The sequence below is a fragment of the Nocardioides sp. NPDC054178 genome, assembly GCF_055585005.1.
The window spans coordinates 394,881-439,235 of record NZ_JBVJKY010000005.1 but is presented as its reverse complement, the minus strand read 5'-3'; the positions used below and the strand labels follow the sequence as shown (position 1 = coordinate 439,235).

45 protein-coding genes and 1 pseudogene (1 of these 46 cut by a window edge) are annotated in these 44,355 nt (G+C 70.4%); 18 read left to right on the top strand and 28 right to left on the bottom strand.

Annotated features, from left to right (window positions below):
* Positions 1 to 199: 199 nt before the first annotated feature.
* The 3 genes from ACZ6WN_RS20625 to ACZ6WN_RS20615 are packed head-to-tail and all read right to left on the bottom strand — an operon-like array spanning position 200 to position 3,220.
* Positions 200 to 1,735: an AtzH-like domain-containing protein gene (locus tag ACZ6WN_RS20625; RefSeq protein WP_465867181.1), complete on the bottom strand. Its 1,536-nt coding sequence runs from the start codon at positions 1,733 to 1,735 to the stop codon at positions 200 to 202.
* Positions 1,732 to 2,802: an acetamidase/formamidase family protein gene (locus ACZ6WN_RS20620; RefSeq protein WP_465867179.1), complete on the bottom strand. Its 1,071-nt coding sequence runs from the start codon at positions 2,800 to 2,802 to the stop codon at positions 1,732 to 1,734. Before ACZ6WN_RS20620 ends, ACZ6WN_RS20625 begins: the two co-directional genes overlap by 4 nt.
* Before the next feature lie 58 nt (positions 2,803 to 2,860).
* Entirely contained in the window at positions 2,861 to 3,220 is a 360-nt protein-coding gene (locus ACZ6WN_RS20615) for a YidH family protein (protein ID WP_465867177.1), read from the bottom strand.
* A 45-nt stretch (positions 3,221 to 3,265) separates the two neighbouring features.
* On the opposite strand from ACZ6WN_RS20615, the gene ACZ6WN_RS20610 reads away from it, so the two are divergent.
* Positions 3,266 to 4,093: a thioesterase family protein gene (locus ACZ6WN_RS20610; protein ID WP_465867176.1), complete on the top strand. Its 828-nt coding sequence runs from the start codon at positions 3,266 to 3,268 to the stop codon at positions 4,091 to 4,093.
* Between the two features lie 17 nt (positions 4,094 to 4,110).
* Here ACZ6WN_RS20610 and ACZ6WN_RS20605 read toward each other — a convergent pair whose 3' ends face one another.
* Positions 4,111 to 5,730 (bottom strand): M15 family metallopeptidase, encoded by a 1,620-nt coding sequence (locus ACZ6WN_RS20605; protein WP_465867175.1) that lies wholly within the window; start codon positions 5,728 to 5,730, stop codon positions 4,111 to 4,113.
* A 112-nt stretch (positions 5,731 to 5,842) separates the two neighbouring features.
* On the opposite strand from ACZ6WN_RS20605, the gene ACZ6WN_RS20600 reads away from it, so the two are divergent.
* The 6 genes from ACZ6WN_RS20600 to ACZ6WN_RS20575 all read left to right on the top strand — a co-directional run bounded on the left by ACZ6WN_RS20600 (position 5,843) and on the right by ACZ6WN_RS20575 (position 11,610).
* On the top strand, positions 5,843 to 6,565 hold the full coding sequence (locus ACZ6WN_RS20600) for a (deoxy)nucleoside triphosphate pyrophosphohydrolase (RefSeq protein WP_465867173.1): 723 nt from the start codon (positions 5,843 to 5,845) through the stop codon (positions 6,563 to 6,565).
* Entirely contained in the window at positions 6,562 to 7,482 is a 921-nt protein-coding gene (gene mshB, locus ACZ6WN_RS20595) for an N-acetyl-1-D-myo-inositol-2-amino-2-deoxy-alpha-D-glucopyranoside deacetylase (RefSeq protein WP_465867172.1), read from the top strand. The genes ACZ6WN_RS20600 and mshB overlap by 4 nt, the downstream gene beginning before the upstream one ends.
* Positions 7,479 to 7,832 (top strand): hypothetical protein, encoded by a 354-nt coding sequence (locus ACZ6WN_RS20590; RefSeq protein ID WP_465867171.1) that lies wholly within the window; start codon positions 7,479 to 7,481, stop codon positions 7,830 to 7,832. Before mshB ends, ACZ6WN_RS20590 begins: the two co-directional genes overlap by 4 nt.
* A gap of 62 nt (positions 7,833 to 7,894) precedes the next feature.
* A complete protein-coding gene (locus tag ACZ6WN_RS20585; protein WP_465867170.1) occupies positions 7,895 to 10,255 on the top strand; it encodes a VanW family protein in 2,361 nt (786 codons plus the stop codon).
* Between the two features lie 109 nt (positions 10,256 to 10,364).
* Complete coding sequence (locus ACZ6WN_RS20580; protein ID WP_465867169.1) at positions 10,365 to 11,195, top strand: esterase/lipase family protein; 831 nt, start codon at positions 10,365 to 10,367, stop codon at positions 11,193 to 11,195.
* Positions 11,196 to 11,220: 25 nt separating this feature from the next.
* Positions 11,221 to 11,610 carry a VOC family protein gene (locus ACZ6WN_RS20575; RefSeq protein WP_465867167.1) on the top strand — a complete coding sequence of 130 codons (390 nt, stop codon included), beginning with the start codon at positions 11,221 to 11,223 and terminating at the stop codon, positions 11,608 to 11,610.
* A 4-nt stretch (positions 11,611 to 11,614) separates the two neighbouring features.
* Here ACZ6WN_RS20575 and ACZ6WN_RS20570 read toward each other — a convergent pair whose 3' ends face one another.
* On the bottom strand, positions 11,615 to 12,502 hold the full coding sequence (locus tag ACZ6WN_RS20570; RefSeq protein ID WP_465867166.1) for a GNAT family N-acetyltransferase: 888 nt from the start codon (positions 12,500 to 12,502) through the stop codon (positions 11,615 to 11,617).
* A gap of 79 nt (positions 12,503 to 12,581) precedes the next feature.
* Between ACZ6WN_RS20570 and fdxA the strand changes: the two genes are divergently transcribed.
* On the top strand, positions 12,582 to 12,905 hold the full coding sequence (fdxA, locus tag ACZ6WN_RS20565) for a ferredoxin (RefSeq protein WP_008358813.1): 324 nt from the start codon (positions 12,582 to 12,584) through the stop codon (positions 12,903 to 12,905).
* Positions 12,905 to 14,011, top strand: coding sequence for a succinyldiaminopimelate transaminase (gene dapC, locus ACZ6WN_RS20560; protein WP_465867164.1), 1,107 nt, complete (start codon positions 12,905 to 12,907; stop codon positions 14,009 to 14,011). The genes fdxA and dapC overlap by 1 nt, the downstream gene beginning before the upstream one ends.
* 60 nt (positions 14,012 to 14,071) lie before the next feature.
* Here the strand turns inward: dapC and ACZ6WN_RS20555 are convergent, their stop codons facing one another.
* The 6 genes from ACZ6WN_RS20555 to ACZ6WN_RS20530 are packed head-to-tail and all read right to left on the bottom strand — an operon-like array spanning position 14,072 to position 21,650.
* Positions 14,072 to 16,321, bottom strand: a complete 2,250-nt coding sequence (locus ACZ6WN_RS20555; protein ID WP_465867163.1) for a glycoside hydrolase family 3 N-terminal domain-containing protein — start codon at positions 16,319 to 16,321, stop codon at positions 14,072 to 14,074.
* Positions 16,318 to 17,337: an ABC transporter permease gene (locus ACZ6WN_RS20550; RefSeq protein ID WP_465867161.1), complete on the bottom strand. Its 1,020-nt coding sequence runs from the start codon at positions 17,335 to 17,337 to the stop codon at positions 16,318 to 16,320. The genes ACZ6WN_RS20555 and ACZ6WN_RS20550 overlap by 4 nt, the downstream gene beginning before the upstream one ends.
* 1 nt (position 17,338) lies before the next feature.
* On the bottom strand, positions 17,339 to 18,322 hold the full coding sequence (locus ACZ6WN_RS20545) for an ABC transporter permease (protein ID WP_465867159.1): 984 nt from the start codon (positions 18,320 to 18,322) through the stop codon (positions 17,339 to 17,341).
* The gene (locus tag ACZ6WN_RS20540) at positions 18,319 to 19,140 is read right to left on the bottom strand and encodes an ABC transporter ATP-binding protein (protein WP_465867158.1); all 822 of its coding nucleotides are present in this window, start codon (positions 19,138 to 19,140) and stop codon (positions 18,319 to 18,321) included. The genes ACZ6WN_RS20545 and ACZ6WN_RS20540 overlap by 4 nt, the downstream gene beginning before the upstream one ends.
* On the bottom strand, positions 19,137 to 19,991 hold the full coding sequence (locus ACZ6WN_RS20535) for an ABC transporter ATP-binding protein (protein WP_465867157.1): 855 nt from the start codon (positions 19,989 to 19,991) through the stop codon (positions 19,137 to 19,139). Before ACZ6WN_RS20535 ends, ACZ6WN_RS20540 begins: the two co-directional genes overlap by 4 nt.
* A gap of 3 nt (positions 19,992 to 19,994) precedes the next feature.
* Positions 19,995 to 21,650 carry an ABC transporter substrate-binding protein gene (locus ACZ6WN_RS20530; RefSeq protein ID WP_465867155.1) on the bottom strand — a complete coding sequence of 552 codons (1,656 nt, stop codon included), beginning with the start codon at positions 21,648 to 21,650 and terminating at the stop codon, positions 19,995 to 19,997.
* 174 nt (positions 21,651 to 21,824) lie between these two features.
* Here ACZ6WN_RS20530 and ACZ6WN_RS20525 point away from each other — a divergent pair, with 174 nt between their 5' ends.
* The gene (locus tag ACZ6WN_RS20525) at positions 21,825 to 22,463 is read left to right on the top strand and encodes a TetR/AcrR family transcriptional regulator (RefSeq protein WP_465867154.1); all 639 of its coding nucleotides are present in this window, start codon (positions 21,825 to 21,827) and stop codon (positions 22,461 to 22,463) included.
* A gap of 40 nt (positions 22,464 to 22,503) precedes the next feature.
* Here the strand turns inward: ACZ6WN_RS20525 and ACZ6WN_RS20520 are convergent, their stop codons facing one another.
* Genes ACZ6WN_RS20520 through dapD form a run of 3 tightly spaced genes read right to left on the bottom strand, consistent with a single transcriptional unit; the run spans position 22,504 to position 25,396 of the window.
* Positions 22,504 to 23,538 (bottom strand): VldE C-terminal domain-containing protein, encoded by a 1,035-nt coding sequence (locus tag ACZ6WN_RS20520; RefSeq protein ID WP_465867152.1) that lies wholly within the window; start codon positions 23,536 to 23,538, stop codon positions 22,504 to 22,506.
* Positions 23,539 to 23,591: 53 nt separating this feature from the next.
* Positions 23,592 to 24,440: a hypothetical protein gene (locus tag ACZ6WN_RS20515; RefSeq protein ID WP_465867151.1), complete on the bottom strand. Its 849-nt coding sequence runs from the start codon at positions 24,438 to 24,440 to the stop codon at positions 23,592 to 23,594.
* A 26-nt stretch (positions 24,441 to 24,466) separates the two neighbouring features.
* Positions 24,467 to 25,396 carry a 2,3,4,5-tetrahydropyridine-2,6-dicarboxylate N-succinyltransferase gene (gene dapD / locus ACZ6WN_RS20510; protein WP_465867149.1) on the bottom strand — a complete coding sequence of 310 codons (930 nt, stop codon included), beginning with the start codon at positions 25,394 to 25,396 and terminating at the stop codon, positions 24,467 to 24,469.
* A gap of 68 nt (positions 25,397 to 25,464) precedes the next feature.
* Here dapD and ACZ6WN_RS20505 point away from each other — a divergent pair, with 68 nt between their 5' ends.
* Entirely contained in the window at positions 25,465 to 25,755 is a 291-nt protein-coding gene (locus tag ACZ6WN_RS20505; protein WP_465867148.1) for a hypothetical protein, read from the top strand.
* Here ACZ6WN_RS20505 and ACZ6WN_RS20500 read toward each other — a convergent pair.
* The 5 genes and pseudogenes from ACZ6WN_RS20500 to ACZ6WN_RS20480 form a co-directional block, all read right to left on the bottom strand.
* Positions 25,752 to 25,937, bottom strand: coding sequence for a YbdD/YjiX family protein (locus ACZ6WN_RS20500; protein WP_357341151.1), 186 nt, complete (start codon positions 25,935 to 25,937; stop codon positions 25,752 to 25,754). The genes ACZ6WN_RS20505 and ACZ6WN_RS20500 overlap by 4 nt on opposite strands.
* Positions 25,934 to 28,111 (bottom strand): carbon starvation CstA family protein, encoded by a 2,178-nt coding sequence (locus ACZ6WN_RS20495; protein WP_465867147.1) that lies wholly within the window; start codon positions 28,109 to 28,111, stop codon positions 25,934 to 25,936. Before ACZ6WN_RS20495 ends, ACZ6WN_RS20500 begins: the two co-directional genes overlap by 4 nt.
* Positions 28,112 to 28,199: 88 nt before the next feature.
* On the bottom strand, positions 28,200 to 28,763 hold the full coding sequence (locus ACZ6WN_RS20490; protein ID WP_465867146.1) for a DinB family protein: 564 nt from the start codon (positions 28,761 to 28,763) through the stop codon (positions 28,200 to 28,202).
* A 41-nt stretch (positions 28,764 to 28,804) separates the two neighbouring features.
* The gene (locus ACZ6WN_RS20485; protein ID WP_465867144.1) at positions 28,805 to 29,218 is read right to left on the bottom strand and encodes an enoyl-CoA hydratase/isomerase family protein; all 414 of its coding nucleotides are present in this window, start codon (positions 29,216 to 29,218) and stop codon (positions 28,805 to 28,807) included.
* Positions 29,219 to 29,291: 73 nt separating this feature from the next.
* Positions 29,292 to 29,528: pseudogene (locus ACZ6WN_RS20480) on the bottom strand (enoyl-CoA hydratase-related protein); the annotation flags it as partial.
* A gap of 85 nt (positions 29,529 to 29,613) precedes the next feature.
* On the opposite strand from ACZ6WN_RS20480, the gene ACZ6WN_RS20475 reads away from it, so the two are divergent.
* From ACZ6WN_RS20475 to ACZ6WN_RS20455, 5 genes are all read left to right on the top strand, one after another.
* On the top strand, positions 29,614 to 30,060 hold the full coding sequence (locus tag ACZ6WN_RS20475; protein WP_465867142.1) for a GNAT family N-acetyltransferase: 447 nt from the start codon (positions 29,614 to 29,616) through the stop codon (positions 30,058 to 30,060).
* A 241-nt stretch (positions 30,061 to 30,301) separates the two neighbouring features.
* Complete coding sequence (gene ileS, locus ACZ6WN_RS20470; RefSeq protein WP_465867141.1) at positions 30,302 to 33,532, top strand: isoleucine--tRNA ligase; 3,231 nt, start codon at positions 30,302 to 30,304, stop codon at positions 33,530 to 33,532.
* Positions 33,533 to 33,603: 71 nt separating this feature from the next.
* On the top strand, positions 33,604 to 33,840 hold the full coding sequence (locus tag ACZ6WN_RS20465; protein WP_465867139.1) for a class I SAM-dependent methyltransferase: 237 nt from the start codon (positions 33,604 to 33,606) through the stop codon (positions 33,838 to 33,840).
* 122 nt (positions 33,841 to 33,962) lie between these two features.
* Positions 33,963 to 34,961, top strand: coding sequence for a hypothetical protein (locus tag ACZ6WN_RS20460; RefSeq protein WP_465867138.1), 999 nt, complete (start codon positions 33,963 to 33,965; stop codon positions 34,959 to 34,961).
* Between the two features lie 86 nt (positions 34,962 to 35,047).
* Entirely contained in the window at positions 35,048 to 35,725 is a 678-nt protein-coding gene (locus ACZ6WN_RS20455) for a class I SAM-dependent methyltransferase (protein ID WP_465867136.1), read from the top strand.
* A 75-nt stretch (positions 35,726 to 35,800) separates the two neighbouring features.
* Here the strand turns inward: ACZ6WN_RS20455 and ACZ6WN_RS20450 are convergent, their stop codons facing one another.
* Positions 35,801 to 36,268, bottom strand: coding sequence for a DUF6069 family protein (locus ACZ6WN_RS20450; protein WP_465867134.1), 468 nt, complete (start codon positions 36,266 to 36,268; stop codon positions 35,801 to 35,803).
* Between the two features lie 179 nt (positions 36,269 to 36,447).
* On the opposite strand from ACZ6WN_RS20450, the gene ACZ6WN_RS20445 reads away from it, so the two are divergent.
* On the top strand, positions 36,448 to 36,921 hold the full coding sequence (locus tag ACZ6WN_RS20445) for an aromatic ring-opening dioxygenase LigA (RefSeq protein WP_465867132.1): 474 nt from the start codon (positions 36,448 to 36,450) through the stop codon (positions 36,919 to 36,921).
* A 69-nt stretch (positions 36,922 to 36,990) separates the two neighbouring features.
* On the opposite strand, the gene ACZ6WN_RS20440 is transcribed toward ACZ6WN_RS20445, so the two are convergent.
* The 3 genes from ACZ6WN_RS20440 to ACZ6WN_RS20430 are packed head-to-tail and all read right to left on the bottom strand — an operon-like array spanning position 36,991 to position 39,178.
* Complete coding sequence (locus tag ACZ6WN_RS20440) at positions 36,991 to 37,791, bottom strand: ABC transporter permease (RefSeq protein ID WP_465867131.1); 801 nt, start codon at positions 37,789 to 37,791, stop codon at positions 36,991 to 36,993.
* The gene (locus ACZ6WN_RS20435) at positions 37,788 to 38,726 is read right to left on the bottom strand and encodes an ATP-binding cassette domain-containing protein (protein WP_465867130.1); all 939 of its coding nucleotides are present in this window, start codon (positions 38,724 to 38,726) and stop codon (positions 37,788 to 37,790) included. Before ACZ6WN_RS20435 ends, ACZ6WN_RS20440 begins: the two co-directional genes overlap by 4 nt.
* On the bottom strand, positions 38,723 to 39,178 hold the full coding sequence (locus ACZ6WN_RS20430; RefSeq protein ID WP_465867128.1) for a nitroreductase/quinone reductase family protein: 456 nt from the start codon (positions 39,176 to 39,178) through the stop codon (positions 38,723 to 38,725). The genes ACZ6WN_RS20435 and ACZ6WN_RS20430 overlap by 4 nt, the downstream gene beginning before the upstream one ends.
* A gap of 109 nt (positions 39,179 to 39,287) precedes the next feature.
* Here ACZ6WN_RS20430 and ACZ6WN_RS20425 point away from each other — a divergent pair, with 109 nt between their 5' ends.
* Complete coding sequence (locus ACZ6WN_RS20425; RefSeq protein ID WP_465867127.1) at positions 39,288 to 40,049, top strand: TetR/AcrR family transcriptional regulator; 762 nt, start codon at positions 39,288 to 39,290, stop codon at positions 40,047 to 40,049.
* A 316-nt stretch (positions 40,050 to 40,365) separates the two neighbouring features.
* Here ACZ6WN_RS20425 and ACZ6WN_RS20420 read toward each other — a convergent pair whose 3' ends face one another.
* The 5 genes from ACZ6WN_RS20420 to ACZ6WN_RS20400 form a co-directional block, all read right to left on the bottom strand.
* Positions 40,366 to 41,604 carry an NAD(P)-binding domain-containing protein gene (locus tag ACZ6WN_RS20420; protein ID WP_465867125.1) on the bottom strand — a complete coding sequence of 413 codons (1,239 nt, stop codon included), beginning with the start codon at positions 41,602 to 41,604 and terminating at the stop codon, positions 40,366 to 40,368.
* Between the two features lie 2 nt (positions 41,605 to 41,606).
* Positions 41,607 to 42,161 carry an OsmC family protein gene (locus ACZ6WN_RS20415; protein WP_465867123.1) on the bottom strand — a complete coding sequence of 185 codons (555 nt, stop codon included), beginning with the start codon at positions 42,159 to 42,161 and terminating at the stop codon, positions 41,607 to 41,609.
* 45 nt (positions 42,162 to 42,206) lie between these two features.
* Complete coding sequence (locus ACZ6WN_RS20410; protein WP_465867121.1) at positions 42,207 to 42,728, bottom strand: OsmC family protein; 522 nt, start codon at positions 42,726 to 42,728, stop codon at positions 42,207 to 42,209.
* Positions 42,729 to 42,800: 72 nt separating this feature from the next.
* Positions 42,801 to 43,295 carry a CoA-binding protein gene (locus ACZ6WN_RS20405; RefSeq protein WP_465867120.1) on the bottom strand — a complete coding sequence of 165 codons (495 nt, stop codon included), beginning with the start codon at positions 43,293 to 43,295 and terminating at the stop codon, positions 42,801 to 42,803.
* Positions 43,292 to 44,355 carry the 3' portion of an O-acetylhomoserine aminocarboxypropyltransferase/cysteine synthase family protein gene (locus tag ACZ6WN_RS20400; RefSeq protein ID WP_465867118.1) on the bottom strand. 232 nt of this gene lie beyond the right edge of the window, so 1,064 of the gene's 1,296 nt are visible here — the last part of the coding sequence; its start codon lies beyond the right edge, outside the window; its stop codon occupies positions 43,292 to 43,294. The genes ACZ6WN_RS20405 and ACZ6WN_RS20400 overlap by 4 nt, the downstream gene beginning before the upstream one ends.

Below are 44,355 nucleotides of genomic sequence, written 5' to 3'. Positions count from 1 at the left end.
CAGGAACTGACGTGTCGTTGTCAGGAACTGACGTGTCGTTGTCAGGAACTGACGTGTCGTTGTCAGGAACTGACGTGTCGTTGTCAGGAACTGACGTGTCGTTGTCAGGAACTGACGTTTCGCCGTCGAGAACTGACGTTTCGCCGTCGAGAACTGACGTGTCGCCGTCGAGAACTGACGTGTCGCCGTCGAGAACTGACTATTCGGCGAGGTGTTGGGCGAGGGCGAGGAGGTCGCGGTCGCGGCCGGGGGCGGCCACCAGACACAACCCTACCGGGAGGTTCGTGGGGGTGCGGACGGGGATCGAGACGGCGGGGAGGCCGGCGATACCGGCGATGCAGGTGAGGCGCATGGTGTCGTCGCGCACCCCGGCCGCGTCGGCCGCGGTCGGTGCGACCGAGGAGGCGCTGGGGTAGGCGAGGACGCGGTCGCCGACGACGTCGAGGATCTCCGTACGCGCCTGCGCGAGCACCGCACGCGCCTCGGCGGCCTGCTCGCGGGTCACCGACCGGGCCATCTCGAAGCGCCCGCGTACCGCCTCGCCGAGCGTGTCGAGCCGGGTCTCGAGCCAGGCTCCGTGGGCCTGCCACGCCTGGTAGGCCTGACCGGTGACGAACGCCTGCCGCCACGCGTCCAGACGGGCCGGCTCCCAGTCCAGCGGCTTGGCCTCGGGCAGGGCGTCGCTCACCGCGGTGGCCACGTCCTCGGAGGCGAGCCCGACCAGCGACGGCACCAGGTGGATCTCGTCCACCGACGTCGCCGCAGCATCCGGCAGCAGTACGTCACCCACCGCCTGCAGCAGGAACGCCGAGCGCGTCATCCACCCGACGGTGTCGAAGGCCTTGGCGAGCGGAAGCAGGCCGTCGCGCGAGACGGCCCCGTGCGACGTACGGATCCCGTAGAGGCCCTGATAGGCGGAGGGGACCCGGATCGAGCCGCCGGTGTCGGTCCCGAGCCCGATCGAGGCCTGACCGAGCGCGACCGCGGTGGCCGAGCCCGACGAGGAGCCGCCGGGGATCCGGCCGGGCGCCTTCGGGTTCGGCGGCGCCCCGTAGTGGGCGTTGAGACCCGAGAGGGAGTAGGCGAACTCCTCGGTGCGCGCGATCCCGCGGACCGACGCGCCCGCGTCCAGCAGCGAGGCCACGGCGGCGGCATGGGCCGGCGCAGGCGGGGCCTGCTCCAGCCACGCCGGGCTGCCGGCGCCGACCGCGAAACCGGCGACCGCGAAGAGGTCCTTGACCGCGACGCTCTCTCCCGAGAGCGCGCCGTCGGCGGTGTGCGAGGAGACCAGCGGGTCGCCGACGACACGCCAGATCCGGGTGTCGAAGGCCGGCGCCGGCGCCGAGACGTGGGCCGCGGTGACCTGCCAGCCGCCGTACTCGATCCGCACGGGGTCCCGGGCCCACAGCTGCGTCTGCAGCCCGCGTCCGCCGCGGTCGAGCTCGGTGACCGCGACGATCAGCGCGTGGTCCTCGTCGATCACCTGCACATGGGTCTGCACGATGCGCCGCTTGGGCGCGCCGCCGCGCGACCCGCGGAAGGCCGCGATCTGCTCGTGCCCGACGAGGAGCCCGGCGGCGTCGCCGCGCAGGGTGGTCGGGGAATCGGCGAAGAGCGCGTCCAGAGCGGCGATGTCGTCGGACATCAGCGCGCTCTCGTACGCCCGGAAGGCCTGCAGCAGCCCGTGGGGGACCGGCTTGAGCTGGGCGCCGTCCCGAGCTTGTCGAGGGGTCATAGGGCGAAGTCTGCCTTGCGGATCGTGGCGTGTACGCCTTTGACGACGTCGACCACCTGAGAGATCCGGAAGTCGGTGGCCGCCGAGAGATAGGCGTAGGCGTCCTCGGGCGACATCCCGAACCGAGCGCTGAGCAGGGCGATCGCGGCTCGGACACAGTTCTGCGTGGCGACGTCGAGGGACTCGTCGAGACCGGTGGGGATGAGAAATTCCGAGGTCTCCGCCAGCGGCCCGGCGAGCTCGCCGAAGCGCTCGGCGGCCTCCTCGCGAGCGACCAGGTCGAAGCGGAGCGTCGCCCGGAGCGAGGCCTCCAGCGCGGTCAGCGAGACCTCGCCGTCACCCTGCGCGAAGTGCGGGTCGCCGACGTAGGCCAGGGCCCCGGCGACCTGGACCGGCAGATAGAGGGTCGCCCCGGCCGTGAGCAGCCGGATGTCGATGTTGCCGCCGTGCGACCCGGGCGGGACCGAGTGCGGCCGCTCCGACCCGGGGACCGCGACGCCCATGATCCCGAGGAACGGGTCGAGGGCGAACGAGGCCGGCCCGATCACCCCGCGTCCGTCGACGACGGGCGTGAAGACGCTGTGCACCGGCTCTCCGCCGCGCGGGAACTCACCCGGCAGCGCGCCGCGCCCGTGCCGGTTCGACACGACGCCGTAGGGCACGCGTGGCAGCGTCTCCAGCACCGTGATCGCGAGCAGGTCGCCGACCTCGGCACCCTCGATCTCGATCGGCCGCGAGACCACGTGCGGCCCGTCGACGCCGAAGGTCCGCTCATAGCCCGACGCCGCGAGCGCGACCGCGTCGGCAAGGACCTCCGCGACGCCGTGGGCCGAGAAGAATCTCTCCGGGTCCCGGCCCTGGTCCTCGAGGATGCCCTCGTGGGAGATCGTGTCCACCGTCACCGAGGTCCCCGGCGCGATGCTCAGCACGGGGGAGTCCGTCGCGCACGGCAGGCGTCCCCACAGCACGTTGTCGACCTCGGCCGGGAGGTAGGTGGCGGAGGTGATCGGCCCGGTCCCGGGCTGAAGCGTCGTCATGGTCGGGTCGTCGAGATCGGGGCCGGTCATGGCCGCACCGTATGGAACCGATGTTTCACGCTTGTGACGACCGGATCAGCCGGACGGCTCAGAAGACGAGCGCGATGCCCAGCAGCACCGCGATGAGCAAGAGCGCGCCGGCGAGGATGAACCCGGCGGAGAACGCAGGCAGCGGGCGCCGCTCCCGCATGGCGCGCTCGACCCGTGCCCAACGGACCATCGCGAAGACCGTGCACAGGATGGCGGTGAGCACCAGCAGGCCGATCACCCCGACGCGTACGCCCTCGGCGCTGGGCACGCGGAACGAGTGCAGCGCGACCGCGCCGGCCAGCAGGCCGAGCACGGTGCGCGCCCAGGCCAGGAAGGTGCGCTCGTTGGCCAGCGTGAACCGAGGATCCGGCTCCGAGCCGTGGCCGTAGACCCAGTGCGGGTGTCGGGGGTCAGTCATGCCCCCATCGTCCACCACATCGGGTATCGATCTAGATTATTACCCATGGGTAATAGGGAACAGGCTGAGTTCGACCGTGACATCGCGGTCCGCAGGACCGGCGAGAAGACGTACGCGGCCGAGCTCGCCCCCGGCTGGGTGGTCGGCGGCGGCGTCAACGGCGGCTACCTGCTCGCGGTGATCGCCAATGCGCTGCGCGCCCACCTGCCGAACCACCCGGACCCGATCGTGCTCAGCGCGTTCTACGCCGGCGCGAGCACGCCGGGGCCGGCGGAGGTCCGGATCGAGACCAAGCGCGACAAGGGCTCGCTGGCCATCGCGACCGCCGAGCTGTGGCAGGGCGACGACCTGCGGATCACCACCACCGCGACGTACGCCGACCTCGACGGCCTCCACGCCAAGAGCAGCGGCTTCGAGCGGGTCACCGCGACCGAGCCGGAGCTGCCGCCGCTCGAGGAGTGCCTCTCCTCGACCACGGCGCCCGAGGAGGTGAAGCAGTTCGTGCCGATGCTCGACCGCTACGAGCTCTGCGTGCCGAAGGACCAGTTCGTCTGGGGCGGCGCGGCGCCGACGGGCGAGGCCGTCTTCACCGGCTGGTTCCGCCATCACGACCGCGAGCCCGACCCGCTGTCCCTGCTGCAGGTGCTCGACGCCCTCCCGCCGGTCACCTTCGGGCTCGAGCTGCCGGGCTGGGCGCCGACCCTCGAGCTCACCTGTCACATCCGCCACAAGCCGGCACCGGGCTGGCTCAAGGTGACCCACTTCTCGCGCAACCTCTCGGGCGGCATGTTCGAGGAGGACTGCGAGGTCTGGGACTCCGAGGGCAGGCTGGTCGCGCAGGCGCGCCAGCTGGCTCGGCTGCCGCGCGCCTGACCTGACGGCGCCGCGGATCACATCGGGGCGCAGCGGTCCTTCCCGCCGTACGCGTCCCAGTGCCACGCCTCGGGCGCGTACTGCTTCAGCCCGACGCTCAACGCCGTCTTGTTGAGGAATCGCCACACCGCGCTGGCCGGCTCCGAGGCTCGCGTCGCGCAGGTCTTGCCGCCGGTCGCGCTGGGCTGCTCGAAGTCGATGGCGATGCCGAGCTGGTGCGATGAGTAGCCGGGCCGGGCGGTGAGCGTGTAGTCGCCGGCCGGGCAGCCGCCGGTGACGTCCTCCTGGCACAGCGCCTTCTGCTTCTTCATCGTCCGGAACGAGCTGCCCGCGACCAGGTCGACGCCCTGCTTGGCGGCCTTCTTGACCAGCGCCGCCGCGGCCCCGGAGATGCGGGCGTTGACGACGGTCAGGCCGTCGGAGCCGTCGATGTAGTAGGGGTCGCCCTGGGTGCTCTCGGTGCCCGTGTTGGGCAGCCCCTCGACCGCGCAGAGTCGCACCGGGATCAGCTTGCCCTCGTCATACCCCTCGCCCTCGCCGAGGTCCTTCGTTCCCGGCGAGCACACGAGCGCGGTCGAGTCGGCGCGTACGTTGCCGACCGGCTTCGTCGGTGCCGCGACCTGGAGGAGCTTGCCCTCGGTCGCGCCGGCGGCGCGCTGCTCGGAGGCCTCCACGGCCAGCTCGGCGAGGTGACCGGTGACCCCGCCCGCCTCCGTGTCGGCATCCGCCTGGCCGGCGTCCGGTGCCGTCTTCGGGACGTCGTCGGGGCAGGTCGTGACCGACTCGCTCAGCGGCTTCTGGGTGCCGGACGCGAGCGTGATGTTCGCGCACACGACCGTGGTGTGGTCGCGCTTGGCGTAGGTGTCCTGCCAGGTCCGGTAGCCGGCGACCGAGAAGCTGCTCCCCGCCTCGTCGGCCTGCAGCGTACGCAGCCTCAGACCGTCGCCGTAGGCGCCCGGCTGCTCGAGCCAGGTCCCGATGTCGGTGGCCGTGACCTCCCAGCCGACGCTGCGCAGAGACGCGACCGCCACCGCCAGGTCGCTGCCGACGCCGTCGAGGTCGTCGGTCGTGGTCTGCTCCCACTTCTGGCGCTGGTCGTAGAAGTCGTACGCCCCGTAGCCGGCGACCCCGACCAGGACGAGCACCAGCAGTCCCGCGAGCACCTTCGGCCACCGCCGCTTCTTCGCCGGCTCGGGCCCGAACCGGCCCGGACCGAACCCCGGCGGGTACGCCCCGGGCGGCTGCCCCCCGTAGGGCTGCTCGGGGTAGGGCTGCTCGGGGTAGGGCTGGTCCGGGTAGGGCTGATCGGGATACGGCTGGTCGGGGTGCGGCTGCTCCGGGTAGGGCTGCTCGAGGTAGGGCTGACCGCGGTACGGCTGCTGGTCCGGGTAGGGCTGCCGGCCGTAGGGCGGCCGCTCCTGCGGATAGGGCTGCTGCGGCGCCGGTGGGTAGGGCTGCTGGGCCGGGTGGGGCCGCTGCTCGGAGTAGCGCTGCCCGCCCGGGTAGGGCTGACGCTGGCCGGGATGAGGCCGTTGCTGACCCGGGTGGGGCTGCTGCTGGCCCGGGTGGGGCTGCTGTCCCCGGTAGGGCTGGCGAGGCTCACCGGGGCGCCGCGGGGGCCACTGCTGATCGCTCATGATCGGGCCCCGGACGGGGGCAGGCAGGCGATGAGCAGAAGACGGCGGGGCACGGCGTTGGAGCGTACCCAAGAGACACCACTTTCCGGGCGTCTAGGGAACAATCTCACACGTGAACAGCCCCAAGACCGTAGTGGCCGCGGCGATCCTGAGCGCCGACGGCAAGCAGGTGCTCGCCGCGAGACGTACGTCCCCGCCCGAGGCCGCCGGACGCTGGGAGCTCCCCGGCGGCAAGGTCGAGGAGGGGGAGACGCCCGAGGCGGCCCTCGTCCGGGAGATCGGCGAGGAGCTCGGCTGTCTGATCGAGGTGCTCGACTGGATGCAGGGCGAGGCGCCCATCGGCGAGAGCCACCGGCTGGTCGCCGCGACCGCCCGGGTGGTCGCGGGCGAGCCGCGGCCACGCGAGCACGACCAGGTCCTCTGGCTGGCCGCCGAGGACCTCGACTCGGTCGACTGGCTGGAGCCCGACCGTCCGTTCCTCGATGCACTCCGCCACGTGCTCGGAGTGCCCGAAGGGTCGACCCTGCGCGGCATCTTCTTCGAGGAGGAGGACGCCCGCTCGGCGGCGGAGATCCTCGAGCGTGAGGGCTGGACGGCCCGGGTCGGCCGGGAGCGCTACCAGGGCGAGGACGATGACGAGGACCACCCCTGGTCGGTGGAGACCGACGCCCCGGAGATGGTCCTGGAGCTGCTGGTGGACCAGTACGACGGCTGGCTCGACGTCCCCGAGGAGGCCCCGGACGACTCGATCGCCCCCGAACCCGTCGACCTCCCCGACAACCCCAAGCGGATAAAGCGGCCCGACCTTGGCCCCGACCTAGGATCGAGCTCGTGACTTCTGAGAAGAGCCTGCTGCTCGTCCACGCCCATCCCGACGACGAGACGATCGCGACGGGGGCGACGATGGCGAGGTATCTCGCCGAGGGCGCCCACGTGACCCTGGTGACCTGCACGGCGGGGGAGATGGGCGAGATCCTGGTGCCCGAGCTGGCTCATCTCGCCGCCGACCAGGACGACGCCCTCGGCGAGCACCGCCGGGGCGAGATCGCGGACGCGATGACGGCGCTGAAGGCGCCCGACGGCCGCGAGGTCGACCACCGCTGGCTCGGCGGGTTCGGCACCTACCGCGACTCCGGGATGACCTGGAGCGAGGACCGCACCCACGCGCTCCCCGACCCCGACGCCCGCGAGAACGCCTTCTGGTACGCCGACCTCAACGAGGCCGCCGACCACCTCGTCACGATCATCCGGGAGGTGCGCCCGCAGGTGCTGGTCACCTACGACGAGTTCGGCAACTACGGCCACCCCGACCACATCCAGGCCCACCGGGTCGCGACGTACGCCGCCCATCTCGCGGCCGTGCCGACCTACAAGAAGGAGCTCGGCGAGCCCCACGAGATCGACCGGATCTTCTGGACCGCGATCGCGGAGAGCTGGATCCGCGAGGGGTTGCGGGCGGCCCGCGCGGCCGGCGACGTGGACGCGCTCGGCGGGATGGACCCCGAGGGTCCGCTGCCGATGGCCACGCCCGACGTCGACATCGCTGCCGCCATCGACGGCACCGCCTACGCCGACCAGAAGGTCGCGGCGATGCGCGCCTACCCCACCCAGATGGACATGGAGCAGGGCATGTTCGCGATGACCAACAGCCTCGGCACGACCGCGTGGTCCCATGAGCACTTCCGGATCGCCATGGGAGACCTCGACGCGACCGACGGGACCACCCTGACCGACCTCTTCGCCGGGTTGTGAGGCTGCTCGGCGGCGTTGCCCGGTGCGGGGCCGGTCTTCTCCTCGGCCTCCTCGTCGGGGTCTCGGCGGTCGCCGTGCACCCGTGGTGGTGGGGTCTGCTGCTCGCCGTGGCCGCGTCCTCGGCGCTGCTGCTCGTGCTGCCGCGCGGGGCCTCGAGGATCGCGTACGCCGCGGCCTGGGCGATCGTGGTCGCGCTGGCCGCGACGCCGAGGCCGACGGGCGGGTATGCCGTCGCGGGCGATGTGGAGGGATACCTGATGATCTTCTGGGCCGTGCTGATGATCGTGGTGGCCACCGCGACCGTGTCGAGGGTCACGCCACGGGCTGATCAGGACCTCCCCGGGAAGTGACGAACGTCCCAAGATGGGCTACGGGTTCGGCCTAGGGGGGTATAGGTCCTAGGCTCTCCCGCATGTCCACTGAGCCCGAGGCCTTCAAGGCCCCCGAGCCCGCGAAGCAAACTCACGCGGCCGGGTCCAACGCCAGCCGAGCTGGCGCGGACGATGCTGCCATCGAGACGATCATGATCCCGCAGATCGAGATCGACGCCCGTGTTGCCGAGTCCGCGGGTGCCACGCCGGTCGCGAACGTACCCGACGACGAGCCGGACGGTGCGACCAGGATCGTCCCCGGCGGGGGCGACTTCGGCGACGACGCCGCCGAGGAGACCCTGCTGCGCAGCACGATGCTGCGCTCGGAGCTGCCCAAGCGCGCGGAGCTGCCGAAGGACGAGAACTTCCTCTTCGTCTCGAAGAACCGGAAGTTCGCCCCGGAGCCGGATGCGGTCGACGCCGCCCCCGACCTGGCGAGCGAAGCGGCCACCGAGGTGGCGCTCGACGGCCGGGTCCACGACGCCCCCGACTTCGACGACGAGCCTCTCGAGGAGACCGTCGTGGGTGTCGGGCCGTTCGTCGTGCACGAGCCGGCCCCTGCCGACCACTCCGCCTTCGAGCAGCCCCACTTCGAGCAGCCCGCGTTCCAGCCCGCCTTCGAGCAGCCTGACTACGCCCAGCCGGTCGCGGCCGAGAGCAAGCCGCTCGGCACCGGCACCAAGATCGCCGCCGCGCTCGTGGGCGGCGTCGCCATCCTGGCCTTCGCCGGCTGGGCCGCTGCCTACGCGGTGGCCGGGGAGAAGATCGCCGAGGGCACCACGGTCGCGGGCGTCGACATCGGCGGGATGACGGCCGCCGAGGCGACCCCGCTGCTCGACGAGAAGTTCGCCCCGGCCCACAGCCAGCCGATCCACGTGACCGCCGGCGACAGCACGACCGAGGTCAACCCGGCCGACGCCGGCCTGAGCTTCGACGCCGAGGCGACGATCGAGAGGGCCAACGCCGTCCGCAGCTGGAGCCCGCTCAAGCTGTGGCGGCACTTCACCGGCGGTGGTGAGATCGAGCCCGTCATCAAGGCCGACGACAAGCTGATCGCCAAGGTCGCGGCCAAGGTGAACAAGCGTGCCGGCACCCCCTTCAAGGACGGCGACGTCGTCATCAAGAAGGGCAAGATCAAGACCACCCAGCCGGTCGCGGGCGAGGGTGTCAGCAACGACGCGCTCCGCACCGCGCTCGCCGGTCAGCTGCTGGCCGAGGGCGAGCGCAAGGCCGACGTACCGCTCGCGGAGCTCACCCCGGACGTCGACGAGGCCGACGTCCAGGAGGCGGTCGACAAGGTCGCCACCCCGGCGGTCTCCGGGCCGATCACGCTGAAGTTCGAGAAGACCCCGGTGGAGCTGTCCCCGAAGGAGTTCGGCGACGCGATCCGGTTCGACCCGAAGGACGGCGAGCTGCAGGCCTCGGTCGCGCCCGCCAAGCTCAAGAAGGTGCTCAAGAAGGCCCTCGCCGACGACGCCGCGAAGCCGGTGGACGCGACCGTCAAGATGGTCAACGGCGCTCCGAAGGTCATCCCCGCCAAGCCGGGTGTCACCTTCAACCAGAAGGACCTGGAGGCGGTCTTCCTCGACGTCGTCACGGCGCCCTCGGGCGACCGCACCGTCGAGGTGAAGTCGAAGGTCGCCAAGCCGAAGGTCACCACCGAGGAGGCCAAGGCCTGGGGCATCAAGGAGAAGGTCTCCACCTTCACCACCAACTTCCCCTACGCCGAATACCGCAACGTCAACATCGGTCGCGCGGCCGAGCTGGTCAACGGCACCGTGCTCGCGCCGGGGGACACCTTCTCGATGAACGGCATCGTCGGGGAGCGTACTGCCGCCAACGGGTTCACCAAGGGCTGGATGATCCAGAACGGCGTCTTCCGTGAGGACTACGGCGGCGGTGTCTCGCAGATGGCGACGACCACGTTCAACGCGATGTTCTTCGCGGGGCTCCAGGACGTCGAGCACAAGGCGCACTCGCTCTACATCGACCGCTACCCGATCGGCCGTGAGGCGACCGTCGCCTGGCCCTCGCTGGACCTGAGGTTCAAGAACAACACCAAGTACGGCGTCCTGATCCGCTCCTGGGTGAACCCCGCCAGCGGCAGCAGCCAGGGTTCGGTGACCGTCGAGATGTGGTCCACCAAGATCTGGGACATCAAGGCCCGCACCGGCGAGCGCTACGACTTCAAGGCGCCCGGCAAGCAGAAGATCACCGACGGCAACTGCGAGAACACCGTCGGCGCGCAGGGCTTCTCGATCAACGTCTGGCGCGACTTCTACAACGCCGGATCGGGCTCGAAGGTCGACACCCAGACCTTCAAGACCACCTACATCCCGCAGGACGAGGTCGAGTGCACCGACGAGTCCGAGAAGCCGCCGCCCCCGGCCGACCCCAACTGAGTCGAGCCGGCCGGTTCTGACCCAGCCCTTCGCCGAGTCGGCGCGTCATGACGCGCCGACTCGGCGTGGTGGACCGTGACGCGGATCACAACCGTTCGTTGAAGCGGTCATGCGCCCGTTTCTGCTGAGTCTCCTCGCCGCTGTCGCACTCGTCCTGGCCCCGATCTCTGCCCCTGCCGCGGAGGGCTCGAGCCGGACCGGGATCCCGCTGCCGGGATCGCCCTACGGCGACCCTGCCGGCTCCAACGACTGGGCGTGCGTGCCGTCGGCACAGCGCCCGACGCCGGTGATCCTGGTGCACGGCACCTTCGGCGACCGCCGCTCGCTGCTGGACCCGATCTCGGTGGCCATGAAGCGAGCCGGGTTCTGCGTCTACTCGCTCGACTACGGCAACCGCGCGACCGGCGACATCCGGGACTCGGCGGCTCTCCTGGGCGAGTTCATCGAGCGCGTACGCGAGGTCACCGACGCCGACAAGGTCTCGCTCGTCGGTCACTCCCAGGGCGGCATGATGCCGCGCTACTACATCAAGAACCTCGGTGGCGCCGCCCACGTCGAGGATCTCGTCGGCCTCGCGCCGTCCAACCACGGCACCGCGATCATCGTGGACGAGGGCGCGACCGAGGCCACGGGGCTGTGCCTGTCCTGTGCCCAGCAGGCCGCCGGCTCGCAGTTCCTCGCCGACCTGAACGCGGGCGACGAGACCCCGGGCGACGTCTCCTACACCCAGATCATCACCGCGACCGACGAGGTCGTCGTCCCGGCCACCTCGGGCTTCCTCGCCGAGGGTCCGAACACCACCAACGTACGCATCCAGGACGCCTGCGCCCTCGATCTCTCCGAGCACCTGCTCATCCCGACGAGCGCCTCCGCCATCGCGCTCACCCTCGACGCGCTCACCCACGAAGGCCCCGCCTCGCCGGCACTGAAGACCTGCTGACCGTCGGGCGTCCTACGGTTCATCCATGCATCTGGATCTGGTGACGTTCGTCGTTCCCGACTACGACGAGGCAGTGACGTTCTTCCGCGACGTGCTCGGCTTCGAGGTCGCCGAGGACGCCCCGTCGACCACGAACGACGGTCGCCCGAAGCGATGGGTGGTCGTACGCCCGCCCGGCGGTGGCACCGGGTTCCTGCTCGCCCGGGCCGACGGACCGGACCAGGCCGCGCGGGTCGGTGACCAGACCGGCGGCCGGGTGACGTTCTTCCTGCGCGTGGACGACTTCGGTGCTGCGTACGAGAGGCTGGTCGGCGCCGGGATCGAGCTCGTCGGACCAGTGCGCGAGGAGCCCTACGGCACGCTTCAGGTCTTCCGCGATCCCTTCGGGAACCTGTGGGACCTGCTGTCGGGCTGATTCCCTACGGGGTCGGCGAGGAGTAGTAGCGGCAGCGGTGGTGCTCGGTGAAGCCGAGGTTCTCGTAGAGGGCGAGGCCGGGGTCGTTGGTGGTCTCGACGTGCAGCCAGGCGGCGCGGGCGCCGCGCTCGGCGCCCCACTCGAGCAGGGTGGCGAGGGCCTTCGTGGCGAGGCCCCGACGGCGGTGCGCCTCGGCGACCTCGAGGTCGTGGATGGCCAACCAGTCGCGCTCCATCGTGCCCATGATCCGGGCGGTGTCGCCCAGGTTGATCAGCACCTGGGCGTCGTTCGGCTGGACCGAGACCTGGGCGTCCTCGACGGGCGGCGGCAGGATGCGGCGGGTGGCGGCGATCCCGGCGAGCCGGAACTCGACGGTCACGTCCTCGACCCAGCCGCGCGCGACCAGGGCCTCCTCGGCGGCGGAGCCGACCTCGATCTTCGCCCGGGGGCGCTTGTGGCGGGTCCGGTAGAAGGCCTTGACCCGGTCGATCGCCTCCTCGAGCCCGACCCCCGGATCACCGACCGCCAGCGCCGAGTTGGGCCGCCGGCGCACCGAGACCTCGTGGTCGAAGAGCACCCACTCGCCCAACGGCTCCGAGGTGGTGCCGGGGAAGATCGCGGCGCTGAGCAGCTCGGCCTCGCGTACCCCGATCCGCAGACGTACGTTGGGCCGCGGCGGCACCGGTTTGCCGGAGACGATCTCGGCGACGGGCACGCTCACCCGCTCTCCGGACTCACGCTCGATGACGGCGGTGCCGTCGGCCCAGGACGTACAGACTCCGAGGATGTCGGTGAAGGCGGGGCCGCCGGTGGGGCCGGTCTCGCCCGGGACGAGGCGGCGGATGACGATCCGCTGGCCGACGACATGTGGTCCCAGGAGATGAGCAGGCACGTGGGGATACTAGGCTGTCCTCTGAAGGGCCAGTCGTGCCCCTCTGACTTTCGTGATACCCCGCTTGGAGGAGCCCCGAATGACGTACGTCATCGCCCAGCCCTGTGTTGACGTGAAGGACAAGGCTTGCGTCGACGAATGTCCGGTGGACTGCATCTACGAGGGCAAGCGGATGCTCTACATCCACCCCGACGAGTGTGTCGACTGCGGCGCCTGCGAGCCGGTGTGCCCGCCCGAGGCGATCTTCTACGAGGACGACACCCCGGAGGAGTGGAAGGAGTACTACGACGCCAACGTCAAGTTCTTCGACGACCTCGGTTCGCCCGGTGGTGCCGCCCGCATGGGTGAGATCGACAAGGACCACCCGTTCGTCGCCGCCCTGCCCCCGCAGAACCAGGACTGATGCCGACCTCGATCCCGGTCTCGCAGCGTCTGCCTGACTTCCCCTGGGACAAGCTCGTTCCGATCAAGGCGAAGGCCTCGGCGCACGCCGACGGGCTGGTCGACCTCTCGGTCGGGACGCCGGTCGACCCGACCCCGGCGGTGGTGCAGAAGGCCCTCGCCGAGGCTGCCGACTCGCCGGGCTACCCGACCACGATCGGCACTCCCGCGGTGCGTCAGGCCGCGATCGACTGGCTCGCGCGCAACCACGGCGTCACGGGTCTCGGGCTCGAGAACGTGCTCCCCGTGATCGGCTCCAAGGAGCTGATCGGGTCGCTGCCGCTGCATCTCGGTGTCGGCCAGGGTGACCTGATCGCCTACCCGGAGCTGGCCTACCCGACCTACGAGGTCTCCGCGGCTCTCGTCGGCGCCGACACCGTCGCCACCGACTCGCTGGTCGCACTGGGCCCGAAGGCGCCGCGCATCCTGTGGATCAACTCGCCGTCCAACCCGAGCGGCCGGGTGCTCCCGGTCGAGCACCTGCGCAAGACGGTCGAGTGGGCGCGCGAGCGCGGCACGCTGCTGATCTCCGACGAGTGCTACATCGAGTGCGCCTGGGAGGCCTCTCCGGTCTCGATCCTGCACCCGGACGTGTGTGGTGGTTCGTTCGACGGTCTTCTTGCCGTCCACTCGCTCTCGAAGCGCTCCAACCTCGCCGGCTACCGTGAGGCCTTCGTCGCTGGTGACGCCTCGATCCTGGGCGAGCTCCTCGAGGTCCGCAAGAACCTCGGCCTGATGATGCCCGGCCCGCAGCAGGCTGCCATGGTGACGGCGCTCGCCGACGACCAGCACGCCAAGGAGCAGCACGCCCGCTACGCCGCGCGTCGCGCCAAGCTCAAGACGGCGCTGGAGTCGGCCGGCTTCCGCATCGACCACTCCGAGGCCTCCCTCTATCTGTGGTCGACCCGTGACGAGGACTGCTGGACCACCGTCGAATGGCTCGCCGAGCGCGGCATCCTCGCCGCCCCCGGCACCTTCTACGGCCGCGCCGGCAGCCAGCACGTACGCATCGCCTTCACCGCCACCGACGAACGCGTCGACGCGGCCGTCGCCCGCCTCAGCGCCTGACCCCAGCCCCCGCTGGTCGGCTCCTGCGGCTCGACCAGCGGGTGGTGGCGCGACCGACGATCAGTCGGTCACGGTGAACCTGGCGCGCAGGAGGTCCTCCTCACGCGAGGAGGGACCGACCTGGAGCTCGAACTCGCCGGGCTCGACCACGCGCGCGGCGCGGGCGTCGACGATGGTGAGGTCGGCGACGGGGAGGTCGATGCGTACCGTCTTCGTCTCGCCGGGGTCGAGATGCACCAGCTCGTACGCCTTGAGCTCCCGCTCCGCCCAGCTGACCGAGGTGACCAGGTCGGAGACGTAGGCCTGCACCACCTCGCGCGCCGGGCGGGTGCCGGTGTTGGTCAGGCGCACCGTCGCCGAGACGACCGCGCCCGTCTCGCCAGAGGAGACCTCGGCGGCCTCCAGCCGCAGGTCGGCGTACTCGATCGTGGTGTAGGAGAGCCCCTCGCCGAAGGCGTAGGCGGGCCGCTGGCTGAGGTCGGCGTAGCGGTCGCCGTGCTGGCCGCGGATCTGGTTGTAGTAGACCGGCAGCTGGCCGGCGTGGCGGGCGAAGGTGATCGGCAACCGCCCCGACGGCTCGATCCGGCCGAGGATCAGCTCGGCCAGTGCCTCGCCGCCGAGCTGGCCGGGGGAGGCCGACCAGATCAGCGCCGCGGCGGCGGAGACCGACGCGGGCAGGACCAGCGGCTTGGAGGCCATCAGCACGACGACCACCGGGGTGCCGGTCGCGACCAGTGCGTCGAGCAGAGCGATCTGCCCTCCGACCAGCTCCAGCGTGGCCGTCGACCGGCCCTCGCCGACGAGCTCGACCCGGTCGCCGACGACTGCGACGACCACGTCGGCGTCGCGAGCGGCCGAGACGGCCCGGGCGATCTGTGCGGGGTCCGGCGGGCGTGGCACGACCACCTGTGGCCGCGGCTGACCGTCGGGGAAGAGCGCCCCCTCGGGATCGGGGGCGACCTCGAGGATGTCGGCTCCCGCGGCGTAGGTGACCTGCCAGTCGTCCGGGACGAGCTCGCGCAGCCCGTCGAGGACGGTGACGATCGACTCGCGCGGCTGCCCGGGCGCCGGCAGCCAGCCCGCCTGCCCGGAGGCCCCGGCCCAGTCGCCGAGCTGGGTCGCGGCGTCGTCGGCCAGCGGTCCGACGACAGCGACCCGGCGAGAGGCGCCCCGCAGCGGCAGGACGCCGTCGTTGCGCAGCAGGACCAGCGACTCCCGGGCGATCTCGAGGTTGAGCTCACGATGCTCGCGGGCACCGATCACCACCGACTGTCGTTCGGGATCGGGCAGGCGCGGGTTCTCGAAGAGGCCCAGGGAGAACTTCCGCGACAGCACCCGTTCGACGGCGGGGTCCAGGTCGGCCTCGGTCAGCAGCCCCGTCGCGACCGCCTCGAGCGCCCCCTCGAAGAAGAGCGGCGTGGTCATCACGACGTCGTTGCCGGCCTTCACCGCGGCCGCCGCGGCGGTGGCGTACGTCGGCTGTACCTTCTGCTCCCAGACCATCCGGCCGACATTGTCCCAGTCGGTGACCAAGGTGCCGCGGTAGCCCCACTCGCCGCGCAGCACGTCGTCGAGCAGCCACGACGAGACGGTGATCGGGACGCCGTCGATCGACTGGTAGCCGAGCATGAAGGACCCGACCCCTTCGCGCGCGAGCCGCTCGAACGGAGGCAGGAACCAGGCCCGGAGCTTGCGCGGGGTCAGGTCCGCCTCGGACGCGTCCCGGCCGCCCTGCGTCTCGGAGTAGCCGACGAAGTGCTTGGCCGTGGCCAGCACCCCGGACGGGTCGGATGGGCCCGCGCCCTGATAGCCGTGCGCCATCGCCGAGGCGAGGTCGCCGATGAGCAGCATGTCCTCGCCGAAGGTCTCCCCGACGCGTCCCCAGCGCAGGTCACGCGCGATGCAGAGCACGGGGGAGAAGGTCCAGTGCACCCCGGTCGCGGAGATCTCGCGCGCCGAGGCGCGCCCGACCGCCTCGACCAGCGGCGCGTTCCACGAGGCCGCCATCGCCAGCTGCGTCGGGAAGACCGTCGCCCCCCACCAGAACGCGTGCCCGTGGATGCAGTCCTCGGCGACGATCAGCGGGATCCGCAGCCGGGTCCGCTCGTTCAGGACGTGTGCCTCGGCGATCCGCTCCGGCGAGGCGTGCAGGATCGAACCCACCCGTCGCCGCAGGATGTGGTCGGCCAGGTCGTCGCGGGCGTCGAGCTGCAGCATCTGCCCGACCTTCTCCTCGACGGACATCCGGCTGAGCAGGTCCTTGACCCGCTCCTCGACCGGCCTGGTCGCGTCCAGATACGGCTCGCTCACGTGGGGTTCTCCTCTGAGGTTCGGATCGGTGAGGTACGGACCTCGGTGATGCCCTGCGTGGCGGAGCCACGCCGTCTCGACCTGCGCTGTGCCCGGCTCCGCTCGCCGGCGGAGCGCAGCCGCGGGTTGACGTACTCGTCGATCCCGAAGTTGATCAGCGAGAGCGCGGTGCCGAGCAGCGCGATGCAGAGCCCGGCGGGGACGTACCACCACCAGTAGTCGGGGAAGGCGCCGTTCTGCTGCGCCCAGAAGAGCACCGTGCCCCAGTTGAGCGTCGTGATCGGGATGACCCCGACGAACGCGAGCGTCGTCAGGCCGAGGATCGCCGCGGTCAGCGTCCCGACGAAGGAGGAGGCCAGGATGGCGGAGAGGTTGGGGAGCATCTCGACCGCGATGATCCGCCACAGGTGCTCGCCGTTGGCCCGCGCCGCCTGGACGAAGTCGCGGTTGCGCAGCGAGAGCGTCTGCGCCCGCAGCACTCGGCCGCCCCAGGCCCATCCGGTGATCGCCAGCACTCCGGAGATCAGCCACAGCGAGGGATGGTCGTACTGCGAGGCCACGATGATGATCAGCGGCAGGCCCGGGATCACCAGGAACACGTTGGTCAGCGCCGAGAGCGTCTCGGAGCGCCAGCCGGTGAGGTAGCCGGCGCTCACGCCGACCACCACGGCCACGAGGGTGGCCAGCACGGCGGCCGTGAACCCGACCAGCAGCACGCCCGAGGTGCCGTAGACCAGCTGGCTGAAGACGTCCTCGCCCATGTGCGTCGTGCCCAGCCAGTGGGTGCCCGACGGCGGCTGGCGCAGCGCCAGATAGTCCTTCTCGGTGGGGTCGTAGGGGGCGATCTGGTGCCGGAACACCGCGACGACCACGAAGAACATCAGGATCGCCAGTCCCACCAGCGACTTGGTGTTGCCGAACATCGAGAACGCCGCGGCGACCTTGCCCGGCACCGTACGCGTCCGGGCGGGTGGTGCGGGAGCGACGGCCGTCTCGTCGACGGTGGTGAATGCCATCTCAGGCCTCCTGGTGGCGGGTGCGCGGGTCGAGGATCGCGTACGCGACGTCGGCGAGGATGTTGGCCACCAGCACGGTGAGCGTGATGACCAGGAAGATCCCCTGCATCAGCGGGTAGTCCTTGGCGTTGGTGGCGTCGAGCAGCAGCTTGCCGATGCCGGGGTAGGAGAAGACCAGCTCCATCACCAGGGTCCCGGTGACGATGAACCCGAGCGCCAGCGCGAAGGAGGAGAGCTGGGGGAGGACCGCGTTGCGGCCGGCGTACATCGCCAGGATGCGGCGCGGCGAGAGCCCCTTGGCCTGCGCGACGGTCACGTAGTCCTCGTCGAGGACGGTCACCATCATGTTGCGCATCCCCAGGATCCAGCCGCCGAGCGAGGAGATCACGATGGTCAGCGCAGGCAGGGTGCCGTGCCGGACGACCTCGCCGACGAACCCCGGGGTCGCCGTCGGGTAGGTGCCGGTGTCGTAGGCGTGCGAGGCCGGGAACCAGCCGAGCTGCGAGGAGAAGACCGCGATCACGATCAGTCCCATCCAGAAGTAGGGCACCGTGGAGAAGAACGTCGCCAGCGGCACGATCAGGTCGGCCCGGCTGCCCCGGCGCCAGCCGATGAGCGCGCCGGCCACGGTGCCGATCACGAACGAGATCACGGTGGCGAGCCCGACCAGGCCGATCGTCCACGGCAGCGCGCCGCCGATCACCTCGGTCACCGGTGCGAGCCCGCTGGAGAACGACTGCCCGAGGTCACCGCGCAGCAGCAGCCCCCAGTAGTCGAGGTACTGCTGGAGCACCGAACTGTTCTGCTCGAGCCCGAACAGCACCCGCAGCGACTCGACGCCTTCGGGGCTGATCTGTCCGGGGTTGCGCATCAGGTAGGCCGTCACGGGGTCGCCCTTCAGCATCCGCGGCAGCATGAAGTTGATCGTGATCGCCGCCCACGCGGTGAAGAGATAGAAGGCCGTACGCCGCAGCAGGAACCTCATGCCTCACCTCCCTCGTCGGTGGTCGAGCCTGTCGAGACCCCGGCGAAGTGCCGGTCCGGGTCGGGGGAGGCGTCGCGCAACGCCCGGGTGTAGTCGTGCTGCGGGTCGAGGATCACGTCGTCGGCGGGTCCCTGCTCGACGACGCGGCCGTGGTGGAGCACCATGATCCGGTCGCTGAAGTGGCGCGCGGTGGCCAGGTCGTGGGTGATGTAGAGCAGTCCCAGGTCCTCGGATCGTTGCAGGTCGGCCAGGAGGTTGAGCACGCCGAGCCGGATCGAGACGTCGAGCATCGAGACCGGCTCATCGGCGATCAGCAGCCGGGGCCGCGACGCCAGCGCGCGGGCGATCGCGACCCGTTGCCGCTGTCCGCCGGAGAGCTCGTGCGGGCGCCGGTCCAGGGTGGCGCCGGGGTCGAGCCGGACGCGCTCCAGCAGGCGGCGTACCTCCGCCTCCAGCCCGTCGGGAGTCGGCACCTTCGCCAGCCGCAGCGGCCGCTCGAGGTGGTAGCGGATCGGGTGGTAGGGATTCAGTGAGGCGAACGGGTCCTGGAAGACCATCCGCACCGTCTGCCGGTAGGCGCGCAGCGCGCCACCGCGGCGCGGCACGGGCGTCCCGTCGAGGAGCACCCGGCCGGTGCTCGCGGTCTCCAGACCGGTGATGATCTTGGCGATCGTCGACTTGCCGCTGCCGCTCTGGCCGACCAGCGCGACCGTCTGGCCCGACTCGAGGGTGAAGGAGACGTCGTCGAGCGCCTTCATCACCCCCGATCCCCGGACCTTGTACGTCCTGGTCACCTGCTCGAAGGCGAGGGTCGTCATGCGGAGACCTCTCCGGTCTGAAGGCCGGTGCGCAGGAACGCCCCACGGTCGCCGGTGAGCGACGGGAACGAGCCGAGCAGCCTGCGGGTGTAGTCGTGCTGGGGCGAGTGGTAGATGTTCGCCGCGGTGTCGATCTCCACGATCCGGCCTTCGCGCATCACCGCGATCCGGTCGGAGATCTCCAGCAGCAGCGGCAGGTCGTGGGTGATGAAGACGACCGAGAAGCCGAGCTGACGGCGCAGCTCGGAGATCTGCAGCAGGATCTCGCGCTGCACCAGGACGTCGAGCGCCGTGGTCGGCTCGTCCATGATCATCAGCTGCGGCTTGAGGGCGAGCGCCATCGCGATCATCACCCGCTGCCGCATGCCGCCGGAGAGCTCGTGCGGGTAGGAGCGGAGCCGGTCCCGGCCCACCGCCACCAGGTCGAGCAGGTCGGCGCACTCGGTGCGCCGCTGCGTACGAGACATCCGGGGGCGGTGGGTCGAGAAGACGTCCTCGAGCTGGGCGCCGACGGTGAGGACCGGGTTGAGGGCGTTCATGGCGCCCTGGAAGACCATCGAGGCCTTCTCCCACCGGAACGCCCGCAACTCGTCGGCGTCGAGCAGGTTGATGTCGATGTCGCGTCCGGACTGGTCGTGGAGCACCGCCGATCCGGACGTGATCACCGCCGGCGGCCGGAGCAGCCGCTGGATGCCGTACGCCAGGGTCGTCTTGCCGCAGCCCGACTCGCCCGCGAGCCCGAGGATCTCGCCCCGGTCCAGCGTGAACGAGACCTCGCGTACGGCCTCCACGGGTGGGTCGACGTCGTAGACGACGCTGAAGTCCGACACCGTCAGCAGCTGATCGGCCATGGGTCAGCCAGCCGCCTTCAGCGAGGTGAGGATGAGCACCGCGGAGGGCTGGGTCGGGTCCGGGTTGGCGTAGGGGTCGTCCGGGCCGGGCCAGCCGGTGTAGCCGCGGGTGTTGTACTCGCCGATGAACGGCCGCATCGCGATCGGCATCGCCGGCACGTCCTCGACGAAGGCCTGCTGGATCTTCTCGAGCGCGGCGGCGCGGGAGGCGTCGTCCTTCGAGGAGGCGTACGCCTCCAGGGCGGCGGTCGCGTCCTTGTTGTCGTAGCGGCCGAAGTTGTAGTCGGCGGCCTCGCCGACGGGCTTGAGCCAGCGGCCGTCCATGATGTCGGAGTAGAGGTCGTACGGCGTCGCGCCGGTGTCGGTCCAGTGCAGGATCGCGTCGAACTCGCCGGCCGCCTTGTCGGCGAACCAGGTGTCGGCGTCCGGCGTCTTCAAGGTGGTCTTGACGCCGATCTCCTTGGCGGAGTCACCGATCAGGCTGATCCCGGTGACGTAGTCGCTCCAGCCCTCCGGGTCGGTGAGGGTGAAGCTCACCGCGGCTCCGGAGGGGTCCTTCAGGGTGTCGCCGGAGTAGGTGTAGCCGGCGTCGGTGAGCACCTTCTTGGCGCCCTCCACGTCGACCGCGAGCTTCTGGTCCTTCAGGGTCTCGGCGATGTAGGCGTCGCCGGCGGGTGAGGGCAGGCCGGTGACCGACTCCAGGGCCTCGACGCCACCCTCGCGGGCGATCGTGGCGTGCTTCTCGCGGTCGATCACCATGTTGAGCGCCTTGCGGAAGGCGGGGTCGTCGAACGGCTTCTTCGTGGTGTTCACGAAGAGCGCGTCGATGCCCATCCCGGCGGCGGCCCAGTAGACGTTGTGCTCGGGGTCCTTGTCGACGTACAGCTTCTGTACGTTGGGCAGCGCCGCCTGTGCCCAGTCGGCCTCGCCGTTGGCGAGCGCCGTGGTCAGGGCCGAGTTGTCGTTGTAGGAGACGTAGTTGAGGCTCGGCGCGGCCGGCTTGCCGCCCCAGTAGTCCTCGCGGGCGGTCAGGGTGACGCCCTGGCTGGTGAACTTCTCCAGCGTGTAGGGGGCGGTGCCGACCGGCTCGAGGTTCTTCTCCGCGGCCGGGTCGGAGACCTTCGACCACACGTGCTCGGGGACGATCAGCTTGTGCAGGACCTTGTCCTGCTTGACGAACATCGAGGTGTTGAAGGTGATGGTGACGGTCTCGCCCTCGGCGGCGACGTCCTTGATGCCCAGCGCCGCGGTGTCGAGCTCGGGCTTGTCCTTCAGCAGGGTGAAAGTGAAGGCGATGTCCTCGGCGGAGAAGGCCTCGCCGTCGCTCCACTTCACGCCGTCGCGCGCGGTCAGCGCGACCGAGGTGTAGTCCTCGTTCCAGGTGATCTCCTGGGCCAGCCACGGCTTGACCTCATCGGTCGGGTTGACCAGGTTGACGATGCCGAGCGGCTCGTAGAGCGCGTTGACGTAACCAAGCTTGAGCGCGGAGTCGTCGGCGACCCAGGGGTTGTTGTTCTGCGGCGGGATGGCGCCGTCGGGCTTGGCGATGACCAGCGCCGAGCCGGCCTTCGATCCGCTCGGGCCGTCGTCGGCGCCGGAGCATGCGCTCAGCGCGAGGGTGGCTGCGAGTACGACCGCAGCCAGGGCCTTCGTCCTCATCTGTGTCTCCTGTGGGGTGCGGGGAGGGCGCGTGTCGCCGCCCGGCGGAGGCACGCTGCGCCAAGGTGACGGATGCACTTGGCGTGTGACGGCGATCACCTTACAGTGCTGTCAGTAAGTTTTTTCAAGAGCAGACGCAATAGAATCTGCTCCGATGTCGACGAAGGAGCTCCGATGACCTCGGTCCCACGACAGGTGCGCTCCCGGCCGGCGACCCTCGCCAAGCGCAACGCGATCCTCAAGGCCGCGACCAAGACGTTCGGCGACAAGGGTTTCAAGGCCGGTCCGCTCACCGAGATCGCCGAGCAGGTCAACATGACCCACGCCGGGATCCTGCACCACTTCGGCTCCAAGGAGCAGTTGCTCCTCGAGGTGCTCACCCACCGCGACCAGACCGACGTCGCTCACCTCGAGGGCCGGCGCCCGCCGGTCGGTGAGGGGATGTTCCGCCACCTCGTCCACACCGCGTTCCTCAACGCCGAGCGCGCACCCATCGTGCAGGCCTACGTCGTGCTCTCCGCCGAGGCCGTCACCCAGGACCACCCGGCCCGGTCCTACTTCGAGGAGCGCTACGCCACGCTGCGGGCCGAGCTGACCGAGTCGTTCGAGGTCATGTGTGCCGAGCGTGGTGTCACCGACCCGGACAAGGTGGCGCGCGGCTCCGCCTCCATCCTGGCCGTCATGGACGGCCTCCAGGTCCAGTGGCTCCTCGCGCCCGACCAGGTGGCCCTGGCGGAGACCACCAGGTTCGCCATCGAGGCCATCGTCTCCTCGGTCGTCGGCGAGCCGGTCTCGCTGGCCACCGACGACTGACCAGCCCTCGCCGAGGCATCACCGCCTCGGCGGGGCCTGGTCAGTCGGCGACGTCGACGTGGACGTGGTCGCGGTGCTCGAGGATCGCCTGGTCGCCGCCGCGGGGCGGGACGTCGTAGTCGCGCCAGCCGGCGGCGGAGCGGCGCTTGGTCCAGATACGGTCGTCGAAGATGACCGTCTCGATGTCGAGGCGGTCGGCGTTGGCGACCAGGTACTGGGCCAGCGACCAGCCCTTGATGTTGGTGCGCGCGTTGATCGGCCGGAAGAAGTAGTCGACCGCGCGGCCCTCGTAGTGGGCAGAGCCGACCATGTGCCCGGTGGTCACCCCGCCGGGCTGGAAGCCGCCGTCCGGGATGCTCCCGTAGGCAGCGCGTACGTCCTCGCGCACCGTCTCGGCCCGCGAGGTGAGCCCGGCGGCGCTGAGCGTGTCCGGTGCCTCAGCGGCACCGCCCTTGACGACGCAGGAGAAGGCCTCGGGGGTGTTGCCGGTCAGCGCCGACGCCAGCGCCCGCGCCTCGGGCTCGGCGTCGCGGTAGCCGTCGCGTGGACCGCCGCCGATCTGCTGGGCGACGCCGGGGACGGACTGCTGGCGGTAGTCGGCGACGCCGTTGAGCCGGTCGTAGAGACCGGTGGCCTCCGAGGCCGGCCGGCCGAGGTCGTGGTCGGCGAGCTCGACCGTGAGCACGACCGAGGCCGCGCGGGCGGGCAGCTCGCGGCGTACGGCCTGGGCGGCGATCGCCGAGGCGCGCTCGGCCTGCTCGGTGGCGAGGTCGTAGGTCTTCCCGTCGGCGGTGACCGTGCACGCCTCGCGGGAGAGGACCGGGATACCGCTGACCCCGACGCCCAGCATCCGCAGCCCGGCGAAGAGCAGGGCGACGACGATCACGATGCCGAGGACGATGAGGTGCTTGCGTACCGGGCGGAGCTGCTTCCTGGCCTCGCGCGCCGACTTCCGCAGCGCCTCGCGCGCCGGCTCGGGCAGCCTCGGCGTCGCCGGCCGTCCGTTCGTGGGCGGCGGTGCGCCAGGGGGCGGACTGGTCGGCGGGCCCGCTGGGGTCCCCGGCTTAGCGCTCACGGCACCAATCTTCACGTATCGAGCAAATCGGGCCCGACGGGGTCGGGCTGGAATCAGGCCAGGGTGACGAGGATGCGGTCGGCGGTGACCTCGGGGGTCTCGGCCCACTCCTCGTCCTTGCCGGCGGACCAGGTGCGGCCGTCGTAGGCGATGGAGGCGGCGCCGAACTCGCTGGCCCGGGCGAGTACGTAGTGGGCGACGGCCCAGCCGTTGCGCTGGCCGGTCTCGCCGGAGTCGACGGGGATCACCACGGTGGTGCCCTCGACCCGGGCGCGGCCGACCATCTGACCGAGCAGCTGGTTGATCTCCGACTTGGTCGCCTGGGGCTTGCCGGAGCCGGACTCGGGCTCGTCGATCCGGCAGGTCAGCGCGGCGGGGGAGTAGCCGCTGATCGCGGAGGCGATCGCGCGGCCCTCGCCCTCGTGGTCGGCGTACGCCTCGGGGTAGGCCGAGCGCTGCACCTCCTGCGCCGCCTCGGTGACCACCATGTCCTCGTAGCCGTCGATCTTCACCAGCGCGTCGTAGAACTTGTTGGTGGCGTAGACGGGGTCCTGGACCTGCTCCTCGGTGCCCCAGCCCATCGACGGGCGCTGCTGGAAGAGGCCGAGCGAGTCCCGGTCGCCGTGGCTGATGTTGTAGAGCTTCGACTCCTGGATCGCGGTCGCGATTGCGATGGTGGCCGCCCGCGCGGGCAGGCCGCGCTTGAGACCGAGCGCCGTGATCACGGCGGCGTTGCCCATCTGCTCGGGGTCGAAGCGCGCCTCGTACTCGCCCGCGACCGCCGTGCACTGCTGCAGGTCGGGCAGGATCGAGTCCAGCTTGTCCGTGGCGGCCTGGACGACCCAGTAGATGCCGCCGGCGACCACGCTGAGCACCACCAGGGCGGTGAGAAGCTTCTTCAACTCAGCACTCTGCTCTTCGGTGAGAGTCAGTTGGCGTGGAGGGCGGCGTTGAGCTCGATGCCCTCGCCCTTCCACGGAACGGCCTCGATGGCGCCGCTGACGGAGTTTCGGCGGAACAGGATGTTGGAGGCGCCGGAGAGCTCGCCTGCCTTCGTCACGGTGCCGTCGGGCAGCGTCACCTTGGTCCCGTACGTCACGTAGCACCCGGCCTCGACGACCGCATCGTCACCCAGGGAGATGCCGATACCGGAGTTGGCACCGAGCAGGCACCGCTGGCCGATGGAGATGACGGCCTTGCCGCCACCGGAGAGGGTGCCCATGATCGAGGCGCCGCCGCCGACGTCGGAGCCGTCACCGACGACCACACCGCCAGAGATCCGGCCCTCGACCATCGAGGCGCCGAGGGTGCCGGCGTTGAAGTTGACGAAGCCCTCGTGCATCACGGTGGTGCCGGCGGCCAGGTGGGCGCCGAGGCGGACACGGTCGGCGTCGCCGATGCGGATCCCCGAGGGCACGACGTAGTCGACCATCCGCGGGAACTTGTCCACGCCGTAGACGGTCACGTGCTGACCCGCGGCGCGCAGCCGGGCGCGGGTGAGCTCGAAGCCCTCGACGGCGCACGGGCCGGCGCTGGTCCACACCACGTTGGTGAGCAGGCCGAAGATGCCGTCGAGGTTCTGTCCGTGCGGCCGCACGAGGCGGTGGGAGAGAAGGTGGAGGCGCAGCCAGACGTCCTCGGTGGTCTCGGGCGCGGTCTCGAGATCCTTGACCTCGACGAGGGTGACGCGCTGGGTGACCTGACGCACCTCGTCGGCGCCCTCGAGCGCGGTCAGCTCGGCCGGCGCGGTCGCGTCGGCGGGCTTCTCGCCCAGGTGCGGCGCGGGGAACCACACGTCGAGCACAGAGTTGTCGGCGGCGTACGTCACGAGGCCGAAGCCCCAGGCTGCATTCGTCACGGGGCGCAGTCTAGTGGCCGAGCCTGAGCGGTCCCTTATCGACGGTCTCGACGTGCGAACATTGCCGGGTGAGCAAGAAGAGCGCGCCGCCGATGCCCCAGCTTCTCCAGGCCGAGGACGGCACCTGGACCCTGGAGATCCCCGGCGTGGCGACCAGCAAGGGTCACCCGGCGCCGGAGTGGGCGATGGCCAAGGGCGTCGAGGTCGTCCGCCGCGCCGCCGCCGACATCGTCCGGAGCTGGATCAACGGCAAGCCGGTGAGCGACGCCGAGAAGCAGGTGGTCCTGCTCGTCACCCGAGGTGACTCGCAGGTCTACGCCTGGCTCGACGCCGCTTTCGCCGAGGACAACCCCCGCTAGCAGCAGCGCGCCTGCGGGTTGTGCTCCTTCTCGTCGGCTCGGTGACGCTCGAACGCGCGCCGGCTCATCGGCTCGACGCCCTCGCGCTCGCACCGAGCGACATACTCGTCCCACTTCGCCTCCCCGGTCGCCTGGCGGAGCAGCCGCCAGGCGCCGGAGACACGCTCGGCGAGCAGACTCATGAGACCGGCGTCTTCCGGGATGCCTCCCACTCGCGTACGGCTTCCTTCTCCTCCTTGGTGGCGAAGAAGTCGGAGGGCGCGACGATCTTCGACTCGACCTTCGGCACCTCGGTGGTCGGCAGCCCGCCGGCGCGGATCGCCTTGACCACGGTCACCGCGGCACCGGCGACGATCACGATCACCAGCAGCGCGAACGCTGCCTGCAGGATGCCGCTCTGGGTCGAGTTGTAGATGATCTGGTCGACGTCCGCAGGGGTCTTCGCGACCCCGTAGAGCTCACCGGCGTCGCGGGCCTCGCGTGCGGCGGAGGCCTGAGCGAAGTAGCCGATCGTGGGGTTGTCGCTGAACACCTTCTGCCAGCTCGCCGTCATGGTGACGATGAGGTCCCAGACCAGCGGGATGCCGGGCACCCAGGCGTACTTGGCCAGACCGTGCTTGAACATCAGCACCGTGGCGAGGGTCAGGGCGATCGCGGCGAGCAGCTGGTTGGCGATGCCGAAGAGCGGGAACAGCTGGTTGATCCCGCCCAGTGGGTCACCGACGCCGATCCAGAGCATGTAGCCCCAGGCGAGTACGACCAGCGCGGAGGCCGACCAGGCCGCCGGCCGCCAGGAGGTGTCGGCGTAGCGCTTCCAGACGTTGCCGATCGTGTCCTGGAGCATGAACCGGCCCACGCGGGTGCCGGCGTCGACGGCGGTCAGGATGAAGAGCGCCTCGAACATGATCGCGAAGTGGTACCAGAAGGCGGCCAGGCCGCCACCGAACGCCTCGGTGAAGATCAGCGACATCCCGAACGCCAGGGTCGGAGCGCCACCGGTGCGGGAGATGATCGTCTCCTCCACGCTGGCCGCGGCGGCCTCGAGGTCGGCCGGGGTGATCGAGAAGCCGAGCCCGTTGACGAAGGCGGCCGCGGTCTCCGGGGTGCCGCCGGTCGCGCCGGCGGCGGCGTTCATCGAGAAGTAGATGCCCTGGTCGATGACCGAGGCCGCGATCAGGGCCGAGATCGCCACGAACGACTCCATCAGCATGCCGCCGTAGCCGATCATCCGGACCTGGCTCTCCTTGGCGACCATCTTCGGCGTGGTGCCGGAGGCGATGAGCGCGTGGAAGCCGGAGAGGGCGCCGCAGGCGATGGTGATGAAGACGAACGGGAACAGCTTGCCGGCGAAGACCGGACCTTCACCGGTGGTGGCGAAGTCGGTGACGGCCTCGTTCTGCAGCATCGGGGCCGCGAGGACCAGGCCGACGGCCAGCAGCACGATGACGCCCACCTTCATGAAGGTGGAGAGGTAGTCACGCGGGGTGAGCAGCATCCACACCGGGAGGATCGAGGCGATGAAGCCGTAGACGACCAGGCAGATCACCAGGGTCTCGTGGGAGAGGGTGAGGGCGTTGGCCAGGCCCATCTCCTCGACGTAGCCACCACCGATGATGGCCAGCAGCAGCAGCGCGACGCCGATGACGGTCACCTCGCTGACGCGGCCGGGGCGCAGGTAGCGCAGGTAGAAGCCCATGAAGAGCGCGATCGGGATGGTGAGGCCGATCGAGAAGACACCCCACGGCGACTCCGCGAGCGCATTGACGACGACCAGCGCGAGCACCGCCAGGATGATGATCATGATCGCGAAGACGGCGATCAGCGCGGCTACGCCGGCGACGGTGCCGATCTCCTCACGCACCATCTGACCCAGGCTCTTGCCGTCGCGGCGCATCGAGAAGAACATCACGACCATGTCCTGCACGGCACCGGCGAAGATGACGCCGACGATGATCCAGATCGTGCCCGGCAGGTAACCCATCTGCGCGGCCAGCACCGGGCCGACCAGCGGGCCGGCGCCGGCGATCGCGGCGAAGTGGTGACCGAAGAGCACTCGCCGGTCGGTGACGTCGAAGTCCTGCCCGTTCTCCAGCCGCTCGGCCGGAGTGGCCCGGGTGTCGTCGACCTTCAGCACCTTGTCGGCGATGAACTTCGAGTAGAACCGGTAGGCGATCGCGTACGAGGCCAGCGCGGCGAACAGGATCCACAGCGCCGAGACCTCCTCGCCTCGGGACAGGGCGAGCACGGCCCAGCAGACGGCGCCGACGACAGCGACGGCGGTCCAGATGACGATGGACTTCAGGTTGGGTCCGGACCGTGGGCCCGAGCCGGTGGGGTTGGCGGTCGACGTCGACATGGTCTCCCTCTGATTCAGCGCGGTACGGTCGTTGTGACCGCTGTCTCAGCCTAGTCTCAGGAAACCGTCGTTTCGACGGCCGGTCGGGCTACTGCCCGGTACGCCCGTCGATGACCTCGCGCAGCAGGTCTGCGTGGCCTGCGTGGCGGGCGTACTCCTCGATCATGTGGACCAGGATGTCTCGGATGCTGGTCTGCTCGTTGCCGGTGTCACGCAGCTCGCCGAGCACGCTGTCGTCGATCGAGTCGAGCCACTCGTCGGCGAGGGTGACCTGCTCGTGCCAGCTCGCGAACGCCTCCTCGACCGACTCCTGGGTGGGCTCGACCTTGTGGAAGCCGCCGGTGGGATCGTCAGCGTCGAGGCGGGGGATGTCGAGGTTCTCCTTCAGCACCCGCTCGAACCAGCCGTGCTCGACCCGCGCCATGTGCCGGATCAGCCCGATCAGGCTGAGGTCGCTCGGCGGCACGCTCTGCTTGGCCAGGTCCTCCGGTCCGAGGTCCTGGCACTTGAGCTCGAGGGTGAGCCGGTAGTGGCGCAGGTAGTCGCGATAGGTCGCCAGCTCACCGACGGGCTGCTCCTTGTGGAGACGTGGATCCTCGCCCTCGGGAAGCCAGATTCCGCCGAAGCCCACCTGCCGCTGATCGCTGCTCATGGGTTCACCCTCCCGGAACGAGCGCCTTTCGGCCAGCGATTTCAGCCGGTGAAGCTGGGCGGCCGCTTCTCCAGGAACGCGTTGATGCCCTCGCGGCCCGAGGCCGAGCCGCCGAGCGCGGAGATCGACTGCGCCTCGCGGCGCAGCGCCGACTCGGGGTGGGGGTCGGCGACGTCGCGGATCAGGCGCTTGGTGCTTGCCAGCGCCTCCGGGGAGCCGGCGAGGAGGGTCGCGACGACCTCGTCGATCGCGGCGGGGAGGTCATCGGCCGGTACGACGCGGGCGACGAGCCCGGCCTCGAGCGCCTCGGTCGCGGAGAGCAGGTCGCCCAGCAGGGTCAGTCGGAGCACTCGATGCAGGCCCAGGGTGTGCACGAGCAGCGAGCCGCCGCCGTCGACCGACAGCCCGACCTTGGCGTAGGCGAGGCTGAACTTCGCCCGGTCGGCGGCGATCACGATGTCGGCCCGCCGCGGCCAGGGGGAAGCCGACCCCGGCGGCCGTGCCCTGGACGGCGCTGACCACGATCGCGTCGCAGCGTACGAGCTCGGTGATGATCCGGTTGGCGCCCTCGGCGAGCTCGAGGATGTACGGCCTCAGATCCTCGACCGCCGCGAACCCCGCCAGATCGCCGCCGACCGAGAAGTACTTCCCCTCGGCGGCGAGCACGATCACCCGCGCCGAGTCCGCCTTCGCCCGCAGGATCGCCGCCAGCATCTCCTCGCCCGCCTCGGGCTTGAAGACGTTTCCCCGGCCCGGGTTGGTCATCGTGATGCGCGCGCAACCGTCGGCGTACTCGTAGCGAATCAGGCTCATGCGCGCATCCTGCCAGGTGCGCGGCTATGGTCGCGGCGTGATCACGGTACGACGGGTGGAGGTCGGGGAGACGTACGCGTTGCGGGCGAAGGTGTTGCGCAACGGCGGGCCGCCGGAGGCGGCGAGGTTGCCGGGTGACGACGGTCCCGAGGTCGCGACGTACGCGGCGCTGGATGTGGACGGGAGCCTGATCGGGTGCGTCGGGCTCTTCCCGGAAGCATGTCCTGACCTGGCCGAACACCCCGGGAAGGGGTGGCGGATCCGGGGGATGGCGACGGCGGACGGATGGCGCGGGAAGGGTGTCGGGGCCGAGGTGCTGCAGGCGGCGCTGGACCACGTCGCGGCCAGAGGCGGTGGGCTGGTCTGGTGCAACGCGCGTACGCCGGCGGCAGCCTTCTACGCGAGGGCCGGGTTCGTCGAGATCGGTGAGCCGTGGGACGACCCCGAGATCGGTCCGCACGTGCGGATGTGGCGCGCGGTGTAATCGGGTTCGCGTGGCGGGCGCCGAGCGGCGTACTCTCTTCCTTACAGGCGTTCGAGCCGTCATCAGCGGCGAGCCCCGGGAAGAAAGCCTCCAGCTGGATCGAAGGCGAGTAGAACCCGGCGGGAGTGGCCCGTCACAGCCGTAACGAAGTGGTCCGGCAGGACAAGCAGGGTGGTACCGCGGTCGAAAGATCGTCCCTGTGGTGAAGACAACCCACTACCACCCAGCAGGAGATGCGTCGATGGCCTATCCGAAGGTCAACTCAGCCAAAGTCCCGGCCAGCCCACGCTTCCCGGAGATCGAGACGCAGATTCTCGATTACTGGAAGAAGGACGGGACCTTCCAGGCGAGCATCGACAACCGTGATGCCGGCGAGAACGGCGAGAACGAGTTCGTCTTCTACGACGGCCCGCCGTTCGCCAACGGCCTGCCGCACTACGGCCACCTGCTGACCGGCTACGTCAAGGACATCGTCCCGCGCTACCAGACGATGCGCGGCAAGCGCGTCGAGCGGCGCTTCGGGTGGGACACCCACGGCCTGCCCGCCGAGCTCGAGGCGATGCGCCAGCTCGGCCTGAAGACGACCGACGAGATCGTCGAGATGGGCATCGACAAGTTCAACGCGGCCAGCCGCGCCTCGGTGCTGAAGTACACCGGCGAGTGGCGCGACTACGTCACCCGCCAGGCGCGCTGGGTGGACTTCGACCACGACTACAAGACCCTCAACCCCGACTACATGGAGTCGGTGATCTGGGCGTTCAAGACGCTCTACGACAAGGGCCTGGTCTATGAGGGCTTCCGGGTCCTGCCCTACTGCTGGCAGGACGAGACGCCGCTGTCCAACCACGAGCTGCGGATGGACGACGACGTCTACAAGGACCGCCAGGACCCGGCGGTCACCGTCGGCTACGCGCTCGACGCCACCGGTGAGGACGAGGTCCTCGACGGCGCCCACATCCTGATCTGGACGACCACGCCGTGGACGCTGCCGTCCAACCTCGCCGTGATGGTCGGCTCCGACATCGACTACGTCGTCGTCGAGGGGCCGGTCCCGGGCACCGACGAGACGGCGAAGTACGTCCTGGCGGAGGCTCGGCTCGCGGCGTACAAGAAGGAGCTCTTCCCGGACGCCGACGAGGCGACGGTCCTGGGCCGCTACCAGGGTGCCGAGCTGCTCGGCCGCACCTACACCCCGCCGTTCTCCTACTACGCCGGCCACACCAACGCGTTCCGTGTCGTGGCCGCCGACGACGCCGTCACGACCACCGACGGCACCGGGGTCGTCCACACCGCGGGCGCGTTCGGTGAGGTCGACAAGGAGGTGACCGACCGCGAGAACATCGAGGCGGTCATGCCGGTCGGCAAGGACGGGCGCTTCACCGCGCCGGTGGTCGACTACGCCGGTGTCCAGGTCTTCGACGCCAACCTGCAGATCATCGACCACCTCAAGGCCGTCACCCGCGGCGAGGCGGGCGGATCGGTGACACCCGGCACGATCCTGCTGCGCCGCGAGTCCTACAACCACTCCTACCCGCACTGCTGGCGCTGCCGCCAGCCGCTGATCTACAAGGGTGTGAGCAGCTGGTTCGTCGAGGTCACCAAGATCAAGGACCGGATGCTCGAGCTCAACCAGCAGATCCGCTGGGTCCCCGAGCACATCCAGGACGGCCAGTTCGGCAAGTGGCTGGAGAACGCCCGCGACTGGTCGATCACCCGCAACCGCTTCTGGGGCTCGCCGGTGCCGGTGTGGAAGTCCGACGACCCGGCCTACCCGCGCCTGGACGTCTACGGCTCGTTCGCCGAGCTGGAGCGTGACTTCGGCACCCTGCCGAAGGACGCCGAGGGCAACCCCGACCTGCACCGTCCGTACGTCGACGACCTGGTCCGTCCCAACCCGGACGATCCGACCGGCAAGTCGATGATGCGCCGGGTCTCCGACGTTCTCGACGTCTGGTTCGACTCGGGCTCGATGTCGTTCGCCCAGAACCATGTCCCGTTCGAGAACGAGGAGTGGTTCGCCCATCACTTCCCGGGCGACTTCATCGTGGAGTACATCGGCCAGACCCGCGGCTGGTTCTACACCCTGCACATCCTGGCGACCGCGCTCTTCGACCGGCCGGCGTTCCAGTCGTGCATCAGCCACGGCATCGTGCTGGGCTCGGACGGCCAGAAGATGTCCAAGAGCCTGCGCAACTACCCCGACGTCAACGAGGTCTTCGACCGCGACGGCGCCGACGCGATGCGCTGGTTCCTGATGTCCTCGCCGATCCTGCGCGGTGGCAACCTGGTCGTCACCGAGCAGGGCATCCGGGACTCCGTACGCCAGGTGATGATCCCGCTGTGGAACAGCTGGTACTTCTTCCAGCTCTACGCCAACGCGGCCAACGTGGAGACCACCGGCTCGACGACCTCCACGGACCCGCTGGACCGCTACGTCCTGGCCAAGCTGCGCGACTACGTCGGCGAGATGACCACGGCGATGGACGACTACTACGTCGCCGAGGCGTGCGAGGCGACCCAGCGGTTCATCGACGTGCTCACGAACTGGTACATCCGGCGCAGCCGCGAGCGGTTCTGGAACGAGGACAAGGCCGCCTTCGACACCCTCTACACGGTGCTGGAGACGGTGACCCGTCTGGTCGCCCCGCTGCTGCCGCTGACCACCGAGGAGATCTGGCGCGGTCTGACCGGCGGCCGCTCGGTGCACCTGGCCGACTACCCGGTCGTCGAGTCCCTTCCTGCCGATGACGACCTGGTCGCCCGGATGGACGCGGTTCGCGCGGTCTGCTCCTCGACCTCCGCTCTGCGCAAGGCGCGCAAGCTCCGCAACCGCTTGCCGCTCGGCGGTCTGACGGTGGTCGGCGCGGACATCGCCGGCTTCGAGGAGATCGTCGCCGACGAGGTCAACGTCAAGTCCGTCCGGCTGCTCGCGGCCGACTCGGAGGAGGCCGGGACGTACGGCATCGAGCAGAAGCTCGCCGTCAACGCCCGCGCCGCCGGCCCGCGCCTGGGCAAGGACGTCCAGAAGGCCATCAAGGGCTCCAAGTCCGGTGACTGGTCGGTGTCCGAGTCCGGCGAGGTCGTCGCCGGTGGCCTGGCGCTGGTCGAGGGCGAATACACCCTGGAGACCGTCGCCGGCGCCGCCTCCGACGACGTCGCGGTCTCGATGCTCCCCGGAGGTTTCATCGTCCTCGACACGGTCGTCACCCCCGAGCTCGCCGCCGAGGGCCTCGCCCGCGACCTGATCCGCGCGGTCCAGCAGGCCCGCAAGGACTCCGGCCTCAACGTCGAGGACCGCATCACCCTCTCGGTGACCGGCTCCGAGACCGTACGCCAGGCCGCCACCACCCACGCCGACCTCATCGCCCGCGAGACCCTCGCCACGACGTACGACGTGGTCGACTCCCTCGAAGGCAACCCGGTCGATCTCGGTGACGGCGAGAAGGCCCAGATCGCAGTAGCCAGGGCCTGAGGATCGTTGATCCCTAGGAGGGTGAGTCACGCCGGGCGTGACTCACCCTCCTTGGGTTTCCCTCCTGGCAGATGAATCGGTCGCAGGTGACGCTCCTCGACTCGGTCGCCGAGCAGGTCGTGCAGGCTCGGGCGTACGGCACCTTCGAGGCGCTGGTCGGCGAGGCGCGTGCGTTGCCTTTCGAAGACGGCAGCGTCGATGTGGTGCTGCTGCTCGGGCCGCTCGATCACCTCGTCGAGCGCGAGGATCGGCTACCTGATCAAGCACGGATCGGCGCCCGCTGGTGGGCGTCCGCGAGGCGGCGCTGACTCTGGCGCGTGCCGTGGGTGGCCAGCCGGGTACCCGAGAGCTCTCGAATCATCTCCTCGGGATCGGGCGGCGACCCTCCTGAAATCCGTTGGTTCTCGGTGCCGCGTGCGATAACTGAGGTGTGGATGTCTCGGAGTCCAAGGGTGAGCGGGAGCATGCCGCTCGGTTGATGGAAGCGCAGCGGCGCCAGCAGGATGGTGTGCTGAGCCATGCGCAGCTCGTGGCCGGAGGCATGAAGCGCGCCGACATGATCAGGATGCAGCGGCGCAAGGAGATCGTTCGGGTGCATCCGCGGGTGTACGTCGACCACACCGGACCGCTCACCTGGCACCAGCGTGCCTGGGCCGCCGTGCTCTACGCCGCGCCCGCCTACGTGTGCGGTCCGAGCGTCGTGGCACCCCGAGCCGAGAGGCCGCTCCAGCCGGGAATGGTCCCAGACCCGATCCATGTCGCCATCGATCAGACGCGCAGGGTCGTGCCGCAGCCCGGCATCGTGATCCACCGTCTCACCAATCTCGAGACTCACGCCCACGGAGGCCTACCTCCCCGTCTGAAGCTCGAGGACAACGCGCTGGCGATGGCGCATGCTGCGCGTTCGGAGATCGACGCGATCGCCGGCCTCGCCGACGTTGCCGGCCAGACCTATGTCACCGCCGGGTCGCTCCGCCGAGCGCTGAGCCGCTTCCCGTCGCTGCGTCGGCGTGCCTGGATCGCGAAGATCATCGACGACCTGGAATCAGGAACGAACTCCGTGCTCGAGCACGGCTACCTCACCAGGGTTGAGCGCGCACACGGACTGCCACGGGCCCAACGACAGGCAGTGCGGACGACACCTGAGGGCCATCAGTTCCGCGATGTGGAGTACACGGCGTACGGGCTGGTCGTGGAACTCGACGGGGCGTTGGGCCACGACACCTGGCACGCCCAGGCTCGCGACGCAGACCGAGCGCTCGACGACCTCGCCGCTACTGGTTCGGTCACGGCGCGGTTGCGTTGGCATCAGATCTTCGGCACGCCGTGCCGTACGGCGAACAGCATCGCCAGCATCTTGTCGTCGCGCGGCTGGACCGAGTCTCCGGTGCCATGTGGTGACCCCTGCCCGATCGCACGGCAATCCTAGGAGTCTCCGTCACGTTTACCGTGATCCAGCCTCCTAGGGCAGAGAGAACGACGTCGCGGGCGGCTAGTGGCCCCTATCGTTGAGACGTGGAGAGGCCCACGCTGAAGGAGCTCGCCGTGCAGGCGCTGTCGTCGGTGGAGCACGGCTATGACCTGCTGGCGCCGAAGTTCGACGCGACCCCGTTCCGGACACCCGACTGGTTCCTCGCCGCGACCATCACGGCGCTGCGGGAGTACGGGCCGTTCGAGCGGGGCCTCGACGTGTGCACCGGCACCGGGGCGGGGCTGGAGCTGCTGGCGGAGGCGACCGCGGAGCCGCCGACGGGCGTCGACTTCAGCGTCGGGATGCTCGAGCAGGCCAGGGCCGCTCACCCCGACGCCGATCTGGTGCGGGCCGATGCTCGCGCGCTGCCGTTCGACGCTGCGTACGACCTGGTGGTGAGCTTCGGTGCGCTGGGGCACTTCCTGCCGGAGGAGCGGCCGGCGCTCTTCGGGGGCATCCATCGGGCGCTGCGGCCGGGCGGGGTCTTCGCGATACCGGTCAGCCGGGCGCCGGGGCGTACCAGTCCGGCGTACTGGCTGCTCTCCGGCTTCGACCTGGTGATGCGGGTGCGCAACGCGGTGTGGTGGCCGAAGTTCGTCATGTACTACCGCACCCATCCCCGGCCGGCGCTGCTCGCGGACCTGGCGGCCGCCGGATTCACGGTCGAGACGTCGCCGATGCCGGGTGTCGGGGAGCTGATCGTGGCGCGAAAAGCGGGGTAGTCCGGGAGCGAACTGTCCATATACCAGTGAGTAATAGACAGTTCGCCCCCGGACTACCCCCGGGTGGGGCCGGTCTCACACCCGACGCGGGTTGCGCTCCGCCAGCCGGGCGGCGATGACGGGGACGATCACGAACGCGGCGACGAGGTGCGAGATCACCAGCATGATGTTGGTGGCGTAGGAGTTGGTCACGGCGACCAGGCTGGGCACCAGCGAGAGCGCCGTCAGGGTCCAGGCGGTGCGCTTCCAGGTCGAGCGCGGACGCTTGGCGAAGCGGTCGAGACAGACGGCGACGATGATGCCGATCAGGCCGAGCTCGGCGACGGCCCAGGCGAGTCCGGTCGCGGGGATCGCGGCGGGTGCGACGCCGGTGCCGGGGAGTGCGACGTCGAACGGCACCCCGACCGCACGGGCGAGGAACTCGTAGACGCCGGTGACCAGGGCGCCGACGAGGACGGCGGTGATGCTGACGAGCCAGACCGGCATCCGCCCGGCGAACTGGCGGGTGGTGGTCGTGGCCGGGGAGTAGGTGCTGGTGCTCATGATGGTGCCTCTCGTCTCGTGCTTCTCGTGGATGTCGCGGCCCGTACAGCCGCTTCTCACCCACTCCACGAACGCCTCGACGCCGATACGACAGGTTGCCGCGAAAAAAATTCTGAGGGGTGAAGATCACACCCTCCGGGGCTTTCCAACGTAAGTAAGTTAGGTGAGCCTTTGACGGCATGACCCGCACACCTCGGATCGCGAAGCTGCTGAGCCCCCTGATCGGGCTGCTCGGCCTCCTGTTCATCACCAGTGGCGCTGCCACCTACTACCTGGCACACACCCAGCTGAAGGCGCAGGAGATCACCGTCGCCGACGACGCCTCGTTCCTCGCCGGAGACAACGTCGACGGCCCGTTCTCGGCCTACGCCCAGGCGGCCACCGTCGAGAAGCACGCGCTGGGGATCACCAAGGGCAAGACGTACGCCGAGCTGGACCAGGAGGACCCGATCCGGGCGGTAGCCGCGGAGTCGTCCTTCGTACGCGCCTCGCTGCTGACCGCGGTCACGGCCTTCGGTCTCTCGGCGCTGGTCGCGGGCCTGGGTGTGGCGCTGCTGTTCGTCGCCTTCGCGCTCGGGTCGCTGACCCGAGCGGTCGCGCCGGCGAAGGAGAAGGGGAAGGACGAGACCGGCCTCGAGCCGGCCACCGCCTGACCCTCACCATTCATCAACGGGCCCGGGAAGGCATCGCCTTCCCGGGCCCGTTCTCCCGTTCTCCCGTTATCAGCCCAGTCGCCGGAACGCCCGGACGGAGAGCGGCACGAAGATCGCCAGCAGGACCGCGGGCCAGGCCACCGCCAGGAGCGTCGCATGGTCGGCGAGGACGCCGGAGGTGATCCCGGTCGGGTTGCCGAAGAGGTCGCGGCAGGCGGTGGCGGTCGCCGAGACCGGGTTCCACGCGGCCAGGAAGCCGAGCCAGCCGGGCATCGTCTCGGGCGAGACGAACAGACTCGAGCAGAAGCCCAGCGGCCACACCAGCACCTGCACCATCGTCAGAGCACCCTCCATCCGCAGGGTCAGCCCGAGGAAGATGCCCAGCCACAGCATCGCCAGCCTCAGCCACAGCAGGAGGCCGACCGCGGCCGCCGCCTCGAGGAACGAGCCCTCGATCCGCCACCCGATCAGCAGCCCGCCGAGCATCAGGACGCCCAGCTGGACCGCCGAGTTGCCCAGGTCGGCGACCGCACGCCCCAGCGGCACCGCGAGCCCGCTCATCGGCAGCGACCGGAACCGGTTGGTGACACCGCGCTTGGTGTCCTCGGTGACCACAGCCATGGTGCCGTCGATGCCGAACATCATCGTCAGCGCGAGCACACCGGGCAGCAGATAGGGCAGGTACGTCCCGCCGCCCGGCATCTCGATCGCGCCGCCGAACAGGTAGCCGAAGATCAGCAGCATCATGATCGCGAACAGGATCCCGAACACGGGCCCCCACGGCTCACGCTGCCAGTGCTTGAGGTCGCGCAGCGTGATCACCCAGGTCTGGGTCGCTGTCTGTCGCAGGGTGGAGGAAAGTGTCGTCATCGGGCGGCTCCTTCGGGTGCGGTCAGGTGCAGGAACACCTCGTCGAGGGTCGGCCGGCGCAGCAGCACGTCGTCGACCGTGATGCCGGCGGAGTCGAGGCTGCGTACGACCTCGACGACGGCGGCGCCACCGCCGGCCGAGCCGGCCTCGACGGCGACCTCGAGCCGGTCCGGGTCGATGACCGCAGCGGAGCCGAGGGCGCCGGCCATCCGGGCGAGATCGTCCGGACCGGTCGCGGTGATGATCACCCGGTCGCCGCCGAGATCGTTCTTGAGCGCGGACGGTGTGCCCTCGGCGATCACCCGGCCGGCGCCGAGCACGGTGACCATGTCGGCGAGCTGGTCGGCCTCGTCCAAGTACTGCGTGGTCAGCAGCACCGTCGTCCCGTCGGCGACGACCTGGCGCACCATCTCCCAGACCTCGTGCCGACCGCGCGGGTCCAGGCCGGTGGTCGGCTCGTCGAGGAAGAGGATCCGCGGGCGGGTGACCAGGCCGGCGGCGATGTCGAGCCGTCGTCGCATCCCGCCGGAGTAGCCCGAGACCTTCCGGTCGCCGGCCTCGGTGAGGCCGAAGGCGTCGAGGAGGTCGCCGGCGCGGCGTACGGCATCGGGCTTCGAGAGGCCGTGCAGGCGGCCGAACATCACCAGGTTCTCCCGGCCGTGGAGGGCCTCGTCGAGCGCCGCGCTCTGCCCGACCAGGCCGATCGTGGAGCGGACCCCGGGAGGGTGGCGTACGGCATCGTGGCCGCCGACGCGCACCTCGCCGGCATCGGGCCGGGTCAGCGTCGCGAAGACGTTCACCGCGGTCGACTTGCCGGCGCCGTTCGGCCCGAGCAGGGCGTGCACGGTGCCGGCGGCGACCTCGAGATCGAGGCCGTCGAGCGCCTGGGTGTCGCGGTAGCGCTTGCGCACGGCTGCGGCGGACAGGGGAGTCATCGGCCCACCTCGATCCGGAACACGGCGCAGCGGCCCGCGACCGCCTCGAAGGCCTCCGGCGTCACCGCGGTGACCACTCCGGCATCGGCCATGATCTTCGCCCCGTCCGTCATCCGCTCTGGCCACAGCCGGAGCACGGTCAGCGCCTCGTCGCCCTCGACCTCCACGAGGCTCACCTCCTCGGTGGACCGGCCGACCCGCAGCGTGGCGCGACCGGACGCGGCGCGTACGTTGCGGGCCCAGTCGGCGCCCGGGAACCCCTCGAGCAGGTAGCGCCGTCCGTCCAGGTCCAGCACCGAGAGCGGTGTGCTGCGGGGCTTGCCGCTGGTGCGGCCCGGCACGGTGAGCACGGGCAGCTCCTTCATCCCGAGCCCGGCCCTCGACAGGGTCACGAAGACCTTGTTCATCGGCTTGAGCCAGCGCGGTGGCACCGGTTTCGCGTCGTTCGGCATCCAGGTCTCCTCCAATTTCGTACGCTGTACGAAGATGACAACGGACCGACTGTAGCATTTGTTCCGTACGACGTACGAAATTATTTCGGGGGAGGCTACGATGAGCGACGTGCCGGATCAGCCAGACCAGTCGGACCCGTCCCTGCGCCTGCTGTGGCGCCATCGGGCCGGGGCGCGCGAGGAGCCGAGGGCCAGGCGGGGGCCGAAGCAGAAGGTGAGCGTCGACGAGATCGTCGACGCCGCGATCGACCTCGCCGACGCCGAGGGCCTGGCTGCGGTGACGATGCGCGCCATCGCCCAGCGCTTCGGCCTGGGGGCGATGACGCTCTACTCCTACGTGCCCAACCGCGACGCGCTGCTGGTGCTCATGGCCGACCAGGTGACCGGCCGCGCCGAGCTGCCCGAGCTGCCCGAGGATCCGCGCCAGCGCCTCGAGCTGGTCGCCAACCTCGCCCACGACGAGCTCCGGGCCCATCCGTGGCTGCTCGAGGTGCAGGACGTACGCCCCTGGCTGGGGCCCAACATGAGCGACCGCTACGAGTGGCAGCTGCGCGCCGTCGACGGTCTCGGGCTCACCGATCTGGAGATGGACCAGACGGTCGCCGTGCTGATCGGGTTCGCCGGCAACATCGCCCGCAGCGAGCTGATGAAGCGCCGCGCCGAGCAGGTCACCGGGATGACCGAGTCACAGTGGTGGGAGGCCAACTACGACACCCTGAGCGAGGTCATGGCGGGCAGCCACTATCCGCTGGCCAACCGGGTCGGCACCGCTGCCGGCGAGGCCTACCAGGCGGCCACCGACCCCGCGCGCGAGCTCGACTACGGCCTGGCCCGGATCATCGACGGCGTCCTCGCGCACGTACGCCGCTAGCCGACTCGGCTCGTTCTGACCGGAAACGCTGCCGAGTCGGCGCGTCTGTCCCGGGTGTGGGAGTCGAGTGGGGGGGGGGGGGGGGGGGGGGGCCCCGCCCCCCCCCCCCCCCGGGGGGGGGGGGGGGGGCCCGCCCGGGGGGTGGGTGGGGGGGGTGGGGGGGGTGGTGTTCCCCCCCCGGGGGGGGGGGGGGGCGCGCGCCCCCCCCGGGGGGGGGGGGGGGGGCGGCCGGGGCGCCCCCGCCCCCCCCCCCCCCCCCCCCCGACTCGGCGTGGGAATCCGGGACAGTTGCGCCGACTCGGCGTTCGGGGTGTGGTCAGCCTGCGGTGCGGTGGGTGCGGGTGGCCAGGTGCTGGGAGAGGTGGGCGACCAGGTCCGCCGAGTCGTCGCGGGCGCCGTCGATGTAGGTCGAGCGGCGCCGGCGCAGGACCGGGAGGCCGGTGACGTAGAGGCCGGGGAGATCGGTGACGCCGCCGTGGTGGCGGATCGCGCCCTTGTGGTCGAAGACGTCGGCGTCGAGGAAGCCGTGGTCGGGCTTGATGCCGGTCGCCCACACGGCCGAGCCGATCTCGCCGGAGGTCAGCGAGAGCGACAGCAGCGGCTCGGGCACCCGGGTCGGCTCGAGCCGCTCGCCCGAGCCGCCGAAGGTCTGGTCGATGCCGCTGAGCAGCCGGTTGGCCTTGAGGTCGGCCAGTGCCGCCACGTTGGCCAGCGAGCCGGAGAAGAGCGCGGAACCGTCGCGCAGCCCGGCCAGCTTGCCGACCACGCGGACCCCTGCCTCCTGGAGCGTGTTGAGGTCGAGCGTGGTGGTGCCGCCGACGAGCTGGAAGGAAGAGAGCCGCCGGGCGCGGGTGATGTCCTCGAGCTCGTCCCAGCGCTCGTCGAGGATGCCGGCCTCCTCGATCCAGGCGAAGATGTCGCGGCCGCGGTAGCGGCGCGGCACCCGGACGTGCTCGCCGACGGCAAGGGTGACCTGGCGGCCCGAGGCCTGCAGCTCCGCCGCGATCTGTACGCCGCTGGCGGCCGCCCCGACCACCAGCACGCCGCCGGGCGGGAGCTGGGAGGGGCGGCGGTAGTCGATGGCGTGCACGGAGGGCAGGCCGGGCGGCAGGTCGGCGGCGAGGGTGGGCACCACGCCGCGTACGGAACCGGTGGCGAGCACGACGTGCTCGGCCGACCAGGGGCCTGCGGAGGTCTCGACGAGAAAACCGTCCTGACCGGGGGAGACACGGTGGACCTCGACGTTCTCGTGCACGGGTGCCGCGATCACGTCGGCATAGCCGGCGACCAGCGAGGCGACCTGGGCCGCGGTGAGGAACTCATCGGCCTCGGCGGGACCGAGCAGCGGGTCGGCGAGGCCGGGGAGCCGGTTCATCCAGCCCGGGGTGAGCAGGCGGAGCGAGTCCCAGCGCTGCGTACGCCACGAGTGAGCGACCTGCCCGCGCTCGAGGACGACATGGTCGATCCCCTCGGCACCGAGTCGGTGGCTCACTGCGAGGCCACTGTGCCCCGCCCCGATCACCGCAACCGTGGTGCGGCGAGACGGGACACTCATGCTCACGAGACCGAGACGCTGACCGCGGTCGGGTTGGTGAGGATGTCGAAGACGGCCGAGCGCTTCTGCGACTGCGCGACCAGCGCCTCCACGTCCTCGGGGGAGGCGTCGGCGTCGATCGAGTAGTTCACGCGTACGCCGGTGAAGCCGTTGCGGACGTCGGCGTCGGCGCCGAGGATGCCCCGGATGTCGTGGTCGCCCTCGATGGTCGCGGTGACGGAGTTGAGCTGGATGCCGCGCTGCTGGGCGACGGCGGCGACGCCGGCGGTCAGGCAGCCGCCGAGGGCCACCAGGACCGTCTCGACCGGCGTCGGGCCCTGGTTGTCGGCGGCGAACTGCGGCGGGTGGTCGCCGTCGGACTCGAAGGAGCGTCCGGCCTCCTGCTCCTCGCCGAGGCCGAAGAAGCCCTCGACCTTGCTCTTGGAGTGGGTGCCCTTGACCCAGGTGTTGGTGGCGCGCCAGGTGAACTTGGCGGCCTCCGGGGCCTCCTGCAGCGCGGCCCGCGCGCCGAGCAGGGCCTCGACGTTGACGCCGTTGTCGACGGTGGTCTCTGTCATGGTGATTTCCTCGTTTCGATGTGGATGGATGGGTGGTGGGGACTGTCAGGCCAGCGAGACGTTGACCGGGACCGCGCTGTTGAGCGTGTGGCCGACGGGCGAGCTGGCGAGCACCTTGGTGTGGAGCGCCTCCAGCTCCTCGCGGGGTGCCTCGGAGGCGATGGTGACCACGGCGTCGATCGCGTCGAAGCCGGCGTGGCCCTCGGCGAGACCGAGGAAGACCTTGAGGTCGACATCGCCCTTGAGATCGATGCGCAGGTCGTCGAGCTCGATCCCGGCGACCGAGGCGTTCGCCGCGTAGCCGACGGCGAGGCAGTTGCCCAGCGCGCCGAGAAGCTGCTCGACGGGGTTGGCCGCGGCGTCGCCGCCCCCGAGACCTGCGGGTTCGTCGGACTGCGTGGGCTCGAAGGTGCGGATCTTCGCCTCGGACGCGAAGGCGCCCTTCCAGGTCACGTGGGCGGCCCAGGTGGTGCGCGCCTTGGCGGGATCGTCCTGGATCGCCTGGACGAGGTTGCCGACGGCGGCGAGGTCGACGTCGTTGAGCTGTGTCTGTGAATCGATGCTCATGGAAACACTCCGGGGTCGAGGGACTGTCTTACTTGAGATACTAGACTAACTAACTCGACTAATCAGGAGGTCTCATCGCGCGGTCCGGCGTGCCGAGATCACGCCGGTGTCGAAGCCGGCCAGGTGCAGGCCGCCGTGGAACCGGGCGTGCTCGATCTTGAGGCAGCGGTTCTGGACGACGCTCAGCCCGGCGGCGCGCGCTGTCGCCGCGGCCTCGTCGTTGGTCAGCCCGAGCTGGAACCAGACCACCGGCGAGCCCAGCGCGATCACCTCCTCGACGACGGCCGGCAGGTCGCTCGCTCGGCGGAAGACGTCGACGATGTCGGGGGTCTCCGGGAGGTCGGCCAGGCTGGCATGGACCGGATGCCCGAGCACCTCCCGGCCCGCGGCGTTCGGGTTGATGAAGTAGAGCCGGTAGTCGGTGTCCTGGGCGAGATAGGTCGCCACGTAGTAGCTCGACCGGGCGGTGTTGGGCGAGAAGCCGACGATCGCGATCGACCTCGCCGCCCGGAGCAGCCCCTGCCGCTCGCGTGCGGTCGGCTCATGGGGAATCTGCGTGATGGTCATGAGACGTCCTTCGTGGCGGCGGTGAGCGCCTGGTCGAGATCGAAGATGATGTCGTCGGCGTCCTCGATGCCGACGCTGATCCGCACCAGGCCGGGGGAGACACCCGCCTCGGCCAGCCGCGACTCGCTGAGCTGGCGGTGGGTGGTCGAGGCGGGATGGATGACCAGGGTCTTGGCGTCGCCGATGTTGGCCAGATGACTGGCCAGCTCGACCGACTCGATGAACCGCTCGCCGGCCGCCCGGCCGCCCGCGATGTCGAAGGAGAAGACGCTGCCGGGGCCCTGGGGCAGATACTTCTGCGCCCGGGCATGGTGCGGGTGAGAGGGCAGGCCCGCCCAGCGCACGTGCTCGACGCGAGGGTCGGCATCGAGCCACTCGGCGACGATCCGGGCGTTCTCGACGTGGCGCTGGACCCGCAGCGCCAGCGTCTCGACGCCGAGGGCGAGCTGCCAGGCCGACTGGGGTGACAACGTCGCGCCGACGTTGCGCAGGTGCTCGGCGCGGAGCCGGGTGAGGAAGGCGTACTCGCCGAAGTTGCCCCACCACGACAGCCCGCCGTAGTGCTCGACCGGCTCGTGGAAGAGCGGGAACCGCTCGGGTGAGTACTCGAAGCGGCCGGACTCGACGACGACGCCGCCGAGCGTGGTCCCGTGCCCGCCGAGGAACTTGGTCGCCGAGTGCACCACGATGTCGGCGCCCCACTCGATCGGCCGGGACAGGTACGGCGTCGGGATGGTCGAGTCGACGACCAGCGGCACCCCGTGCGCGTGCGCGACGTCGGCCAGCCCGGCCAGGTCGGCGATGTCGCCGGACGGGTTGGCGACGGTCTCGGCGAAGACCAGCTTGGTCTCGGGCCGGATCGCCGCTGCGTACGCCTCGGGGTCGGAGGAGGACACGAACGTGGTCGACACCCCGAAGCGGCGCAGGGTCACGTCCAGCTGGGTGACCGAGCCGCCGTAGAGCTGGGCCGAGGCGACGATGTGGTCGCCCGCGCCGGCCAGGGAGGCGAAGGTGACGAACTCCGCGGAGAGCCCGGACGCGGTGGCGACTGCCCCGATGC

What these genes read in the sequence shown, in the direction of transcription:
- ACZ6WN_RS20625 (WP_465867181.1), bottom strand. Translation starts at nt 1,735, where the DNA reads ATGACCCCTCGACAAGCTCGGGACGGCGCCCAGCTCAAGCCGGTCCCC.
- ACZ6WN_RS20620 (WP_465867179.1), bottom strand. Translation starts at nt 2,802, where the DNA reads ATGACCGGCCCCGATCTCGACGACCCGACCATGACGACGCTTCAGCCC.
- ACZ6WN_RS20615 (WP_465867177.1), bottom strand. Translation starts at nt 3,220, where the DNA reads ATGACTGACCCCCGACACCCGCACTGGGTCTACGGCCACGGCTCGGAG.
- ACZ6WN_RS20610 (WP_465867176.1), top strand. Translation starts at nt 3,266, where the DNA reads ATGGGTAATAGGGAACAGGCTGAGTTCGACCGTGACATCGCGGTCCGC.
- ACZ6WN_RS20605 (WP_465867175.1), bottom strand. Translation starts at nt 5,730, where the DNA reads ATGAGCGATCAGCAGTGGCCCCCGCGGCGCCCCGGTGAGCCTCGCCAG.
- ACZ6WN_RS20585 (WP_465867170.1), top strand. Translation starts at nt 7,895, where the DNA reads ATGTCCACTGAGCCCGAGGCCTTCAAGGCCCCCGAGCCCGCGAAGCAA.
- ACZ6WN_RS20580 (WP_465867169.1), top strand. Translation starts at nt 10,365, where the DNA reads ATGCGCCCGTTTCTGCTGAGTCTCCTCGCCGCTGTCGCACTCGTCCTG.
- ACZ6WN_RS20575 (WP_465867167.1), top strand. Translation starts at nt 11,221, where the DNA reads ATGCATCTGGATCTGGTGACGTTCGTCGTTCCCGACTACGACGAGGCA.
- fdxA (WP_008358813.1), top strand. Translation starts at nt 12,582, where the DNA reads ATGACGTACGTCATCGCCCAGCCCTGTGTTGACGTGAAGGACAAGGCT.
- dapC (WP_465867164.1), top strand. Translation starts at nt 12,905, where the DNA reads ATGCCGACCTCGATCCCGGTCTCGCAGCGTCTGCCTGACTTCCCCTGG.
- ACZ6WN_RS20550 (WP_465867161.1), bottom strand. Translation starts at nt 17,337, where the DNA reads ATGGCATTCACCACCGTCGACGAGACGGCCGTCGCTCCCGCACCACCC.
- ACZ6WN_RS20545 (WP_465867159.1), bottom strand. Translation starts at nt 18,322, where the DNA reads ATGAGGTTCCTGCTGCGGCGTACGGCCTTCTATCTCTTCACCGCGTGG.
- ACZ6WN_RS20540 (WP_465867158.1), bottom strand. Translation starts at nt 19,140, where the DNA reads ATGACGACCCTCGCCTTCGAGCAGGTGACCAGGACGTACAAGGTCCGG.
- ACZ6WN_RS20535 (WP_465867157.1), bottom strand. Translation starts at nt 19,991, where the DNA reads ATGGCCGATCAGCTGCTGACGGTGTCGGACTTCAGCGTCGTCTACGAC.
- ACZ6WN_RS20530 (WP_465867155.1), bottom strand. Translation starts at nt 21,650, where the DNA reads ATGAGGACGAAGGCCCTGGCTGCGGTCGTACTCGCAGCCACCCTCGCG.
- ACZ6WN_RS20525 (WP_465867154.1), top strand. Translation starts at nt 21,825, where the DNA reads ATGACCTCGGTCCCACGACAGGTGCGCTCCCGGCCGGCGACCCTCGCC.
- ACZ6WN_RS20500 (WP_357341151.1), bottom strand. Translation starts at nt 25,937, where the DNA reads ATGAGTCTGCTCGCCGAGCGTGTCTCCGGCGCCTGGCGGCTGCTCCGC.
- ACZ6WN_RS20495 (WP_465867147.1), bottom strand. Translation starts at nt 28,111, where the DNA reads ATGTCGACGTCGACCGCCAACCCCACCGGCTCGGGCCCACGGTCCGGA.
- ACZ6WN_RS20490 (WP_465867146.1), bottom strand. Translation starts at nt 28,763, where the DNA reads ATGAGCAGCGATCAGCGGCAGGTGGGCTTCGGCGGAATCTGGCTTCCC.
- ileS (WP_465867141.1), top strand. Translation starts at nt 30,302, where the DNA reads ATGGCCTATCCGAAGGTCAACTCAGCCAAAGTCCCGGCCAGCCCACGC.
- ACZ6WN_RS20465 (WP_465867139.1), top strand. Translation starts at nt 33,604, where the DNA reads ATGAATCGGTCGCAGGTGACGCTCCTCGACTCGGTCGCCGAGCAGGTC.
- ACZ6WN_RS20450 (WP_465867134.1), bottom strand. Translation starts at nt 36,268, where the DNA reads ATGAGCACCAGCACCTACTCCCCGGCCACGACCACCACCCGCCAGTTC.
- ACZ6WN_RS20445 (WP_465867132.1), top strand. Translation starts at nt 36,448, where the DNA reads ATGACCCGCACACCTCGGATCGCGAAGCTGCTGAGCCCCCTGATCGGG.
- ACZ6WN_RS20440 (WP_465867131.1), bottom strand. Translation starts at nt 37,791, where the DNA reads ATGACGACACTTTCCTCCACCCTGCGACAGACAGCGACCCAGACCTGG.
- ACZ6WN_RS20435 (WP_465867130.1), bottom strand. Translation starts at nt 38,726, where the DNA reads ATGACTCCCCTGTCCGCCGCAGCCGTGCGCAAGCGCTACCGCGACACC.
- ACZ6WN_RS20430 (WP_465867128.1), bottom strand. Translation starts at nt 39,178, where the DNA reads ATGCCGAACGACGCGAAACCGGTGCCACCGCGCTGGCTCAAGCCGATG.
- ACZ6WN_RS20420 (WP_465867125.1), bottom strand. Translation starts at nt 41,604, where the DNA reads ATGAGTGTCCCGTCTCGCCGCACCACGGTTGCGGTGATCGGGGCGGGG.
- ACZ6WN_RS20415 (WP_465867123.1), bottom strand. Translation starts at nt 42,161, where the DNA reads ATGACAGAGACCACCGTCGACAACGGCGTCAACGTCGAGGCCCTGCTC.
- ACZ6WN_RS20410 (WP_465867121.1), bottom strand. Translation starts at nt 42,728, where the DNA reads ATGAGCATCGATTCACAGACACAGCTCAACGACGTCGACCTCGCCGCC.
- ACZ6WN_RS20405 (WP_465867120.1), bottom strand. Translation starts at nt 43,295, where the DNA reads ATGACCATCACGCAGATTCCCCATGAGCCGACCGCACGCGAGCGGCAG.